We start from the raw sequence: 57,671 nt of genomic DNA on the forward strand, positions 1-57,671 counted from the left end.
GCTCCTTACTTTCCTCGCATCGCTGACAAGGTGCGGCAAAGAAACATATATTTGCGCATAGCTCGGGGTTTTGCGTTTTTACACAGCCTCGACCCAGGCTGTGTGAAAACTATTTGCGTTGCTCGCGAGAGTCGCATTCTGAGCAATGAGCAGATGTCCAGACACTCAGATTTCGCCACAGACGGCAAAAAACAGTCGAGATTTGCGTTCGTCAGAGCCGACCTTGAGTTTTCACACAGCCTGGACCCGAAGCTGCCGGTCACGAAGACACGATGAGGCTTGTTGTGGGACGATCTCAATCGGAGTTTGCGTTGGATGTATAACCCGACTTAGGGTGAGCATCGTCAAGCGAATCAACTGGGTAGGATCTTCAGGGCCTGCGTGATGCGAGATGCATAACCCGACGCAGGTCGGTCTATTAGGTAGTTATGCGGGAAGAGATGTTCGTAATCAAATCATCCTCATCAGATCGAGAGCTCAGGTTTCTTGCCCGTCATGGCGATGAGTTTCAGGTCGAGTTGTCGGGATACGGCCTGACATTAGCTCTCAAGGTATCTGCTTACACAGATAGCACTGGCTTACTTCGGCTGTTTGAAAAAATCGCTAGCCATGCGACTCCTTGGCGAGGCAAGGAGTCGTGGCGCTCGCTCGAAGGAGAGTTCATTCTTTCAGCTAGCTGCTCTACTAGCGGGCAAGTATATTTTTTTATTGAGGCGTGGGGCTCGCCAGGAGCAGCCGAGGAATGGCGTGCATCAGCGGGAATCACATCGGAGCTAGGTCAGCTACCCTCCATTGCATCCGCCGCCCATAGATTCTTCTGTGGTTCGGATGCATAACAAATCGTTCAAGGCGGACGGCTTTGCCGCCGCTTAACTCCAGCGTTAGGTACCAAAAAAAGGGGAAGTCACATGTTGGCAGAGTACAAACGCACCACAAACATCGGAGTGGGCTTGGGCATCATTGGGGAAATCGTTGGCCGCGCGCTAGCTCAGTCAGGTAGCGTAGTTATTGGTGGAATCATCCTTTTGGCCGGCTTCGCGGTTTTTATTTGGGGCTGCTCCCAATATGCAAAAGCAAAAGGACACTCACCGTGGTTTGGGGCTTTCGGAATCTTGAGCCTGATCGGACTTCTGGTGCTTTTTTTCCTCACGGATCGATACAAAGAGGCGCGTGCCTAACCACTCGTTCAAGGCGAACGGCTTCGCCGCCGCTCAATTCCAGCGTTGAACGTCTGCTTCTGGCCGATAGTGTTGAAAAACTCGCTTCGAAAACTCGAGATCGTTTAAAGCGAGAAAATTCGGCCGCGACAATCGCTTTCTGTCGGCCTGATGTGTAAATTTGTACAGAATCGAATTGTCGTTGCCGTCGCGATTCAAAATTTGGACGTCTATTTTTTAAGTTGGAGTTTTTCAACAGAATCGGCCGATTCCGGCCGGTGGCCTTGCGTTGGACAGGACGCCAGCGTGCTGATCATGATCGATGGGTTCTACTGATCGAATACATCGGTGTGCGCCATGTGATTGTTGGCGTGCGTCTATGGCATCTACCGCCGTTAGCTGTTCGCATGGTGGGCCGGATTCGCGGTGCTGCTGTTGGGACAAGCCTACTCCGTGGTCGACCTCTTCACTCGCGAGGATCTGGGCAATGCACGCATGCCCGGTATCCTTCTCGGCATGGGATCGCTCTTCGTCGCCACTCTCTTCGGTCGCTGGTGGTACGCGCAGTGCGTTCACTCCCGGAGGTGGAAAAGCTGAGCTGAGTGAATCGGGTCGAAGCCCCTTGCTGACCAAGAGGCCAGCTTGGATGCACTTCTTCGACGACTAGAAAGTGAACCTGGACTACCCCCGTTTTTGGAAGGAAACTGCAAACATCGGTGCCGAGCACTGGGTAGATAGCGATGGCCCGAAACGCTTTCGGGACATGAATAGGCATGTCAAATACATTCTTATCATCGGTATCTTGCTGATTCGGGCCGCCGCGATTGCTGCGTGGCTCAACAGGGACGGTTAAAGGGTTGCCTCTTTGCGAATCCCTGTCTGCTTTCGAAGCAGACACCGCAGAGACGCGTCCTGCGCGATGACATGTGGCGAGGTGGCCAAATCTGACAGGCGGGTGATCCGTCTTGAGCGGCTAGAAAGCGAAGATGGCAAAAAGCACCCCGTTTCTGGATTCTGTTCGTGGGGTAAGGGGGCCAAGGACACGTTCCGCTCCGGGGGAACCGTCCCCGGCCTTTATTTTTCAACTTGCGGTACAAGGATTGAGGATGAAAAACCCAGCGTCGGTTCCAACCTTGCTAAGTGTGGTTGCCATGGCGTTGGTGGCCAGCTTTCCGGCAGTTGCAGGTTCGCAACTTGGCGATACGGCACAGCCGATCGATCGATCCTTCACTGCGTTCTGGCAGGCAGCCAAAGACAAGCCATTTACCGAGCAGGAAGCACTCTGGGACAAGTTCATTGAAGAACCTCGTGAGGCGCTTTACCAATCGGTGGTCTGGGAGGTTCGCAATAATCCGAACTGGAAGAAGCTGAAAGATGGCGCATTAAAGGTCCGATTTGACCAGTACCGGAACATGGGCGGAGACATACCGAAAGGGGTCCGTGCAATCAACACGGCGCTGAATGTGCAGGCGAAACGATTTGCTCAGTATTTCGGCGCATCCGGGCAGCCACGGGCCGTTGTGGTGCTCGCTCCCCAGTTCGATGCCAAGAGCGGCGTTCTGCCAAACGGCACCCCGGTGCTTGCGCTGGCGGTCGACTCCCTGATCCTCGAAAAAGCCCAGTTGGATGTGATACTGCCGCACGAACTCTTCCATCTGTGGGATGCCGAGCATTCCGGCATCACCAACGATGGTGTGATGCCAGACACGCATCTGCTGCTGCCGCTGTATGAAGAGGGACTGGCGACTTACGTCAGCACCATCGTGTCGCCAGGTCATACCGATGGCGAGTACCTCCTGCAGAACGACCTTGGCGCCCTACCGGATGCGAGGTTGCCTGAAGTGGCCAAGCGCTTTCTGCAGAACGCCGACGTTCTGACCATTGATCCGGTGAGGCACGAGGCATCGAAAGCTTTCGCGCGCTGGTTTGAGTCGGGGCAAACCGCGTTTCAAGCCGACCTACCCAATCGTTCGGGTTACTGGTTGGGACTTCACGTCGTGCGCGTCCTGGCCCGCAATCACACATTGAATGAAATCGCCTCATGGTCGCCGCGGAAGGCAGAGACGGAGACCCGCGCCGCACTAACTGTGCTGGCAGACAGTCAGCAGGTCTCGAGCCGTTGACTGGCCCCTTTCGCCGGCTCACGCCCTGCTGGTCACGAGCCGCGACTCATTCTGGACAATTGCGACCGTCAGCGGTGGAGCTGCCTGTTCACGATGCGACACCGCTACGGATGCGCCCCTACGCTCCGCATGATGTCTTCCACAGGCGTCGCGTCATCTTGAACTCGATCTCTGACAGCTGCTCCGGCCCGATGGCGCGCTATTAATGGCCAACCTCTCGAAAAGTACAAGTTAGCTTGCACTTATGGGCGATGTCGGTTCTTTGCCACTGTGAAATCGCCGGGTTTCTTGTCCGGTACGATCGACCATTCCGGTGCGAGTTCGAGCGTCCAGCCGCTGCCGGAAAGTGTGGTCGCGTTCGCGGGGGCGGCCACGGTCACGCTCATCCAATTGTCATCGATCAAAGCGGCGCCATCCACTTTAAGCTTTCCCCAATCGGTGACGACCTGCAGCCTCGGATAGACGGTGCCATAAGGCGGTAGCGGGAAAAGAATGCTCGGATTGAACTCCGCTTTCATATGATGGGAGGGCAGGTGCAACACTGCACCGCTGACAAGTTGTGCGATCCAGATCGTGGCCTGTTTGTCGTGCGCCAGCGCTATGGTCTTTTCTTCCGCTTCCACGCCCACGAGATTGTAGCGACGCCCCGCCTTGCGCGCCGCCGCCGCAATGTTGGTGGGAAGCGAAATATCAGCCAAGTGCGCGAGCATGTCGCCAAGGTCGGACTGCGCCGAAAGATGTTTGCGCCAATCCTTGCTGTAGTCGTCCAGCAGGAAGCCATAGGCCGGGCCGGACGCGAAAGCGAAGAGTCGCGCGTAGGCGTTGCCTTTCTCCGCGTCGCCGAGCGCGGCGGCGACCGTCGCGTCGTTCTGCCCGCTTAGCCGACGGCCGGTATATTCCGCGAGGCCTTCGTTCAACAGGAGCTGGTTTTCCTGATCGGCCGCGTCTTTGGCCCGCGCGCGGCGCCAGGCGCGGAAGATCAGCGCATCGCGGATGGCGGTCTTGCGGCCCGCCGTATCGGTCGCGGTCAGCGCGGCGGCCAATGCACGCCATTCCAGTCGCATAGTCGTGCGTCCGAACGCAGACCCGAGTTGCGCCTCCACGGGAGAGTTTGTGGGAAAGCCGAGGCTTTCCTGAATGACATGCCACGCTTCATGCGCCAGTTCGGTATTGCGCGTAGCGGCGTCGGCCGGCAGCGGCCACAGGATCATCGACCAGCGCAGGCCTTTCCATTCCACCGTCGTGCTGGAAATCAGAACTTCGCTGCCAAGCTTGCCCGTGAACACATCACCGGTTTTCGTGAGCGCGTCATCGGGTGTGTTTTCGTTGGCAACGATTTCACGCGTATCGGGATCGATGAACATGAGTGGTCCGCAGACACTCTTGCCCCACAAAGCGCCGCCGTCGCGGTCGCACATCGCCTGCCGTTCGGCAAAGGCCGCGTGCGCGGCTTTGGGATCGATCGCTGTGGCGTGCGCTGACGCGAGCGTCAAGAACGCGGTCCCCGCCAGCGCGAGACCAGCAATGGTCTTCAACATCGGAATTCTCCTCGATCGCGCATGTGGGATACAGGACGGCATCCATTGCTCTACACGAGTACATCCGAACGAGCCCGTGACGACGACGACGACGACGTCGTCGTCGTTGCCCGACTTCACATCACATCGGAGTGCGCGTGAAGGCTGGCACTGTATTCGTCGTGAGTCCGGACCAACGGCAGGGCGAACATCAGAACCAGATAGATCAGCACCGGTATGCCGCCGGAAAATACGGACGTAATGACGAAAATCGACCGTACCCACTCGACTCGAATGCTGGAGTAGGCCGCCAGTCCCTGACAAACACCGAAGAACCACTTGCCCTCCTCGATTCGGCACAGCCGACGAGGGCGGCCGGGTTGCGCTACAGCTGCATCGCTGTTGCCAGCGTCGACGACACCCACCTGCTCAAAGACCAATTCGACTTCTTTGCGGCTGAGAACGCGATTCTCTGGCGAGAGTTTCTCACCAATGGATTGTTCAAGATCGCGAAGAATCTCCTCGCAATCTGGATCGCGTTTGAGCCGCGTCCGAGCGTGCTCGAAATATGTCTGCAAGGCCTGATAAGCGTCTTCGTCCAACAGGAATGTTGTCGAGTGCCCGCTAAGTCTGATTTGAATGACTATTTGCATGATGGCTTACCCAACTCGTCGATGAGGCTTGTCAAAGACTTCCAGTACTCTCGAAACTCCGCCAGCTGTTTGCGGCCTGCTGCCGCAAGCTTGTAGTACTTGCGAGGAGGGCCCGTCTCGGATTCCTGCCACTCATAGTCCAACAGCTGCTCCCGTCGCATCTTGCTCAAGAGCGGATACAGGGTGCCTTCCTGGGTGGCGAAATCGGTCTTGCTGAGGCGTTGCATCATTTCCGCAACGTACACCCTGCCAGAAGACACGATCCCCAGGATCAGGAATTCCAGCAGACCCTTGCGCAACGTGTTGTACTTGTCCGGGTCCATATCTCACCAGCTACCTTTATACAAAAAGGTAGCTGGAGTCAGTCTTCTTGTCAAACCCGATTCTTTTCCGCTGACCGGCAGCTTCTGGCCGATTCTGTTGAAAAACTCCGACTTAACAAATAGACGTCCAAATTTTGAATCGCGACGGCAACGACAATTCGATTCTGTACAAATTTACACATTCAGGCCGACAGAAAGCGATTGTCGCGGCCGAATTTTCTCGCTTTAAACGATCTCGAGTTTTCGAAGCGAGTTTTTCAACACTATCGACCGATTCCGGCCAGTGGCCTCGTGTAGATTAGGATGCCGGTGCGCTGACCAACGATCGATGGTTCTACTGATCAACTTCATCGGTGCGCGCGAGGCCTAGCAGGCCTGAGCAAGATATGCCCTGGGCGCCTTCATCCCACACTCACGAGCCTGGAATGGGCTCCCCTACATACGTCGCGGTGGCTGCCACATCCAGCCAGGCAAGCCTCAACAGAACGCCTACGTCTAGCGCTACAACCGAACCGTGCGCTACGCCTGGCTTGCACGAACCTTGTTCGACTCGATCGAGCAGATGCAGGACATGGCCACTCGCTGGCTACGGACTTACAACCACGAGCGCCCGAACATGGGACTCGGCGGCATCACCCCGATACAGAAACTGGCCCTTGCTGCTTAACTCCACTTTTGGTGTCTGTTAAAAATCGGGGATTGCCGTCGACGCTTTCACCGATGCATGGCTGCATGTCGGTGAGTGTCGTCTCAAAAGGCCGTGTCGTAGATTAAGGGAGCAGTACCGTTGGGCTGCCGAGACCGCGCCAAAAATCGCATCGATGGCGGCCGCTGAAATTCGAGGAAATATCAATCGGGCTTCTTAGCTCGATCACCGCGGCGCTTCCCGCGGTATTACCTGGACCTGGGAAAACCCCCGGCGCCTGACCGTACCGGGCATACATGCCAAGCCCATCCATCATGCTTTCCGAGAGCCATCGATTCGTGCCGCTCAGCGCATTGCCCGCGCCATCGTGACCAAAGAAATACGCTAGCTCGGTCGTATGTGCATCACCGTCAACAATGCTCGATACCTGTGGTACGGGGTAATCGTAGACGGGATCGGGTTGGCTGAACTCGTATTCGATGACGGGCACCTGATACTGCAGCGTCTCGCGCAGGTTATAAGCGGGGCAGCTGAAGAATTCGTCCGTTAAGATGGAAGACAAGGTCTGACCGGGCGTGGCGTTTTGGCCTAACGCGTACTCGGTGGCGATCGCATTGGCATTCGTTTTGCCAAAAGCGTTAACGAGTATGGCGTTCGCGTTGTTTAAAGTGACGTCATGACCAATCGTGCTGGTGAACTGCGCGATGAAGTAAGTGCCCTCGTCGAGATTGCTGCCCTCAATCACGGGCACGTGGCTGAAGGCGCCACTCGCCAAAGCATCTTGGGGTTCAGTCGGCAGGACAAACCCATCGACGTTCGGACCGATGGCGCCGCCGGCGGCGGTCAGAAAAGTGCTGACGGGGACTTGACGTAGGCACGCAGCGACGTCGTCGGCGTTGGCGCATCCGACCTCATCGACAATACTTTCATCCTGTTTCTCGGCGCTTGCCAACTTGGCGGTTGCAAGGCTTCCGACGCTTTGCAATTGGACTCTTTCAAACAAGCCAGCGGCACCCGGCGAGACCATTTGATCAACGATAGAGAGCGCGCCTGCCGACTGGCCGAAGACGGTGACGTTCTTCGGATCGCCACCGAAGGCCCTGGCGTTCGAAGCAACCCAGCGCAACGCGGCCTGTTGGTCGAGAAGACCGTAATTGCCCGAGACGTGATGCGCGTTTTCGTTGTCCAATGCCGGCGCCGCAAGAAATCCCAGGGCACCCAATCGATAGTTTACCGTCACGACAATCGCACCGATGCGACGCGCGATATCGTTACCGGTGTAGTCGGGGCCGTTGCCTCCGGGTGCGACGCCCGCATCGCCATAGCGAAAGCTGCCGCCATAAAAAAATACCAGCACGGGTCGACCTTGCGTCGAAACACTGGGTCGGTAGACATTCAGCGTCAGACAGTCTTCGTTCGTGCTGGGTGTCCCCAGGGTCGATGTCTGGGGGCAGGCTGCGCCAAAATGGTCGGCTGGTCGCGGTTGCTGCCAACGGGTTGCTGGAGTCGGTGGTTGGAAGCGCAATGCCCCCACGGGCGGCGCAGCATACGGGATGCCAAGAAATGTATCGACGCCCCTTTGGCTCTGCCCGATCACCGCACCACTGCCCGTCGTAACCATCACGGATTGCGCGCGAGCCTCTACAGAGAGAACGCATGTTCCGAGGGCAAGAAAAGTCGTGCAGGCGAATACGGAAAGACGTTGCATAAAATGTCTCAGGAAGAACCAAGGATGGTGATGCGAAGATGGCTGAATGCGCCAAGGCGGACCGGCATCGAAGTAAGGCGCCTCACGTCGGTCAAGACGGAGCGCCGCGCCTAGAACACGATCTGCGTGCGAACGCCTACCGCGTTGCCCCAGTCTGGCCCGGTATAGCTGCCCACTTTATTGTCGGTGTACCAACGAATGTAGTTGAACATCAGGCGTGACCAATCGTTGAGATACCAGTTCAAACCGACCGTGTAGGCATCGCCATCACCGCCATGTGGCGCCCCGGTGAAGTCGTAGTGATCCACGCGTGCCGCCAGTTCCCAGCCCCCCAAGCCGCCGGACGTGACCGGATGAATAACGTTGGTGCCGTGCCAGCTGCCATCGCGACTGGAAAAGCCGGGCGTTTCGCCAGTCATGAGCCAGCCGGCCGAGAGCGCCGAGCCATGTCGCGAGACTGCGTCGCTCGTGCTGGAGTCGATCGTGCGTTTGGCGTATTCGCTCATCAGCCAGAAGCTTTTGTAGACGCCGCCCAACTCAAAGCCAGAACCATGATCCTGCGTGGGGTTGGCAATCGAACTGGCCGACACATCCAGGTTTTGGTTGAAGGAAAATGCAATCGATGGCGTGTTGTTGATGCTGGCGACACCGCGACTGATGTTCTCGTAGTAATACCAGGCGCCGACGTGGATAAATCCGTCGTCGCCCTTGAGCGGATTCCAGTGCGCACGGGTGAGATAGGTAATGGAGTCGTCGGTAGTGCCGGTTGTGGAGGATGAGGGTGCGTCCCCGCTGACCGACACGCTGTAGTGCCAATTGGTGCCATACACAAACAGCTGCGTGCCCAAACCGAAGGAATCGTTCAGTGGCTCACCGACTTCGCTGGCCGCGCTGCGCTGCATGAACGGCACGCGCGCCAACTCGGACGAACCCTCCGTGCCTAGATCCTTGAGGAAATTACCGACATAGAGCTTGCTTTGTTCACCGAATATCTTCATTTGATACGTCAGATACGTCTGCCGTAGGGAGACCTTGTCACCGGCGAGTTCGGCTTCTACGTGGTAACCCAGAGGACCGATCGTGCCTTCCCCGCCGAGGCGGGCGCTTTCCAGATCCGCGCCGCTGATATTGCGCCCCGCGTATTTCGAGTCGTTCGTTCCGGTGAAATCGAGCAGGAGACGTCCATCCGGCTTAAAGGTAAAAAAGCCATCATCGCTGCTGAAGCGCGGACCGGCCTCGTTATGCTGGCCCCACGTGATGTTGTCATTGCCACCTTGGGGGCCATTGGCGGCGGTTTGTGCTTGCGCCACCGCTATGTCGTTATCGCGCACGTCACTGATCGCCGCCTGCACCTGTGCTGGCGTCTGCACGGCCGGTGTGGAGGCGATGGCGGTTGGAGGCGTTACGGGGCTTGCCGGGCGAGCGAGCACTTGGGCCACTTGGCCATCCGTTTGACGTTCGTGTTTTTCAACAACAGTGAGGCGTTGTTTAAGCGCTTTGATCTCCGCCGCCTGTTGCTTGACCAAGCGCACCAGATCGGCGTTTGAGATTTGGTCCTGCGCATGCAACGGAAGGGAGACTCCTACGATGGCGCCCATCACCATCGTGGGAAGGACGCGTGCTAATAAAGGCATAGTGCGATTCCGGCAGTGTGTCGAAGGGGACATCGCTGTGATTAGCGATTGTCGTCGGTCGTAGAGGGATTAGGCGTTGTCCCGGCACGTGGGAACAGCGGGTAAGGCGTAACACCGCTACCGCCAGGAAAGAAACCGTGCACGCGCGCCCAGGTTGCGAATAAACCAGGCCATGCGGACACCAGGGTGCCCGGTTGGCCGAGTCCCCAGCCGTGACCGCCTTTTTCAAAGACATGCAATTCGGCCGGCACCTGCGCCTGTCGCAACAGATCGAACAGCGCCAGGCTCGCGCCGACATTGGCGATCGGATCGTCCACGGCATGCGCAATAAAGGTCGGCGGCATAGTGTGCGATACATGTAGTTGCACCGTGTACGCCGTGGCGGCATCTGCTTGCGTAGACAACTCGCGGACGGAGCGCGTGGTGGCATAGGGCGGTTGCAGCGAGGTCACCGGATAAATCAGTCCAGCAAAATCGGGGCGAGACGACTGCTGGTCGACCGCATCGGTAGGCGTGTAGAAATTCGTCTCCGAACGCGTTGCCAGAATGCCGGCCAGATTGCCGCCGGCCGAGAAGCCAATCACACCAATGCGATGTGGATCGATGCCCAGCTGGCTGGCCTGCGCGCGCAGGACGCGGATCGCACGCTGTCCGTCTTGAAAGGGTGCGACGGCCTTCCAGTGATCGGCTGGCAAACGGTAATAAAGCACCACGGGCGTCACACCAATGGCCGCCAACCATTGCGCGGTCGGATTGGCCTCATTGCCTACTTCAATACGAAAATAGCCGCCACCACCCATCAGCAGCACCGCTGCGCCGTTTGGATGTAGCGGGCGATAGATGACGATGCGGGGCTGGCTGATGTGGGAAACCGCGCCGACGCCGCTACCCGTCTGCCCGATGCGCTCGGCACCACGCGGGCCATCGCCACTGTCCGCAGGTACGCCGGCAGGCCATAGGTCGATGGATTGAGGTGATAGCACCGCTGACGCCGGTGGCGAGTTCTGGCCGTAGGCGTCGGTCACAGTGGCGCAGACAAGCTGCAGTGCAAGCACAGCGAGTAGACGATTCATGGCACATCTCCATGCGTAATAGGAATGTGGGGGATCGGGCGGCGCAGCCGCGACGCATCGCCACGCCGCGCGGTGCCTAGCTGGTCCTGATCGAGCGCGTTTTCCCAACGCGCCACGACCATGGACAGTACGAATAATGTGGATGCCGCATAGAAGGTCAGCACGAGCCCCGCTAGATTCAGCAATACACCGAGCCCGAATCGTCCAATGGTGAACGTAATTGCACCAAACGCACCTAAAGGCGCCAGTTTCATCAAGATGTGTGCCCGCTTGATAAACCCGTCCCTTAAAGGTTTGAAGCGTTGGGCCAGCTCCGGCGCAAGATGACCGAGCAAGGCGCCCAGGGCGATTGCGACCAGCACCTGCACATAGGGCTGACGATGAAGTGGAGGGCTCGCCGACTTCACCGCCAATCCGGCATCGATATACATCATGTTCCCTTGTATTAGCTGGCTCGCCAAAACCGCAAACCTATCGGCACTTTTGTACTCCTGCGACGACGCCAGCCGAAATAGCCTATTCCGGCTAACCGCTTCCGGCTAACCGCTCCGATCGTGTGCGACCATCGACCCGAACCCTACCCCGTGGCGCCGGGTTGACAAGACCTACGAACTCGCAGGCGATACGGCGTTTACGATGGAGGACTTGGCGGTCGCTGCTTCCACGCAGCTCAATCGAAAGATCGCCTATCGCAATCTTTCGCCTTCTGAGTACGAATCTGCCCTGCTCGGGATGGGTCTACCCAAGATGATCGTCGACGTAGTCGTCGACGCTGACGCGGTGGCTTTGAAAGGCGGTCTGGACAGTTCTTCACGTGAGCTTTCAACACTGATCGGAAGGCCGACCACAGCGCTTGCCGAGGCCGTTCAGTCAGCCCTCGCTGCGTAGTGACTGAAACGAAACGACAGATGCAGACGCTGTGAATGCGTGACTTCTTCTGCCGTTGTTCGCTGAACTCGTCGCTGTTGGAAACCGTCCCACCCCCATTCTTTTGCCCTATGATTCTGGAGCGTGTCGCTTCGCTTATCGAAGTTGCAACTCCTCAAGGAGATCTGCATGAAGACAATGCTTACAATCGTTGCGGGCTTATTGATATCCGCCTCCGCAGCCGCTCAGAGGCCAGCGGACAAGCCGCAGGCCTGTTGGGTCGAAACCTCAGCGGCCACGATGGATGGCGCCATGGGTGGCGCAGGACTTCGCGATACAAAAATCTGGCACAGCACCATTTCCGGCGTACTTGTTCGGGACGCCAAGGGCGATGTTTTAATCGACACCGGCTTTGGCCCGAACGCCGAGGCACAAATGAACGAATTGCCCGCGCCCGCCCGAGCTTTTGGATCGCAGGTCGTTTCGGGAGCAAAGGACCGCAAATCAATCGTCGATGCACTCGCGAGCGTAGATGAGCAGCCTTCTCAGGTTACCCGCATCCTCATCACGCACGCCCACTATGATCACCTTGGCGGCGCAACACAATTAGCAGCCCCCATCTACGTCTCGCCCGCCGAGGTGACATGGATGGCCGTTCAAACGACGCATCCGACCATTACGCCGCCGTCGCTCATCGCGGCAGTGAAGCCTCGGCTGAAGGTGGTGAGCTACGACTCGGGCCCATATCTGGGCTTCAAGAAGAGCAAGGACATCTATGGCGATGGGACGATCGTCGTCGTGCCCCTACCCGGCCACACCCCAGGCTCGCAGGGATTGTTCGTAAAGCTCGGCCGACGTAGCGTGTTTCTCATAGGCGACGCCGCCGACACCCTGGAAGCGGCAGAACGCGGCTTACCCAAGAGCCCGGCCATTCGCAGCAACACTGACTCCGAGCCTGAGCTAGCCGATACGACGACGAAACAAATAGCAGACTTCCATCGCGCGCATCCTGACATTGCAATAGTCCCTGCGCACGACCGCGTTGCGTACACCAACGTCTTCGGTAACCCATCCACCTGTGTAGCCGATTTCCATTAGCGACAACGATTCCATGGGATAGAAGCAGACCGTCATGCCAAGTAAGGTACTCGACGAACTGTTCCCATCCAGAATGCCGCACCACATCGGTGAGATGAGAGGGTGTTATACGCCTCCGACTCCATGCGGACATTTGCTCACGCGCTTGCCAACATCAAGGTGATGCTTAGATGCGAATTTTTGCACTCGTTTTATTGATTGCCGGCATGGTCGGCCTGTGTGGCGCGATAGGTATCCGACCCGCCGTTACGCCCAATCTCGCGACTGATGGTTGAAGGTGCACGCTGCAAGGACGCGGCGATAGAACGAATGGATTGGCCTGCCACCAATCCCCGCGAAATGACCTCGCGCTCGTGTAGTGTCAATGCCCGCGGCGAGCGTTTGCGCAACGCTGGACGGATGCCACCGGACGCCGCAAGAATGCTGCGAACCGAGGAATGGTGCCGATCGAAGAGTTGGGCGATCTGATGCAGCGATCCACCCCACCGCCAACGATCCCACATCTGGGACTTCTGATTTTCCGTGTACTGGATTCGGGTTCGATGCTGCATATGCAACACTCCCGCAACCTGAGCAGTCGTCAGTGTGTTGCATCGACCGGTTGAGACCGCCACCCATTGCTGACATTACTTCATCTCGTGACATTCAAATCTAGAGGCTTTTTCAATATAGGTGGCTGACAGATGAATCACGATTCGCACGTTTTGGCTCTGGTAGCCTTAGGTGCCCCGCACTGGACATGGGTCGACTATGGCATCGGTGCAGTTGCCAGTGCCGTAGGCGCTGTGGAGCTTTTAAGACGCACACTGCGTGATAAGCAGAACGCGAAAAGGAAGGCCACGTTCCACGCATCGACTGAAGATCATCGGCCGCGCCGTCGACACTTTAGAAAACGAAATCGCTAGAAATGCCCAAATTTCAAGATCAATGACCTTGAGCGCCAACTTGATTCATAGGCAGATCCGCTGACGACCCGTTTCCGTCAGTCGCGAGCGTCCGCTTTGAGGAAGGCTGATAACCCGTGAGTGTTGGCTTCGTTACGAGATTCTGCGAAGTCAGCTCGCGAAGCGGGTGTGGGCATGAATGACTTGTCACATCTCAGCGAGCGCGCTGATCCTGACGTAATGCCCGTCAGGATCACGAAGCGCCAACTCTCTGATACCCGTGTTGGGATTCACATTGGGCTCCTCTTCGAGTCTGGTGATGAGCGCGTGGGCCCTGCCTGCCCTTGCGGGCAAACTATGCCCGTGCAAGCCAGAGACAGGTAGAGACCGCCAACGTCACCATCTTCGCAACGATAGTCTGGCGGAAAGCCTCGGCACCGTATTCGGTCAACGTCGGCGCGCAGCGGCAATCAATCAGCGGCGGTTGTGTGGTGGCCGGCGCGCGGCTTGTATCAGCAACGCCAGCAGGGCCGCCAGATCCATCCAGGCGAACCAGTTGCCCCAGCGTCCGTACAGCGTATGCGTCACGCGTAGCGGCAGGTCGCCCACCAGTTCGGCATCGTGTTTTTCGCTGGACGCCTCGACCAGCACGCGGCCACGGTCGTCGCTCAGCGTGAGGCGGCCGGAACGTGCCGCACGCGCCACGGCGAAGCCGCTTTCCACACCGCGCATGATCGCCATGCGGCTGTGCAGCCAGCCATCCACGCTGAAGTCCCATGCGGGCACCAGCAACAGCTGTGCGTCCCGTGCGGCATACGCCTGGCCAATGTCGTGGAAGTCCATGTCCTTGCATATAGCCAGGCCTACGCGGGATGCGCCCTCGAGCATCCGGTAGCTGTCGCCCGGCGTGTATTGGCTCTCGAATCCGGGAATAAGGTGGTGCTTGCTGTAAGTGCTCGGTACGGCCGCGCCCGGCTGAAACAGCATCACCATGTTGCGCTCCGCCCGCGGGTCACCCTTGAAGTCGATGCCAGCGTCCAGAGTCAGGTCGTGCTGCTGCGCTAGGGCAGCGAACGTGGGGACGGTGGCGTCGGCGGTGGCAAACGAAGTCTCCGGGATTACCACGGTGCGGGCGCCCTGGCCGGCGAGGCGATCGATCGCCGCCACATAGCGCGCTTGCAGCGCCTGGCCGTCCGGGGTGTGCAGTGCCGGCCGGATCGGCTTTTCCAGCGACACCAGACCGATCCGCATCGTGGCGGTCGCCGGTGCCTGCAAGCGCCAGCCGCCATAGGCGGCAGAGCCACCGAGCAGTAGCACGGTGATCGCGGCGACGGCCGCGCGGGCGCGCCTCGAAACCGCCGGTGACATCTGCATCGCGAGCGCAGCCGGCACCAGCAACAGCAGAAAGCCGATGCCCCAGAGACCAGTGACAGCGGCGATCTGAATCACCGGCAGCGCATCCATCTGGGTATAGGCGATACAGCCGAATGTGCCGTGCGGCGAAAACTGCGTGTTGAGGTATTCGATCGCGACCCATAGAGTCGGCACCGCCAGCGCCGCCGCGATCGCGCGGCCACGCCGCAGCAGCCGCCGGAACAGCAGCGTGCACAGGGTCAGCATCAGGGCGGGTTCGCCGATCACGAGAAGGATCGTCGCCAGCGGCAGGCCGATGTAACCGTGCAGGTAATCCCACTGGTTCAGCCCGCCGATGGCATACGCCGCGAACGCCGCCAGTGCGGCCCAGCGGGCGCGAATACGCGCTGCCAGCAGCAGCACCGGCAGCGGTGCCAGCCAGCTCAGCCACCACAGCGGATGCAGGCCGCTGCCATACCACCAAAGCAGCGCCGACAACGCCGTGGCGCTCAGCCCGAGCGCCAGCCACTTGCGATCAACATTTGATGCCATCGATCAGTCTCCCCAGCGATTGCAGATAAAAGTGGCGGAACTGCGCTTCGTCGTAGCTGAAGCGACCCGCGCGATACAACGCGATCAGCCCATGCGAGTGCGCCCACAGGGTCATCGCCACATCCCACGGATCGTCCTTGCGCAGTACACCGCGACGCATGCCTTCGACGATGGCGTCAGCGATGACGGTGAGCGTCGGCGACTGGCGCTCGCGGAAGTCCTCGGGAAAGCGTCGCGCATCGTCACGACGCAGCGAGAACGCGTGATCGAACAGGTGCGGATGGGTCAATGCGTAGTCCAGGTACGGTTCCAGCAGGGCGACCAGGCGCTTGAGCACGTTCGGGTGTTGCGCGCGCGCCTGCCATTCCTGCGCCACTGCGTTGAAGCTGTCGTCGGACAGTCGCTTGAGCAAGGCTTCGCGATTCGGGAAATGTCGATAGATGGCCATCGGCGTGATGCCGACCGCCTCAGCTACGCGGCGCATGCTGACGGCATCGGCGCCGCCGTTGTCAAACAGCCGGTGCGCGGCGCGTAGGATTTTTTCGGCGGTGCTTAGGCGAGGCATGTATACAGTGTATACATTCAATTACCGGTGCATCAAGTGACGCGCGGCGGGGACTTCCCGAAACGCGCACATGACTGCTTTGCGGCATGCATTTTCGGCAGCCGACTGGCCGGTGTTGGCCGATTCCACCCCCGGCCAACGCCAATCAGGATGCCGACGCGCCGATCACCACCGGCGCATTCACGTGTTCGCCTTTATCGGCGTGCGCCCGCGCTTTCATCTGCCGCCAACGGGCGTATGGCGCGGCCTTGGCCGGGTCGGGATCTTCGTAGCCCTGCAGCCAGAAGCGGAACCAGTCCAGATTTCTTTCGTACACGGCCAGCTTGTGCTTGGGTTCGAATTTCTGATGCGGCTCGTTCGGAAACACGTAGAGGTCGGCGCGGTGCGCGCGGATCAGCGGAATCTCGTAGTCCAGCGCATACAGGTACTCCTGTTCGGAGTGCTGAAAGAGAATCGGCGCGTCGATCCGATCCAGCTGGAACACCGGTGACAGCGCTTTCCAGCGCGCCGGTGTGTCGCTCGGCGAGCCCAGCCCCCACAGGCTGCGCAAGCCCTTGGCGAAGGCGTCGCCTTTCATGCTGCCCATCAGGTCGTACAGCGGCGACAGTACCGGATTGGCGACCGACGCGGCGGCGAGCAGGTGCGAGTGGGCGAGCGTCCACATCGTCACCTCGCCGCCGAAACTCAATCCGCCCATGCCCACGCGCGCACGGTCGATCTCGCCCTGGCGGGACAGCAGATCGATCGCGCTCTCCACCGCGGCCAGCCCTTCGCTATAGCGCGCCACCGCGTCCATCGTGAAGCCGGGGCGTCGGTCGATGCACAGCGCAGCGATGCCGGCCTGCGCCAGCGAAACCAACGGCCACTCGTCGCCTACGCCACCGCGCAGAAAGCCGGCGCAGCTGTAGTAGGTGATGAATAACGGCGTCGGGGCATCACCGCCACGTCGCGCTGAAAAGAACCAGCCCGCGAACCGTTGCCCGCTTTTGTCCTGCCATCGCAGCAGGCGCGCGGGTGGCGCCTTGAGCATGTCCATGGCGAGCGCCGCATTGGGGTCGAACAGCACGCGACGCTGTCCGCTGTCCACGTCGATGCGCTCCAGCCGCGGCGGACGATCGGCCTGCGCCGTCACGCACACCAGCGTCGCCGCCGACACGCCGCAGTTCGATGCGGTATCGCGCCCGCCGTTGGCCAGCCCATCGGTTGCTGCCACCACATGCACATCGCCGCTCGAAACATCCCATCGAAAAATCGACTGCGCCATGCCCATGTACGGGTCGGTGACGGTGAACAGCACCTCGTCATGCGCCGGCCGCCACTGCATCGCGCTGATGGCCTTGCCCGTGCACAGCGCCGACGCGCAGCGCACGGCGCGGCTCGCCTGCGCGTGCGGCAGCGCGGACAGCAAAACATCCGGTCGCACCTGCTGCCCCGTACCGTCGCCGATACGTGTGAGCCACGCCACCCGTTCGCCCTGCGCATCGGCCACGGACTTCCACGCATCGCCATCGACGCCGGCCGTCTTCTTCGGCGGTGATGGCGCGGCCAGCACCTCCGCATCGGCAAGCGCCCTGCGCGCGCCAGTCGCCAGGTCGATCTGCGCCCAGCGATCCGGCCGGTCGGCCAGCAACGGCAGGTGGTCGAACCACACCGTGCTGAAGCGCTGCGTCGCCATGCGTCCGCCGACGAAGCCGGAGCGGAACAGGCCCTGGCCGATCGGTACGCTCGCATCGATGAGGATGCCGTCGTCGTACTCGCCCTGCTCCGCCGCGCGCACTTCGTCTCGCGTCGCACCGACGCTGTAGCGCAGCACCCGTCCGCCCTCGCCCAGGTTGAAATCGCGTACGTCCGCCGCGTCGTGCGTCAGCGCTTGCGCGCTCGAACCGTTGGCCGCCGCGCGCCACACGTCGATCGCTCCGTCGATCAGGGCGAGGTAATAAATCCAGCGACCGTCGGGGGACCACACCAGCTTCGGCGACAGCGAGCCGCCCGCCGAATCGCGCAGCGGCACGCCGCCATCGCCGACGCGTCGCGGCCACAGCTCGTCCAGGCCCTGCACATACCACTCGGCGTCGTAGGTGTTGCGCGCCACCGACGCGCGCTCGACCCGAAACGCCACCCGCCTGCCGTCCGGCGACACTGTTGGGCTGGCGATATCCGCCACCTCCAGCAGCCGACGCGGCGACACCTCATCCGCATGGCACACGCACATGCCGGCAACGAACAACGCGCCGGCCACCCACAGCCGCCGCACAAGGCACTTCAACAAAGACATCGTCGTTCTCTCCCGCCAATGCGGGGTGCCGGCCGCGCCGGCACCCCGCCGGCATCACCAGTGCTTGGATACGGAAACGCTCACAAAGCGGCCGATCGGCGAATAGTTGGTCGAGTCGTACGCCGCCACATACAGCGGCGACGTCACCCGGTATAACGGCGGATCGCGATCGAGCAGGTTCTCCAGCGTCAAGGCGAATTCCAGCCCCGACAGCGCATCGTCGCGGGGGCCGATGGCATAGCGCAGCGCGGCATCGAACGTGGTGAACGAGGCGGATTTGATCCCGTCGATCCGGTTGGTCACGCCGCTGCGATAGTTCGCGAACAACGAGGCGGTAAACCCCTCCCGCTTCCAGTCCGCACCGACGCGGCTGCTGATCTTCGGCGGATTGAACAGCGTGCCCGACAGCGCGTACGCCGGCCCGCCGGCCACGGTCTGCTGCGAGCTGTCCAGCCAGCTGGTCGCGCCGCGCAGCGTCAACGCGCCCTGCCCCAGCTGGAATCGGTACGACCCCGACAGGTCGACCCCTTGAATGCGCTGCTGCGCGGTGTTGGCGTACTGCGTGTAGATAATCGCCGCCACCTTGCTCGGGTCGTACGGCGCGCCGACATAGTTGTAGAGCGTTTCCGCATTCGCCAGCACGTCTGCCTGTACCTGCGCGGTCGGCGCCGTGTCGACAAACGGCGCGTAGATCGGGTTGTTCAACGCCTGGCTTGAATTGGCGATCGGCTGAATCACCCGATCGCGATAGTCGATGCGAAACCAGCTCAGCTCCGCCTCCAGCTCGCGCAGCGCCTCGGGATGAAACGCCAGCGACACCGAGCGGGTGTCGGCGCGCTCCGGCGTCAGCTGCTTGTTGCCGCCGTCGAGCACCAGCACGGTGGCACCGGCCGGGTAGCCCACGCCGCCGAAACTGCTCGGCGAAAACAGATACGCGTTCTGCGCATAGTTCTGCTCGAACAGCGTGGGCGCCTTGAACGACTTGCCCCACGAGGCCTTCAACGTAAAGTCCATGTTCGGGTCGTACAGCAGGCCCAGCTTCGGCGTCGTTACGCCGCCGAAGGTGCTGTAGTCCTCGCCGCGCACCGCGGCGGTCACGTCCAGACGCTGCACCCCGCGCACCGGCTGGTCCGCGCCGATCAGCGGCAGATTGAATTCCGCATACGCAAACCGCGTGCCCTCGCTGCCGCGGAACGTATCGGCCGCGGTCACGTGGTCGACATCGCGAAACCCGTTGTCCCGATAACCGATGCCGGCCGCCAGCCGCGCATCGCCGCCGGGCAACGCAAACAGCGGGCCTTCGGCGCCCAGCTCGTAACTGTGGCTGGTATTGCAGTAGCAGGCATCCGTCAGAGCCGCCGCGCCGCTGGCCGTTATCGTCTGCACCAGATACTCGTGGTGCTCGCTTTGGCCGGAAGTCGCACTGAGGGTCAGCGACCAGTCGCCCGGCAGCCAGAATTCGAGACTCGGCGAGATCAGCGTCGTCGTGGTGTGCGGCGTCGCACGGCTGACGACGCCTTTGTAGTTGTACGAAAACAGCTGGTCGCGCGTGGTGCTCAGCGCATCCAGACGCAGTTCGGCAAAGTCACCCAGCGATTGGTGCACGCTGAGCAGGCCGCTGCGCAAATCGCTGCCGGGATACAGCGTGGCGGGGTCGACCAGCTGCGAGGTGTAACTGCGCTGGCTGCTGTAGATCGGGTCGACCGACGCGTCCTTGTACGTGGCGATCAGCCCGCCCGTGCTCCACGTGGTGCCGGCCGTGGCGTTGTACTCGCGCGTAGTCATGCCGCCCTGCGTCGCCGTGCCGAAGCGCGAGCCCACGGTCACGCCGTCGTAGTCGCGCTTCAAGATCACATTGCCGACACCGCCCACCGCATCGGAGCCGTAGATCGCCGACGCGCCGTCGGCGACGATCTCGATGCGATCCACCGCCTCCACCGGTATCGCGCTGATATCCACCGCCTGGGTAAAGCCGCCGTACGTCATGCGGCGCCCGTTGAGCAGGGTCAACGTGGCATCGGCACCCAGGCCACGCAGGTTCAGGCTCGATCCGCCGGTGAGGTTCTGGTTCGCGTTGCCTGCGCCGGCTAGGTTGCCGCTGAGCACACCGGGATTCTGTCCGCCGGAAAAATTCTGCGGCACGCTGCGTATCACCTCGCCGAGGTCGGAGAAACCCTCCTGCTGTATCTGCTCGCTGCCGATCGACACCACCGGCGACGGCGTGCTGCCGCCGCGGATGCGCGTGCCGGTCACGGTGACCGTGGCTAGTTGCGCAGCCGCCGGTGTCGCAGTCGATGCGGTCGTTGCCGCGTCATTGGCCGCCGAACGCGGGGCGGAGGCGGCGCTATCCGGCACGCGCACGATCACGATGCGGGTGTCGCCGGCCTGCCGATAAACGAGCCCACTGCCCTGCAGCAAACGGCCGAGCGCGTCGCGCCAGCTCATGCGGCCATGCACCGCCCTCGATTGCTTGCCCTCCACCAGCGCGGGCGGATAGTCCATTCGCAGCTCGCTCTGTTTGCCGAGCGCATCGAGCGCCGCGGCTAGCGTGCCTGCAGGTAGATCGATATCGGTGTCGATCGGCGAACCGGTCACCGCGGCCCGTGGCGCCGGGCTCGTATCCGCTGCGGCTTTCTGCGCCCGCGTCGGCTCGGCCGTACCGGTGGCAGCGACCAGCATGGCGATGGAAACGGCGTGTCGTAACGTATTTGTTTTCATAGTTGCGTCCTTTGCTTTCCCCTGGGGTTGGCCCTGTTGGCCTGCCGATCCGGTCGTGTCCCGGCCTTGGCAAGGTCGTCGGGCAAGAGCTGTTTTGTGTGTGGCTTGCGGAGGCGGCAGGTCTGGCATCGCCTGTCAAAAAACTCTCAATCGACTAATCCGATTGCCGCAGCATCGCCACAATGTTACTTATACGGTAACAGACAAGACAAAGGCAAGACTGCATGCTGGCTTCACGATTCACATCTTTATGGCAGTGCTTTGGACGACGCCCGCCTCATCTTTGCCAACCGCTTGCGCGCGGCCCGACTAGCATCAGGCCTAACCCAGGAAGCGCTTGGCGTCGCCACAGGGATCGCGGCTGAAGTGGCTCGCACGCGAATTAACCGTTACGAACACGGCGTCAACGAGTGCGACCTTCGCACCGCGAAGAGACTTGCCGACGCACTCGGAATGCCGCTCGCGGCGCTGTACGCGGATACAGACGAGATCGCGGAGGTGATCGTCGCGTTTGCGACGCTATCTCGCACTGAGCAACGGGCGGTGGTAAACGAGCTAAAAGCACGAGCTAAAAAACGTTAGACCTCATGCAACCAACGCACAAACAACACAATGCCTTTCTTGCTCACGAACCATTGCCAGGCGTCGCCTTTGAGCACAACGCATATGTCACGGTAGTTGGTGGCGAACACGTTGGCGACTCGGGATCTTTAGTAAGTGTTGAGGAGCTAGGAGATGACCCCGCCTATCTGATCGAACTGGAGTCCAACAAGGATGCTTACATTCCTCAATCGTGTTTGCGCATGGTTGATATCAAACTAGCCGTTCAAAGCGCAGAGCTTTGATAACCGCGTGCTATCCACCCAGTATTTGTTTAATCACGACTCCAGTGAGCGCCTTAATTGTGTCAAACGTCAGCTCAATGCCCTTTTTGCTCGCCGTCGATTTGATCTTTTCCCAGACCGTCGCAGATCGCATCGTGTCCAGCAAATCGTGCCCCGCCATCGTCAGGCGTGGCGCATGAATTCCAAACGAAATGTAATTATCCGCACCACGTGAAACCGTCAATCCATCTACGTAGCCGCTGTCAATGAGCAATTCCAAGTGGCCTGCAATGCGCTCTTCGAGCACCTTGTATTCCTTCACAACGCGTTCGTAACCCTGCTGGGTCAAGTCATCCGTCCACTTCGGCTCGTCGGGTATTTCCGCGAGAACGTCGTTACCCTCTTCTATATTAGTAAGCTGCTTGCGCAGAAGGTCCCAATCTCTTTTCATTACTTTCCCTGTCAATCTAGCTGTTTAGATGGTTCGACTGTACCGGCCCAGCGGCGCGACATGCTACGCATATTCCATTTACTCCAAGCGTCGCGTGATGCCGTGCAGTTCGTTAACCAGGTGCTTATTCCGATCAAACCCGCCGCCGATTCCACACTTAGGTCGGCAACCGGAAATGCTGTCAACCTACCAGCCAAAATGCCACTAAACCGGCCACCTGGAATGCTCCAAACCCGCCACCCCGCAGGCGATTGAACGGCATGCTCCAGTGATTCCTTCCGGTCGGCGAAGATCTGGCAAGGGACCACCGCGAAGATCTACGCGACCGTCCCAGATCGGCCAAAAATTGACGTTCGTAGCCGCTTCAGGAGAAAGCCCTGGACGGACGGCTTCGCACCTGAAAGCAGCCGTCCGCAGATCCGCATCTCTTACGGTCACCAATAAGAACGGTTCGGCGATGAAGCCACGGACGAATCGAGCAGTAATGGCTTTTGCTGGCGCAAAGTTGGTCGCGAGTGACTGACCATTTGAAGCTCAGTCGACTTCCCGATATGTAATCGCATGCATTTAAGCCGCTTTGGGCGGCTGCCAGCCCAAGACAGGTCCGACGTGGACCGAAATTCCATGGGCAAATGAATCCTGCTGATAAGGAGCACCGCAATAGAGGATAGCCGCGCATGTGTTAGCGAGAATTTTGTAAATACCATTTTCAGTTCCGCAGCTGTACAACAATGCGAAACTGAAACTTCTTTCACCGTGGAAAGCATCGACGGTCATATAGAGCGCCTCATCGTCGGGCTCATTGACCTTCACACTCCAGCCAGCATCGCGTAAAGGTCGAACCAAATCCGTCATACATTGCTGGGAAAGGAGCGCCTTGCGGAGGAGTACGCCATTGTCTGCTGGCAATGGCGGAACCAAGCGCCCATATTTTCGGAAATGATCCTGTTCGGCGAGCTTCAGCTTCATCTGAACATCGCCCCGAAGCAGCGCCTGTTGCCATAGCAAGGTGCTGTCGTCATTCATGGCAGGGAGAAAAAACGAGACGCTATGAGAGGCGTCGTACCAGGATTCGATGGCTGCGAGTGTCGCAAGCGCGACCACCATTCGAGCGAAATTCGCCGGTTGCTGCCATGACGCCGCGGTGCCGTGCGCGAACATGTGTCGATTCAGCCAGGTCACCCCCTGATATTCGTGGGTATTGCAGAAAAAATGATTCTTGAGCCACCTTCGAAATGTTTCAAAGGCGAAAACACGCTCGTCTTGCCCGAATAGATAGTCACAAGTCTTATACTCTGGCGGCACCCACATACGGTCAAAATGTAGTTGTGCAGCAGTCTCTATTGCGCGGTTCACAGCATGATCAATCTTGTCCGGTGCGGTAGCCTTTGTACTGAGATCAGAAACAATTCTTGTGAGACTGCCTTCGATCGCCGGTATCAATGCTCCGACACTGGTAGCCCAATAGCCGCTATATGCGCCTAGATAAGCTTCCCGCGCTAATGGCACGATTTCTTTAAGGCTGCGAGCGAGGGGCAAGATCTGTTCGATGCAAACCGCCTGGAAGGCCAATGTATAAAGGGTTGACGTGTGATATTTGAAAAGATCGAGCGCCCGCTCTCTCGTCACATGCCTGACGGAAGCAAGTAGCTTAGAAATTTCACCCATCGGTAGCCATAGCGGCATAAACCACTCGACTTTGTCCCAAAGATCGGCTTGGTCGTCGTGTTGTTTTCGCCTTATTTGCCAGTTCTCATCGCCGGAAACCGGAATGGTCGGGAAGCATGCTTTGCCACCTTCGACGATCAGAACAATGCACGGCGTCGGATGGAAAACCCCGACATCTGCAAGCTTCGCGACCGGATTGATAAGCCGCTTTTCGCTAGCCCATTTTTCAATGAGTTCTGGCGTCAAAGCGTTCAGTGACGTCTGATTAAGCGACCGACACCAAATTCCACTGAATTCGTCCTCCAGATTGGAGAAAGACATTGAACCCATCCAAAGTGCAATCGTCGTTAATTTTGCTCAGCAATTTACCACTGTTCTCCGGACACTGGTGCCGCCGAGCATAGGAGTAAATGAACGTCTGTTCCAACTTGAAAGCGGTCGGATATGTCGCGCCGAGTCGACTGCCCGCAATTGGTGGATAGTGTTGAAAAACTCCGACTTAACAAATAGACGTCCAAATTCTTAATCGCGATGGCAACGACAATTCAATTCTGTACAAATTTGCACATTCAGGCCGACAGAAAGCGATTGTCACGGCCAGATTTTTCCGCTTTAAACGATCTCGAGTTTTCGAAGCGAGTTTTTCAACACTATCGGTGGAAAGCAGACATTCGCCTAGCTAGCTCATCCAGCCGGAGAGGCAACGACACCGCTTGTGACCGCGGCCTTGCCGGCGCGACACTCAAAGCGAAACGCATAGTTGCGACTGAAAGACTTAACTTCGCCGATATCCTGAAGACCCTTGCCGTCTGGAGCAGCACTCCAACGATCGATTTTGAGTGGAGAGAAATTCCACTGCAGAGCGGCCGTGCGCACTGCATGTATGAACTCGTGTCTGCTCGGAACAGCCTTCGCCTCGTCTGCGACGCGCACTTCATTTACTTTGCCCGTCTTGTCCACTATGAGCAGCGCTTCAACTTCCTGTGCTGGCGGGCACGTCGGCAGCTGGTCCGCTGGGTAGACAGGTGTTGCCTGTTTGACAAGCGCCCCACCACTCAAGGTATCGCCCGGTTCCATTGTGTAGTGGGAGCCATCCGACGGAGTGTCTTCTCGCCATGACGCATTACCGGCTGCCGTGGGCGACGGAGGTTTCGTCTGGGGCGTGGTGCAGCCGGCAACCAGTAGACATGCAGAAATCACCACCCATATCGAACTTTCGCGTCTCATCTATTTTCCACTATCGGGTTCAGCACCAGCACTGCCGCCATTATCGTTTCCATCATTTCTGTCCTGAGTCATGTCCGCTTTGGGTGGCGGACCTTAGCTCCGGCCATCTTGCGAGATACATTTGCCGCGAACTAGTAAAAACGTAAGCGCCGCAACCATACCCGTGGCGAACCCTTCGGGATGCTCCCACAAGCGTCCTTCGTCAGAAAAACTGATCAATAGCCAGCCAATGAGCGTTCCGGCGAAGAGGATTGGCAAGCGTTCCAAGAAGCTCCAACGCCTAAGAAGAAGGTAGGCCGGTAACGCAAGCAGTACGGTGCCAACAAAGGTGAAAACCAAGATGAGTCCAAGGAAACCTAAGCTCTGGCTAGGCATAACTCCAGTACGGCGCAAGTGTTCAACAGTTACGAACCACCAATAGAGCAAGCTTGCCGTCATCAGTATTGAAGGTACGAGAGATTTCACGGTGTGAAGCCTAACGCTGGAGTTAAACGGCGCCGAAGGCGTCCGCCTTGAACGAGTTGTTAGGCCAACCGATCACTTGGCAGAAAGAAAATACGAGCCGATGAGAACAACTAAGCAGGCCAGCGACAACAGAGCAAAACCCACGACCCAGCGCCAGTAGCTTTCAGGATCTTCAGAGCGAAGCACGCGGCCTTGATTGGTTGGGAATACACCCGTAACAAGCACGATTGGAACAAGCAACAGTAGCCCAAGCGCAATAGCAGCCAGCGGCCAATTGTGCTGCAAATGAAGAAGGAAGTTAGCCTGCACAAATTTTCCGATTGAGGCCTAACGCCTGAATTAAGCCGAGCCGCAAAGCGGCTTCGGCTTGAACGAACTGTTAAACGGCATCATAGCGCCGCAGTCTCCGATCTACGATGTAACCAATTGCCCCGCCTACCGCAATTGGTACAAGCGCGTAGATTGGAATAAAAATTAGCGCGATAGCAGCTTGCGCGTCTGCTCTTAGGTCTAGAGCAGTATGCGCCCAAGTAAGGAAGCCGAAGCCAAGTAGGCATGGTGCAACTAGTGAAGTTGGCCGCCGGTACATGAAGCTAATTGCAAGGATTGCACCCCATGCGATGGCATTGAAAGCCGCGAAAAATAGCCAACCACCAAGACTCTCGTCGGTGTACTGCTGAAGCCATTCGATACCATGTGGCAAGCGTGCTGCATAAGGCAGCAAGACTCCAACCAGCACCAGTATGAAACGAGCATTGCGCATAGTCATATATGCCGCCTAACGCTTGAATTGAGCGGAGGCGTAGCCGTCCGCTTGGATGAAATGTTAGGCAATGCGCCTGAAATCTGTTTTTGACTGAACCAAGCTTGTTGCAAGTTCTGGCGACGAATCAAGAAGTGCGGAATCGGGGAGCCAACGAATTGCTCTTGCCCGAAGTAGCAATATCCCGTCTGGATAACGTACGGAACGAGGATAAGCGCTCCATTCGATTTTACTCTGCACGCGAGAATTAAATGTGGTTAGGCCTTCAACGGAGATAGTAATGGTTGTATCCAGGCCAAAATCTTTAGACTTTAGAAGCCGTTTTAGAATAAGCGCCTTGGTTAGATACACAGAACCAGCACAGACAGCCACAAGCAAGACGGCGCTAACTAGCGCGCCGGATGTCCAGGGGGCGCGAGTTATAAACGCGTAGGCTAAGACAAGCAGGGGCAACGCAGCTAGAAGCCCGAATTGAACATGAAGATGCAGCAGAAACGGCTTTTGCTGATAGTAGCGGTCAACCACCTTGCGGAAGTAGTTCGAGTCGGGCTTCAGCTTGTAAGTAATATCCATAAGGCCTAACGCTGAAGTTAAGCGGCGCCGAAGCCGTCCGCCTTGAAAGAGATGTTAGGCACCTTTGCGGCGACGTTGTAAAAATGCTCCTGCAAACGCGCTAACCCAGCCGAACAAGAATACATATGATGCAGCAGAAAGGACGGTGGAGCGCATCGTGGGGTCAATGGCGACGAAGTTTGCGTAGCGCAGGCCTCTAACCACTTTTGTATTGGCTGCGATCCATGCCGCCTGCTGCGCTAACGGCACACCGCTTAGATTGGCCGACGCAGCGGTAGGGATGTAGGTGTAACTGCCGAGGAAAAAGATAAGCAAAACCAGCACGACCAAGGTCGCGACGAGAGATACCGCAGCACTCGTAAAGAAAATTCGCATCGTGCTAAGAGTCCTTTCTGATGCCTAATGCCGAACGATTGCGACGCAGAGCAAGTCCGACACGTGCGAGCAACATTACAGCAAATGCAACCGCAGCCACTTGGACAAGCACGGGATGACTGGTTGGCAAGTTAGGTTGAAATGCGAGCCAAAGCATACCGAGCGCAAGAGCAAGCAGGGCAACAGCAAGCAACAACTCCGCGATTCGGTTGGAAAGGGGAAATGTCAGAAGTGGTGCTGCAACAAGCAGGAATCCCACACCGGCAACATAGCCAGCGATAGGGCCGGTTTTGACCGCGCCCGATGCCGCCACGAAGAGCCAAGTCACTCCGAGCAAGGCGGCTAACGCGCCCCAAAGGAAGCTGAAAATCTTTATCAAATTGCGGAGCTTCAACTTGGTCACCTAACGCTGGAGTTAAGCGGCGGCGTAGCCACCCGCCTTGAACGAATTGTTAGCGCAGCCTTGGAGCTACGACAGCGCCAGCGTAGCCATGAAAGCCAAGGCCAGAACTGCTGTGATTGCCAAGGAGTGCTTGATGAAGATGTTGTACCACCGTGAGCTCTCCTGTGGCGTCAGAAGCCGTAGATATTTTGGCACGTAGTTCAGTGGCCCAAAGTTGAAAAACGCGTCGCTCCTAACTTTGCCACCAGCATCATTTACCCGCAAAAGGACGACGCAGAAGTACAGGACGTTGAACAGTACGATGTCAGCGGCCAGAGCGATCCAACTGCATGTAAGTAGTGTCGACATGAGCGCTAACGCTGGAGTTAAGCGGCGGCGAAGCCGTCCGCCTTGAACGAGTAGTTAGCCCGCATGGTGCGATACACGTCGGGCTCGGCGCAACAACAAAAGAGACGCGAGTGCCAACAAAAGAGCAGCTGGAATTAAGCAGACTGGCCAAGGAGCACCAAGACCTAGCTGCATTAAGAATGCAACACAGACCGCGGCGCCACCACTAGATAACTTGCCCCAGTACTCAGCTGTTTCCCAATCCGGCTTCGCCATTCCGTCCGGATTGCTAAAGCCACCAACAAAGTCATCGTCACTCGTGATGGCTGTACCAATGAGGGGCCAGCCGATGAAAGCGATGAGTGCTGATAAGCCCAGAGGTACACCGACGAACAAGTGCAGCAATGCTGTTATTGCTGTGGCTGCCAAGGGATAGAGAAACCATTGTTTCATGCTCGCTAACGCAAGAGTTAAGCGGCGTCCGCCTTGAATGAGTTGTTAGGCAAGCTTGGCTTAGCTACGAGCGACAACAACCAAGTAGCAACAGGTAGAGCAAATAGCGCAGGCAGCCAGCCAAGAGCGAACTGGCCAAAAAAGTGACCCAAATACATATTGCCGATCAACATACGATTGAGCCAGACAAACGGTGGAAGCACCGCCCATAGCAAATACAAGGAGATTCTTGCTGGACGCAGCTTCACGAGTACGAATGCTGCAGGAAGGGAAAGAACCACGTTGATGAAAAGATCAATTGGCAACAAGGTGGCGTGCAATGCAGTGCTACGCAGTCCCAGGTCGATAAGCCAACCGAGCAAAGGGCTGTGTACGTTTAGATAAGCCCAACACATAGGCAGAAAGTACGTCTGCACAAGCCCCAGTAGAAACGCCATTGCTGCTGATACCGAAATTGTTTGCAGCTTCATGCCTGAGTCTCCTTGTGTGCCTAACGCTTAAGCTGAGAGGCCGCTGCCGCGAAGAATTGGATTTACTGCAGCCTATCTGCAGCGGCTTGAATGAATTGTTAGGCCTGCATGGTGCGTCCAGGTAGCCCGACCCACAAGCCAAGTGCATCTATCGCAAAGCAGCCCGGAGAGTGGCTGCCAATTCAATGCGCTCCTCGGGGGTGTAGAGCACTTTCTGCCCCGCATACAGTCCGTCATCTGAATAGCGAGGAAATACATGAAGATGGTAGTGCCACACATCTTGATTGCCGACTGGCCCGTTGTGTTGGCGAGTGGAGATTCCTTCACAACCGAAGGCATTTTGCATAGCGTGCGCTAGGCGACGCGTGGCACGAAAGAAGTCGTTGCCAAGGTGGTCCGGGATATCCAACACGTTCTCATAGTGGCCCCGAGGTGCCACCAAGCAGTTGCCTTTTATTCCGGCGTAGTGGTGAGTCGGAACCAAAGCGAACACATTGGCATCCACCAAGATAACGGCTGATTCTGGAGCAGGCGATGGAAGCGTCTCAGCAATACCGCAGAACGGACACTTGTATCCGGGTGGAGCATTCTTCATAAGGGCTAACGCTGGAATTAAGCGGCGCCGGAAGCATCCGCCTTGAATGAATTGTACAGGCGGAGCGGCACGAGTCGGTCAGCAACCTAGACATCTTCATGCCACTCCAGTTTTGGCTCGGCGTACACATTTACTTGGTATTTGAGTAGAAGAGTATTGATGACTTTCTGGACGTTCTGTCCAGCCCTGTCTGATTTAACTTGGTGCTTCATTAATGAGAACGTGTCGATTGCTACTTTCTGTTCGCCATCAAAAATCCAAAACCAAGAGTCGCCCTGGACGCCCGATTCGAGACGCGAAAATGACCGTGCAGAAACTCCTTCAATTCTTCATGGAAGCCCCAGTGATCCTCCAAATATTCCATTTCGGCAAAGATCATTGAAACCTCGACATGCGCAGGAATTGAACAGCCTAACGCTTGAGCTAAGCGGCCGCTGCCGCGATGTATGGCATGTTACCGCAGCCACTCCGTAGCAACCTCTGAGTTTTCAACGCTTACGTTCCGTGGGATTCTCTCGTGAAGTCTGCTGCCCGAGCTGTTGGGCGAGCCCGATGAGAATTCCTTCGGGACCCCGGATGTAGCAGAGCCGGTAGATATCTTCGTAATTGACGACTTCATCGACCACCGTCGCACCGAGCTTGCTAAGCCTGGCGAGGGTGTCGTCGATGTTCTCGACAGCGAACATGACGCGCAGGTATCCCAACGAGTTCACGGGGGCTGTGCGGTGATCAGATGCGATGGCGGGAGCGTCGAAGCGCGAGAGCTCGATGCGGCTGTGGCCGTCGGGGGTGCGCATCATGGCGATCTCAACGCGCTGGCCGCGCACTCCGGTGACACGGCCTGCCCATTCGCTTTCGATGGGCATGCGGCCTTCGAGGGTAAGGCCGAGTTCGGTGAAGAACTCAACGGCAACATCGATGTCTTCCACCACGATGCCGACGTTGTCCATACGCTTCACTGTCATGATGTCTCCTCGGCGTCTAACGCTGGAGTTAAGCGCCGGCGTAGCCGTTCGCCTTGAACGAAATGTTAGGTTACTTAGTGTTGATGGCAGCAACTACTGCTCGACCTTTAACAGATGCGCGATACTGGACGACTGAAACACCCAGCATCTTTGCATCGCCGTCTGGCAGCGTATGCGACTCGTGGATTTCCACGAATCCTTTGACCTCAAGATCTTTGAGCAAAGACCAAGAACCGTCCTGCTCTAAAGTCTCCTTTCGAGCAAATACATGCGGGTCGGCTTGTAGTAATAGGGATATTTCACGAAGGGTTATGCCAAGAGTCGCCTGTGATTGCGATTCCTGCGCTTGCGCATGTGCAGCAAGTTGCAGGTTTGCATCGCGCTCGGCGCTCCATACATCTTGGGAGAGCGAAAGCGCTGCGAGAATGACTAAGAAAGCACGCATATGGAAGACCTAACGCTAATTAGCCGAGCCGCGAATCGGCTTCGGTTCGAATGAATTCTTAGCGCTCAATCGGACAACGGCCGCGGAGCGCTCTTGAATGGAGCGGAAGTAGCCAAAGTAGCGCATGGCGTATTTGCTGCCATGTGGAGGGTTGGCTTGGATACGTGGCCAGAACTCGTCGAACCCCACTTTTCGCAGGAGCTTCGCATACTCCCTGAACTCGCGAGGTGTGTCACCAGCTAGGAGCATGTCGGTAATTCGGCGCTGAATACGCACAATAAGCGCACGGGATAACTGAGTTTGTCGCAATGCTCGCGCAGTGGTGCTCTTAAGCCTCCGGCCAAAAGGAAACCTGCAGTCCTCCTCGATGAATTCGACGCCAATGGCTGAGCAAGCGGGGTCGCCTGCCTTAATACCATCGATCACAGCATCCATGATCGGATACGTCCACTGGACTTCGCCCTGTATATGAACCTTTGGAGAGAGTGTCTGCGGATCAGTTACTCCGAAACGAGCAGCATATTCGGCATGCCGCGCCTTGACAGCGGCGACAGTCCATTTTCCCGTTCCGTTGTAGTCCCGATGGATCATGATGTGAACGCTAACGTAGAGTTAAACGGCGGCGTCGCCGTCCGCCTGGGACGAATAGTGGGGCAGCAACTGCGAATGCCTGAATCAGGGTAACTGAGGATAGTGTGGAATGGCCTGACTAAGGCAAACCTACGGTTGCGCACTGGCCGTCCAAATGTCCAGCGTCGGCTGAAACGCCGAAGCGTCATCTAGCGTTGGAAAGCGAACGGACATGAATCCTGGGTTGGCATCGCCGCGCGTAAACAATGGCGAGCCACATTGCGGGCAGAAGCCGCGAGTCGCGAGAGCGCCACTGCCCGAGCGTACCGAATACGCTTCAGACGTGCCCGTGATCTCCATGTCCGCGTTATTCCCATTTCGCCAGCAAGTGGCTCTGGCCGCAGGCAGTACTCGTGGTCGTCAATCCAAGCTCTTTCTGTCGTGATCGATTGCGTCTCTGCGCCCTGTTCCCTTCCTTACGGTGGTCTCGGCATCTTCTCGTAGTCATTTTCATTGCATAAAAAAGGCGGCTCGCACGTAGCGAGCCGCCCGTTCCCCCCCCCCAAGATCATCGGGGTAGTCGTGTTGCTATCGCAGCAGCCACCACGGCTAAGCCCGATCGATCCCGCGGAGTGGCGATCTTACGCGGCGCGGTTTTCCACCAGCTTCGGCTGGCTCGCTTCGCGCGTTGCGCCGATGGCGATCTTGCGGGGCTTCATCGCCTCGGGCACTTCTCGCTTTAGCTCGATCGTAAGCAGGCCGTTGATCAGCTGAGCCTGGGTCACGTGCACGTGATCGGCAAGCTCAAAGCGACGAGTGAACGCCCGATTGGCAATGCCACGATGCAGATACTCGACGTTCTCGTCGTTTGACTTGCGTTCGCCGCTGACGATCAGCAGGTTCGGCTGCATCGAGATGTCCAGCTCGCCTTCGGCGAAGCCGGCCACGGCCATGGTGATCTGATAGGCGTCGTCGTTGAGCTTGACCGTGTCGAACGGCGGCCAGTTGTCGGCAGCCTGCGCGCGTGAGGCGTTTTCAAGCAGGGCAAACACGCGGTCGAAACCCACGCTGGAACGGTACAGGGGAGCAAAATCGAGATTGGTACGCATGACATATCCTCCTAGGAGCAATATGGAATCTGCCACCTCACGATGAAGTTGCAGTGCCGTCTGGATAGCCGGCGCGCAAAAATATATTTTTCCTTCGGCGTGTTTTCAAGACCCGGGTTTCAGCTTTTATTTAATTTTCTATGCACACGGGTGCGCCGGTCGTAAGCGTGTGGGACTAAAAAATTTCACAGACATTATCGGACGCAACGGCGAGGTTTTTGCTGGTGCTCTTCCGCCTTAGAAGCAGCGAAAATGGCCCTAGCTATCGGCGTATAACGGATCGCATCGGGTCTGCTCGCACGGCCACTATTTTGCCGCTACTCCCGGAAAATTAGACGCCCCAAAGCGGACGCTCGCGACCGGCAGCAACGGGTCGACTTCTTCCCTTCGCAGCTTGTCGGCCCTTCAGCGAAACTGCAAGTACATCTATCCGCCGTCCGTGCTCCGTCACTTGCGCGTCCCGTTCGCCCTGGTAACGCGATAGTCGGCGAACCAGCCTCATCTTGGTAGCGCTTTCAGGCCATTTCGGGTGGCGGGTTTGAGAGCATTCCAGATGGCGGGCTTGCATCGTTAGGGGTGGCCGGTTTCGAATGGAATATGCATGCACGAACAGGATATGGGCTGTCTGGCAGCGTTGTCGGTCGAACTGGGGCACCCGAAATCTGAGCACTCGTCTTGATATCAGTAACGGCCTGGATTTGCCGGTGCGCGAATTTTTAGGCGATAGCTTTGCGCTGATTGAGGCGTGACGTCGCCTTCGTTTTCTTGATTTTGCTTGATTCGCACGAGGCACTGACCGCATCGTAGTTGGCGCCAGATTGGCTGCAAAAATGATCGGTTAGGTGGCCGATGAGATCATTCATTGCTTCGATCGCAGGAGAGTAGTACACGAACCGGTCACTCTGCCGACTCACGACCAAGCCAGCGTGAGACAGCTCTTTGAGGTGAAATGACAGAGTGGCATTGGGCACACCAAGCTTCTCCGCGATAGCGCTCGCCGCTACTAGCAACTTAAGGGATCAGTGCTAGCGCCTTTTAGGTGTCCCCACACGAACTGTTTACACGGGGATCTTCAACCCCCTGCCTCACCCGCACTTCGAATACCCACAATTCAAACACGTCTGACACCCGTCCATCAGCACCAGCGCCTGCGTGTTGCACTTGGCGCAGAGCGTGGCACCTGGCGGGAAGCCGGCGGCGTTGAGCTTGGGTTTGTTGTCGCTGGTGCTGGCTGACGTTGCGGCAGTTGCTACTGGCGCTGCGTTTACATCAGAGTTTTTTTTTGCACTGGCGGCCTCGTAGGCGGCGCGCTTGTCGGCAATGAGCTGGCGGGTGGACTCGTCCATCTCGGGGTCGTGGATCATGCCGATGTTTTTCATGTGCTGCTCCACCACCGAGCCGATCTCGGCAACGATGCTGGGCATGTAGACGCCGCCGGATTTGAAGTAGCCGCCGCGCGGGTCGAACACGGCTTTCAGCTCTTCGACGATAAAGGTGACGTCGCCGCCCTTGCGGAACACGGCGGACATGATGCGGGTGAGCGCCACGATCCACTGGAAGTGGTCCATGTTTTTCGAGTTGATGAAGATCTCGAATGGACGGCGCTGCTCGTGCGCAGTGCCCGCATTGAGCACGATATCGTTGATGGTGACGTACAGCGCATGCTCGAACAGCGGCGACTTGACCTTGAAGGTGGAGCCGACCAGCGTCTCGGGACGCTCCACGCTTTCGTGCATCTGGATCACTTCGGCCATCGGCGGCTCTTTGGCCGTGGCGGGCACAGCGACCGCAGCGACCTTGTCTTCGGGTTTGACCACGTTGTAGCCGGTGATCTTTTTGTCGATTTTGGTCGCCATGATGTTCTTCTGTGTTGGGGCGTTATAGAGATAGATATGGTGCTTGCGGGCAGCGAATGAAAGGTGCCTGGCGGTGCGACTGGCTCACGCGGCGCAGTTGGCGCGGAGGGTAACGCGGTGAAAAACACCCGGCCCGGCGCGTGGCCGGACCGGATGCGGTACGGCTTACTTCTTTTTTGCAGTAGCTTTCTTGGCGGCAGATTTCTTTGCCGTCTTTACGGCCACTTTCTTGTTTACACCTTTTACGGTGCTGGCAGTGGACCTTTTCACCGTCTTGGCGACGGCTTTCTTGCTTGCACCTTTCTTGCTTGCACCTTTCTTGCTTGCACCTTTGGTGCTTGCACCTTTCTTGGTGCTGGCGGATTTCTTGACGACCGCCTTCTTGGGCGCGGCTTTCTTTGTAGCCGACTTTTTGCTGCTGACCTTCTTTACGACCTTAGCGACAACTTTCTTGACGGCCTTTTTGGCGGAGGCGGCTTTCTTGGCCACCTTGCCGGCCACTTTCTTGACGGCCTTGGTCACGGTCTTTTTGGTGCTGGATTTTTTCACGGCGACTTTCTTGTTTACACCTTTTACGGTGCTTGCACCTTTTTTGGTGGCAGCGGCTTTTTGGGCGGGCTTGGCTTTCTTGGCCGGCGCCTTTTTAACGGCCACTTTCTTGGCGACTTTCTTCACTGCTTTCTTTACGGCTTTTTTGGCAGCGACTTTCTTGGCAGCCGCTTTCTTCGGTGCAGCCTTTTTAGCGGCGGCCTTCTTGGGCGCTGCTTTCTTGGCAGCGGCCTTTTCCGGCGCAGCCTTTTTCACGGCGGCCGGCTTGGCGACGGCTTTCTTGGCCGGGGCTTTTTTGGCAGCCGGCTTCTCGGCAACAACAACGGCTGGTGCGGCGACCGGTGCTGGAGCCGGTGATGGTGGCGTCTCGACGACAACCGGTGCTTCCGTGACGGGTGGTACGACTGTGGTGTTTTCTACTTCGGTGTCGATGGACATGGTGGGTTCCCCTCCGATGAGCGATTTTGATTTCGCCGCACGCAGAACGCGTGCGACGTGTCAGAACTTGCCGTAATAACCTTCCTTCAAGGCATCGAAGAGGTTGGCGGCGGAATGCATCTCTCCGTCGTACTCCACTTGCTCGTTGCCTTTCAGTTCGACAACGCTACCGTCTTCCAGTTCGAAGCGGTAGAGGGTGTTTTCAAGATCGGCTTCTTTCACCAGCACGCCCTGGAAAGCGGCGGGGTTGAAGCGGAAGGTAGTGCATCCTTTCAGGCCTTGTTTGTAGGCGTAGAAATAGATGTCCTTGAAATCTTCGTACGGATAATCGGTGGGCACGTTGGCGGTTTTGGAGATCGACGAGTCGATCCACTTTTGCGACGCGGCCTGGATGTCGACGTGCTCTTTCGGGCTGATGTCGTCGGCGGAGACGAAGTACTCTGGCAGCTTGTTGGCCACCACGTCGGTGAACGGCAGCGCCTCGGCGTTGATCAGCGCGCGATAGGCGAGCAGCTCGTAGCTGTAGACCTCGACCTTCTCTTTCGACTTTTTGCCTTCGCGGATTACGTTGCGCGAGTAGTGGTGCGCAAAGCTCGGCTCGATGCCGTTGCTGGCGTTGTTGGCCAGCGACAGCGAGATGGTGCCGGTGGGCGCGATGGAGCTGTGATGGGTGAAGCGCGCGCCGGTCTCGGCCAGCTCGGCAACCAGGTTGGGCGCCACCTCGGCGATGCGCTGCATGTAGCGGCTGTACTTGGCGTGCAGCACGCGGCCGGGGATGCTGTCGCCGACCTTGTAACCGTCGGCAATCATTTCGGGGCGCTTGCGCAGCATGTCGCCGGTGACGGTGAAGTCCTTGGCGAGAATCGGTGCAGGGCCTTTTTCCTTGGCCAGCTCGAGCGCGACTTCCCAACCGGCGACGGCCATCTCACGCGAGACGTCTTCGGTGAAGGCGACCGCTTCGGCGGTGCCGTAGCGATGCTTGAGCATGGTGATGGTGGAACCCAGGCCGAGGAAACCCATGCCGTGACGGCGCTTGGATTCGATCTCGTTGCGCTGCTGCGGCAGCGGCAGGCCGTTGATCTCGACCACGTTGTCGAGCATGCGGGTGAACACCTTCACCACCTCGCGATACTCGTCCCAATCGAAGCGCGCCTTGGGGCCGAACGGGTCACGCACGAAGGTGGTGAGATTGATCGAGCCGAGCAGGCAGGAGCCGTAGGGAGGAAGTGGCTGTTCTCCGCAAGGATTGGTCGCGCGGATATGCTCGCACCACCAGTTGTTGTTCATCTCGTTGACCTTGTCGATCAGGATGAAGCCCGGCTCGGCGAAGTCATAGGTGGACACCATGATCATGTCCCACAGGTGCCGCGCGCGCATGGTGCTGTAGATCTTGCAGGCGACCAGGCCGTCTTCGCGATCGATGTAGTTTTCGTGCGTGGGCCACTCACGCCAGACGACCTTGCTGGCATCGGCGAGATCGATCTCGTGCTTTTCCTTCACGTGCACGGGATAGACCAGCGGCCAGTCCTGATCGTTTTCCACCGCGTCCATGAAACCGTCGGTGATCAGCAGCGACAGGTTGAACTGACGCAGGCGACCGTCCTCGCGCTTGGCGCGGATAAACTCTTTCGCGTCGGGATGGCTGATGTCGAACGTGCCCATCTGCGCGCCGCGGCGACCACCGGCGGACGACACGGTAAAGCACATCTTGTCGTAGATATCCATGAACGACAGCGGGCCGCTGGTGTAGGCACCAGCGCCCGAGACGTACGCGCCGCGCGGACGCAACGTGGAAAATTCATAGCCAATGCCGCAGCCGGCTTTCAGCGTGAGGCCGGCTTCGTGGACTTTCTCCAGGATGTCGTCCATCGAATCGCGGATGGTGCCGGAGACCGTGCAGTTGATCGTGCTGGTCGCGGGCTTGTGCGCCAGCGCGCCAGCGTTCGAGGTGATGCGGCCAGCGGGGATCGCACCGCGGCGCAGCGCCCACAGAAATCTTTCGTACCAATGGCCACGCAGCTCGTCGCTGGCTTCGACATCGGACAGTGCGCGCGCGACGCGCTGATAGGTTTCGTCGATGCTGCCATCGACTGGTTCGCCCGACTTGGCCTTGAGACGATACTTTTTGTCCCAGATGTCGTATGAGGCAGGTTGCAGCGGAATTTCCACGGCGGCATCGCGACTCATGGGGTTGGTGGTTGGCGCACGCAATGTGCTCATCGGCTTCCTTACTCCCGTTACGGCCTTGCGGCCCGGTTACTTATTATTCGAATTGTTTTTGGTTGGTGCGACTGCGTTAGTGCCGTGCTTCTGCGTGACCGAATCTGCGGCGATATCTTGCTGTTTTGTGACGATAGTCAGGCCATGAGGATTGCCCTCCAACCCATGTGTCGCCTACTTATCAACGACAACGGCTCCCCTGAGATCGTTAGACGTTCGACACCAGAGCTAGTTTGAATTTCAGCAACCAGACACAAGATGTTGTGGTCGCCATCGATTAGTGACGTTACCCCTGACGTCCGCCGATGTAAAGTAGTTATGCATGCAATTTCACAAATCCGCCGTCGCAAGGAACCGCCGCAGGCAGCGCAGGTCGAAACTGCGCTACCTGGTCATGTCGTGTACTGAATTCATTATCGTTAAGGAGGAACCATGCCGTTACGCCCTTTCCGCTTTCTGCCCTGGCTGACCGCCGTGTTGGCGGCGCTTGCCATAGGCGGCGTACCGACGATCAGCCGTGCCGCCATGCCCCCGGCGATCGACGGCCAGCCGATGCCGTCGCTGGCGCCGATGCTGCAACGAGTGACGCCGGCGGTGGTGAATATCTCGTCCAAGAAGCACGTGCAGGTGCAGAACCCTTACTTCAACGATCCCGTGGTGCGCCAGCTTTTTGGTCTGCCGGGCGGTTCGCGCGAACGCGTGGAACAAAGCCTGGGCTCAGGCGTGATCGTGGATGCGGCCAAGGGTTACGTGCTGACGAATAATCATGTGGTTGGCGGTGCCGACGACATCAGTGTGACCTTGCAGGATGGGCGCACGTTCAAAGGCAAGCGCATCGGCACCGATCCGGATACCGACGTGGCGGTGGTACAGATTCCCGCCGATCACCTGCAGGCGCTGCCGCTGGCCGATTCGAACCAGCTGCGCGTGGGCGATTACGTGGTGGCCGTGGGCAACCCGTTCGGACTGGGGCAGACGGTGACCTCAGGCATCGTTTCGGCACTCGGGCGTTCAGGCCTGGGCAGCGCGAGTTCGGGCAGCACAGGATTCCAGAATTTCATCCAGACCGATGCATCGATCAACCCGGGCAACTCCGGCGGCGCACTGGTGAACCTGCGCGGTGAACTGGTCGGCATCAACACGATGATTTTTTCGCCCTCGGGCGGCAATGTCGGTATCGGCTTCGCGGTACCCACCGCAATTACCAGCGAGGTGATGGAACAGCTGCTGGCGCATGGCAAAGTCGAGCGCGGCAACCTGGGGCTGCAGACGCAGGCCATCACGCCGCGCATTGCCAAGCTGCTGGCACTCAATGACACCAACGGCGTGGTGGTCACTGGCGTCAGCGCGGGTTCAGCTGCTGAACAGGCCGGCCTGCAGCCGGGCGATGTGCTAACCACGCTGAACGGCAAGCCGCTGCACAGCGTGGAAGAACTGCGCAACACCGAAGGTCTGCTGCCGCTGGGCAGCAATGTGCAACTCGGCGTGGTGCGCGATGGCAAGAGCAGCATCGTCAACGTCACGCTGAGCGCGGAAAAACTCAGCAGCGTCGACGGCGGCAAGCTGGATGCGCGACTGGCCGGCGTCATCTTTAGCGACCTGAGCGACGACCAGCGCGGCCAGGGCATGTTCGGTGCCGTCGTGAGCTCGGTGAAACCGAACAGTCGCGCCGCGCTGGCCGGCCTGACGACCGACGACATCGTGGTCGGCATCGGCAACCAGCGCATCCCGAGCGTCAGCGTATTGCGTGGGCTGGCCAACGTGCACCTGCGCCAGCTGGTGCTGATCGTGGCGCATGCCGACGGCAACAACCGCTATGTAGTCATCAATTAAGAGGTCTCACAAGGTCAGCGAAGCCTGTGCGGTCGCACCAAAGAAAGCAGCCATGGATGGCCACTCCATCGACATCGGCGGCCATGTCTTCACACACATGGACCCGTGCACGGTCGCGTTGTCTGAACATAAATACATGAAAGCGCTTGATGTTTTACGTTCAGGCCGATGAAATACCCTGTCAGCCTTCATATATGCGCATCGGCAACGCGCCATACTTACGCCACTCACTTTCTATCGGGGTTCTCCATCACATGTCTCTTCGTCTTGCCCGCTTGCTGTCGGTCACCCTGATTGGGGCCTGCCTCGCCACCTCCGCATTTGCCGCCAAGACCACGCATACGAAGTCGCATGCGAAAACCACCGTCGCGAAAGGTCCGAGCCTGATCTGGCGTGGTGACGTGGCCACGGCGCAGGGCGTTGTCGACGAAGTGGCGCTGGCCTGGGAGAAAGCCGGCCACGGTTCGATCGAACTGCAGCCATTCAACACCGCATCCGGCATTGATGCCGTGGCGACTGGCACAGCGGATCTCGCCGGCAGTGCACGTCCGAGCGACGGTAGCTCGCAGAACACCGATCTGACCTTTACCCCGGTCGCATGGGACGCGCTGGTGATGGTGACCAATCCGGCCAACCCGGTCAGCAACCTCACGCTGAAGCAGCTGCACGACATCTACTTCGGCAAGATCACCAACTGGAGTGAAGTGGGCGGCGGCAGCGCACCGATCGACCTGTACGCGGTGGCGAGCCCGGGTGACGGCGTGGAATACAGCCTGCGCACGCTGCTTTTCGGTCACGGCAACCAGCCGGTGGCCGCGCCGCGCCTGTACGTCAACACACACAAGCTTGAGGAGGGCGTGAGCCTCAACCCCAACGGTCTCGGCGTTGCCACCATGGCGGACGCGGCATCGAACCCCAAGCTCAAGATGATTCCGATCAACGGCATCACGCCGACGGTGTCCACGGTCGGCAACGGCAGCTATGTGCTGTTCACCCCGCTGTACCTGGTGACGAACCCGCGTAACCCGAAGGCCGCCGACGTCAGCGCGTTCATCGACTTCCTGCAGACCGATGCCGCCAAGGCTGCGATGCGCCGGCATGGCGTGGTGCCCTTCAGTGACGGTGCCGCGCTGGCGTCGATCGACGTCAGCCGTCGCAACAGTATCCTGGCAGAGACCGGTGGCCACGCCAGCCACATCGCACCGGTGACCGTGCCGAGCTCGGCGCCTGTCGCCAGCGAAGCGTCGCGCGTCGCTGTGGCTTCTGCCGTCTCCGGCACACTTGCAGCAGGCGCTCACGGTGCCAACACTGCAGCGGTCAGCGACAAGACCCAGATCACCGGCGTCAAGGGCAGCGTCGCCGCGGTGGCTGTCACCAGCTTTGCGCACGTGAAGGGTTCGGTGCTGGCATCGAAAAAATCCAAGGCCGACAAGCATGCCGCCAAAACCGCCGACGAAGACGCACCGGCCAAAGCGACCAAGAAAGTCAGCGCTGCCGAAACCAAGAGCACGGCCAGCGCAAGCGGCAAGAGCTACACCGTAACCAAGGGCGACACGCTGTTCTCGATCGCCAGGAAGCACTCGGTCGACGTGGCCCAACTGCGCGACTGGAATCACCTGAAGGACAACAACGTCAAACTGGGTCAGTCGCTGCGCGTCAGCAATCGCTGATCGCTTCAATTCAGCGACGTGCGAATACTTGCCCTAACGCTGGATCTCGACGACACGCTGTGGCCGGTACTGCCGGCTTTGGAACGCGCCGATCACGCCGTTGACGCGTGGCTGCAGCTGCACCATCCCGATGTTGCTCGCGCATGGCCGGTCACGGCGATGCGCGAGCTGCGCATGAAGGTCGCCATCGAGCGGCCCGACCTGGCCCACGATTTCAGCACGCAGCGGCAGCTCACCCTGCAACACGCCTTTGCCAGCTGCGGTATCGCCACCGCACCGGTGGATGCACTGTGGGAAATCTACTTCGCTGCACGCAACAGCGTGGAGCTATACCCGGACAGCCTGCCGGCACTCATGCGCCTCACCGCGCGCTGGCCGCTGGCGAGCCTGACCAACGGCAATGCCGACCTCGAACGCGTTGGTATCCACAGGCACTTCCAACATCACATCAGCGCTCGTAACACCGGTACCGCCAAGCCCGACCCGCGCATTTTTCTGGCTGCTGCGGAATGCCTCGGTGTCGCGCCGGAAAACATTCTGCATATCGGCGACGATACGGAACTGGACGTCGTCGGTGCACGTGATGCCGGCATGCGCACCGCGTGGATCAATCGACACGGCGCAACCTGGCCAGCCGATCTGGGCAATGCACCCGATCTGGATGTGCCGGACATGACTGCCCTGGTCGAATGGCTTGAACGGCAACCACCGACAACATAGTCAGCCGTTGGCAAAGCGGGCATCATGCGCGGTGGAATATTTTGGAATCGGCACCGCCCGTTCCAACAAGAGCTAAAAGGAAAGCCGCATGTCTGCCCTGATCGAACGCACCGCTGGTGCACGCCAAAGCATTGCCATTGAAGCCGTCGACACGGCGCATCTTGCCGCTGCACGCAAGCGCCTGACTGCCCCACAGCGCCGCGCGCTGGACGAAGGCGGATTCGTTGCCAATCCCGGCACCTTCGCCCTGATCAACGACACCACCGGCAAACTGGTGCGCGTGCTGGCTGGCGTGCATGCGGGCGATTCGCTGGGCGCCCTCAGCGGGCTTCCGGCAACGCTGCCCGAGGCAACCTATCACCTGGCCGACGAAAGCACGATCACCGATCCGATGCAGGTCGCCCTGGGCTGGGCTTTAGGCGCCTATCAGTTCAACCGCTACCGCAAAGCCAAACGCGCACCGGCCACGCTCGCCGTTGCAGCGAATGATTTGAAAAAACTGCAGCCGCTGATCGATGCCACCGCGCAGGTGCGCGATCTGGTCAATACGCCGACTGAGGACATGGGTCCACAGCATCTCGCCGCAGCGATCAAACAACTCGGCAAAACCTACAAGGCAAAGGTGCGCGAGTGGGTCGGTGACGAACTGCTCAAGGCCAACTTTCCCACCCTGCATGCTGCCGGCCGAGCGAGCCATCGCGAGCCGCGGTTGATCGAATTGTCCTGGGGCAAGGCCTCACACCCCAAGCTGGTGGTCATCGGCAAGGGCGTGTGCTTCGACACCGGCGGCCTCAACATCAAGACCGGCGACGGCATGCGCTGGATGAAAAAGGATATGGGCGGCGCGGCCCATGCGATCGCCCTGGCCGGGCTGATCATGCAGGCAAAGTTGCCGGTGCGTTTGACCTTGCTGGTATCGGCGATAGAGAACGCGGTGTCTGGCAACTCCATCCGCCCGGGCGACATCATCACGACCCGCTCCGGCATCACGGTGGAGATCGACAACACCGATGCGGAAGGCCGGCTGGTGCTGTGTGATGCGCTGACCTACGGCGGCGAACAGAAGCCGGACCTGATGCTGAATTTCGCCACGCTGACCGGCGCGGCGCGCGTCGCGCTGGGTCCGGATCTGCCGGCACTGTTTGCCAACAACCACGCACTGGCCAGCGCGATGCTGGCAGCCAGTCGTGCCGTGAACGATCCGGTCTGGCCGATGCCGCTGTGGCAACCGTATCGGAAGATGCTCGATTCGCACGTGGCCGATCTGGTCAACTCCGCACCTTCGCGGCACGCCGGCGCGATCACCGCGGCGCTGTATCTGGAACGCTTCGTGCCTAGCGAGATTCCCTGGATGCATCTGGATACCTACGCCTGGAACGACGCCGACCGTCCCGGTCGACCGCGCGGTGGCGAGGCGATGGGCCTGCGCGCCACATTCGAGCTTTTGCAACAGCGTTACGGCCACTGAAGCGTTTCCACTGCGATGAAGAACGGCGCCTTGGCGCCGTTTTTTTTGGCCCTATGATCCTGCGATATCGCGGACCTTCGCTGAAGGCGAGAAGCCCGCGTAATCACTAATCCAAAAATTGACGCGCCGCCCCAAGCCAGAAATCCCGAGTGCGGTGATCGGATCGCGAGTCATCCCCCAGATACAACTGATCTTGCCTTGTTGGCAAGCCAGCGTGATGGCCGCAGGACAGCGTTTTGGCCGGCAGCGGAGCAGCCACGCGTAATGCTTTTCTGTCCCGCGGCAAGGCCACTTGTCCAAGTTGGTTTTCGGGGTTGCATGTTGCGTTGCAAAATTAAATTCATTTGAAGTCTTTTCTTACGATCATGTTTCTGTAACAGTCGGTAAGGGGACAGGGTTTTGCGACGCGACGATTTTCGGTTCTTGCAACGTCGTGTTCGCTGCGGATATTGGGAAGTGGTCCCCGGTGACAGAGTAAATAACGACGGCAGCCAGATGAGCACGGGGGGTGCTCTATTTGGCGTAACCGGGTGTGGTTCTGCACTCAACGCTGCGCATCGATCACGTACCGCGCATCGCTCTACTTCAACGGGGAAAGCACATGAAATACGACTTGAATCACCTATCCATGGCGGTACGTCTGGCTTTGACCATAGGTGTTTTCTCGGTGGCTGGCGCGGTCCAGGCACAAGACTCGACCACCACCACCACCGATGCCGCCGCGAGCAGCCAGGCCAAGCCGGACCAGCCATCGAAAGACAAGGCAAAAACCCTGCAGGCAGTATCCGTCACCGGCTCGCTGATCCGCCGCGTGGATAGCGAAACGGCCAGCCCGGTGGTAACCCTGGATCGCGCCAATATCGAGGCCTCGGGCAAATTGACTCTGGGCGATACGCTCCAGCAACTTCCCAGCGTCCAAGGTAACGCCACCAACACCCAGAACAACACCAACGGCGGTGGTGTCGCAAGCCCCAATCTGGAAGGCGGCGATGGCGCAGCGCGCATTTCACTGCGCGGACTGGGCGAAGACCGCACCTTGATGCTGGTTGATGGCCAGCGCCTGGCCAATCAAGACCTCAACATGATTCCACAAAGCATGATCGAGCGGGTCGACGTCCTGGCCGAAGGTGCCTCCACGGTGTACGGCTCAGACGCCATCGGCGGCGTGGTCAACTTCATCCTGCGCAAGGATTTCAAGGGTGCCGAGCTCAGCATCAACGATGGCATTTCCAGTCACGGCGATGGCCAGCGGCACGGATTCGACCTTACGCTCGGCGAAAGCGGCGAACGCGGCAGTATCGTCGTGGGCTTGGACTACAACAAATACGACCCCGTGCTCGCCACCCGACGCGACTTCTCCGCGCATCAGCTCTACCTGTCGAGCGGCGTCATCACGCCATCCGGCTCCAGCAACATCCCGACCGGCAAGATTCAGGTACCTGCCCTCGTTAGCCAGCTCGGCTGCAGCTCAGGCTACGTCACGCGGGCACAGGGCAGCGGATCGAGCCAGGGCGATTATCGCTGCTACCGCGGAGCCTCCGACACCTTCAACTACAACGCATACAACTATATCGAGACCGAGCAGGAGCGTACCAACGCCTTCGCGCTCGGCACCTACAAATTCACGGACGATATCACCGGCTATGCGAACGTGTTCTACGACCACACCCATTCCAGCGGCCAGGACGCCCCCGAGGGGACTTCGGCGAACAGCGACGGTTGGTACGTGCTCGCCAGCAACCCAAACAATCCGTTCGGCATCACCTTCGGCACGCCTCCGGGCGGCGGCACGAACAGCGGTTATGGATTCAACACCCGACTTACCGGACTTGGCACCCGCCTGCATACCTTCACCACCGACAACCTGCAGCTGAATACTGGCCTGCGCGGCAATTTCGGCCAGAGCAGCTGGACCTGGGATGCCTCGCTCAATTACGGCTATTCGAAGCGCCAGCAGAACGACTTCAACGAGCTCAACATTGACGATCTGCAGACCGCCATCAACAACGGGGCGAATATCTTCGATCAGTCCAGCCCGGCGGTCACTTCAGCATTGCGCTCTGCCGTGGATACGCCAGTCTATGTCAAGACCGATAGCCAGAAGCAGGTTCAATTCCAAGCCAGTGGCGAGCTGTGGGATCTGCCGGCAGGCCCGATCATGCTGTCCGTGGGCGCCCTGTATCGCCACGAGTCGATGAACTACACCGTAAGCGACGACGCCATCCTCGATGTCGACTCGCTCAGCTGCCAGCTGGTGCAGGAAGCCTGCGGCGGCCCAGGCCGGGGAGCAGACAGTGTCAAGGAGTTGTATGCCGAATCATTGATTCCGCTGCTCTCCCAACAGCCATGGGCCGAGTCGTTGAACCTCGACCTGGGCATCCGCACTTCGGACTACAGCACTACCGCCGTCGACACCAACAAAAAGATCGCGCTCGAATGGAAGCCGATCGCCGATCTGCTGGTGCGGGGCACCATTTCCCAGGTATTCCGCGCCCCAAATCTTGACGAACTCTACGATGGCTACAACATCACCAACCCGAATCTGAACGATCCGTGCACCAATCTCAGTTCCGCGCAGCTCGCGCAACACGCCAACGCGTGCCAATACGTGTCGGTCGGTTACACACCCCAGGGCCAGCAGATAGACGGCTTGACCTCCGGTAGCAAGGTCCTCGGCGGATCGTTGAAGCCCGAACAAGGCAAGTCCGTCGATATTGGCCTGGTCTACGACCCCAGCTGGTTGCCCGGCGTGTCTACCACGCTCGACTTCTGGCACGTCTATCTGACGGACACGCTGACCACGCTGACCGCGCAAACTGCGGTGAGCTCCTGCTTCAACAATGAAAACAGCCCATATTGTTCCTACATTCACCGCTACGATGACAGCACGCAAGAAGCCGGCCAGATAGATTACGTCAGCACGCCTGCGGTCAATCTGGGCAACCTGAGCACGACTGGCATCGACTTCACATTGAACTACCAGATCCCGCATTTCGATCTGGGCAATTTTGACCCGGGGCGGTTCAAGGTCGGCCTCAATACCACCTACACCTCCACCTACAAGAACGATGCAACTCCCGGCCAAGCTAGCGCATCGACGATCGACTACGCCGGCACCTATAGCGCGCAGTTTGGCAACATCGCTCGCTGGCGTGGCACCTTGTCGCTCAACTGGACGAAGGGCAACTGGAGCGCCCAGTGGCAGACCCGATACGTCAACAAGGTGACCAACCTCAATGCCGATGCCGACATCCCCAATGTAAATATACCGATGGCTTCGGTGCTTTATCACTCGATCCAGGTCGGCTATGAGGTGCCGGCGATCCACACTCGGTTCGACATCGGCGTGGATAACCTCAGCAACAAGATTCCGCCGCTGTCCTACCAGAACGCTACGAACTACAACGTGGATACCTCCACCTATGACACCCTTGGACGCTATTTCTGGGCCCGCGCCACGATCAAATTCTGATTTGCAAGCGCAAAGGAAGTCCTCGTGAGACAACCGCTGGCCGTGGCGCCGCCAGCGGATACCGAATCGACCCCGCATGACCCTCTCAAGCACCCATCTCGCCGATGCCATGGCGTCCGCCTATCGTGCCGGCGAGATGGAACGGGTCATCGCTCTGGCCGAGCCCATCGCGCAGTCCGGTAAAGCCGACGAAGCGGTCACGCTGCTGCTCGGCCTGGCGCAGCAGGCGACACATCGCTATGCCGAGGCCACCGCGTCTTTCCGCCAGCTCACGCAGATGCGACCCGACGTTTCCGCCTACTGGAACAATCTGGCGCTCGCCTGCCGGCAAACGGGCGATACGCCCGAATCGGAGCGGGCTCTCCTGATAGCCCGATCACTGGCCCCAGGCGACGCGGAGGTGCACTACAACCTGGGTCTGCTTTACGTGCAAGAGCGGCGCTGGCTGCTGGCCCGCCAGGCACTGATGGATGCGGTGCATCTGGCCCCCCACTTCATCGAAGCTCGGTTGCAGGCCGCGCATACCTGCTATGTCTGCGGCGACAACACGGGGCAGGAAGCCATGCTGGCCGGCGCGGCCGACTGGCCACCGCAACCCGCCGAACAAGCGTTGACCTTGGCCGCCATGCTGGCCGTGCAGGGGGATCTGCACGCCGCCTTTGATACGCTGGCGCGAGCCGAACTGCCAGGGGAACCCGACGCGGGCAGCATGCGATTGCGCATCACCGCACGGCGGATCGCACTTCACGAGCGAAGCAATCAGATCGAGCGCGCGAAAACCGAGTTGATCCAGCTGCCACTGAGTGCACTGGATCAACTACCTACGAAAGCACAACACGCCCGCGCGGAAGGCTGGGCGGCACACGCCGCCATGGCCATGCGTGAAACCGCCTATGCCAATGCCGCCGAACTCTATCAACGGATGCTTGCACTCGCGGTCGACAACGAAAGCCAGGCTGCTGCGAACTTTGGCCTGGCATCTGCTTGCGACAAGCAGGGTAAGTATCGTGAGGCATGGCAGGCTGCTTCCGCTGCGCATGCAGCACAGCTGCATATGGCGCACGACGTGCTGCCGGAACTGCTGGCAGCCGATAGCCAACCCTTGCAGATGACGAGCCGCGTTGTCAGCCGCATCGGGCACAACGCCTGGACGACGCTGAGCTCGCCATCGCGCGAGCAGAGTCCGGTCTTCGTTGTCGGTTTTCCGCGCTCGGGCACGACCCTGCTGGAACAGATGCTCGATGCCCACCCGGATTTCCGGTCAATGGACGAACGTGCCTTTATCCATGAACTGACCGAGCGCATGGAGCAGGTCGGACAGCATTATCCCAACGATCTGGCAAATCTAACCCAGACTGAAGCCGACCATTTGCGCGCCGTCTACTTCAAGATGGTTGGCAATGTACTGCCCGACCTTGGCGGACACCGCTTGGTCGACAAGAATCCGCTCAACATGCTGTGCCTGCCGATGATCATGCGCTTGTTTCCAAACGCATGCATCATTCTGTGCGTGCGCCATCCATGCGATGTTTTATTGAGCTGTTACATGCAGCCGTTCCGCTCGCCAGCGTTCATGGTGCTTTGCTCATCGCTGCAGCGTCTGGCGCGCAGTTACGTACAGGCGTTCGAACACTGGCACAAGCAAGTCGACGTCTTTGCGCCGCGCGTGCTGGAGTGGCGCTATGAATCCGTGGTCAGTCATTTTGACGATCATGTCGCGCAGCTGGGGCAGTTTCTCGACGTCGCCGATGCTGCGCCGATGGCACGCTTCGCCGAACATGCGCAGGACAAGCATTACATCAGCACACCGAGTTATGCCCAGGTCACCCAGGGTATCCATCGCAAGGCGGTGAACCGCTGGCATGCTTATCGGGAACCATTCCAAGCCGTGCTGCCGATATTGCGGCCGTTGATGGACCGTTTCGGCTACGGCGAATAGACGCCGCTTTGGACGTCCAAAAAACAGCGCCGAAGCGCTGTTTTTTTATCTCATATTGCAGGCATGAATGACGCCGCCTTACTGACCTGCGGGAGGTGAGGCCGAGGTGGGCGCTGCCGGCGCGGCAACAGTCGCTGCACCGGACACCAGCACGGAATCCGTACCCTTGCCAGCGTACGGCAGTACCTGGGCAGCCAGTTTGGAATCGCCTTTGATCAGACCGACCGCGTCGGAAATGATGTGCGCGGTCTCGTTGAGCTGCACGTCCTTGGCCTTCTTGGCGTCTTTCTCTTCTTTCAGTTCGCTGCTGAGGCTGCGCTCGTTGGCATCGAGGCCGTCATCCAGCGCACTGTCGTCGTCACTCAGCAATGCATCGGAACCGTCGATCGCCTTGTGCCGCGTGCGGAAGCCGGCCTGAATCGCATCCTGCTGCTTGCGTTCGGCTTCACGCGTGGCAAGGTTCATCGACACCGAAGTCTTTGCGCGCATCATCTTGTACTGCGCCAGTTCGTCCAGCATCAGCTGCCATGCCGGCGACTTTGCCGTGCGTGCGTCGTGCATCTGCTGCAGCTGTGGCAGATAGGCGTGCAGGTCAGCCACCGGCTGGTAACCGGCCGGCGAGATCTGCGTCCACTTCAGCGCGTTGTCGTAGGTCGACTCGCCGTAATCCTTGTCATCCCCGTTGTTCGGGAACGCGAGGTCCGGCGTTACGCCCTTGAGCTGGGTGGAGCCGCCGTTGATCCGGAAGAACTCGGCGATGGTCATCTTCAGCTCGCCGTACTGCGGCTTGCCGTCAGGGTTCTGGCTGAAATGGTCAAGGTCGACCAAGTTCTGCACGGTACCCTTGCCGAAGGTCGGATTGCCGATGATCAGACCACGGTGATAATCCTGGATTGCCGCCGCAAAGATTTCCGAGGCCGATGCCGAACCACGGTTGACCAGCACGGCCAGCGGGCCCTTCCAGACCATGCCGGGGTCCTCATCGCCCTGTACCTCGACCTGACCCTTGGCATCGCGCACCTGCACGACCGGGCCCTTGTCGATAAACAGGCCAGTGAGCGAATCGGCTTCGGCCAGCGAGCCGCCACCATCGTTGCGCAAATCGACGACCACGCCTTCCACACCCTCGGCCTTCAGCTCGTTGAGCAACTTGGTCACGTCGCGGGTGGCGCTCTTGAAATCCTTGTCACCCTCGCTGCGAGCACCGAAATCGGAGTAGAAGCTCGGCAGATCGATCACGCCGATCTTGCGCGTCACGCCAGCATCGGTAATCTCGATGACCTTTTTCTTGGCCGCCGACTCCTCGATGCTGACCTTTTTACGCACCAGCGTGACGGTTTCAGGCTTGCCATCAAGGCCGGCATCCGCCGGCAGAATCTCGATCCGCACGGTGGTGTCTTTCTTGCCGCGGATGCGGTTGACCACGTCGTCCAGACGCCAGCCGATCACATCGGTGACCGGGCCAGTCGCGCCTTCGCCGATGCCGACGATGCGATCGCCCACATGGATCTTCTCGGACTTGGCCGCCGGACCGGCAGGCACCAGTTCGTGGATTTCGGTGTAGTCATCACGCGCCTGCAGCACCGCGCCGATGCCTTCCAGCGACAGTCGCATCGCAATATCGAAATTCTCGGCGTCGCGCGGGCTGAGGTAATCGGTATGTGGATCGGTCGAGTGGGCGTACGCCGTCATGAAAGTCTGGAATGCATCCTCACCATCGAGCTGCTTGACGCGATCGATGTAGCCGGCGTAACGCTTGTCCAGCGTCTTGCGGATATCGTCATCGTTCTTGCCGGCCAGCTTCAGGCGCAGCCAGTCGTTCATTGTGCGCATGCGCCAGATGCTGTCCAGCTCGGTCTGGTCCTTCGGCCAGGCCGCATCCTTGCGATCGAAGGTGTAGTTGTCGTTGGTCGTGAAATCGAAGCCCTGCTTGAGCAAGCCGCGCGCGTAGGTCATCTGCTTGACGGCGCTTTGCAGGTAGTCGTTGAACACTTCGAACGGCGCCGACAGATCCTGGTTCCAGATCGCATCGTCGAATTTGGTTTTCATCGGCGCAAACTTGTCCATGTCCGCCTGCGTGAAGAAGACCTTTTCGCTATCGAGCAACTTGAAGTACGCGTCGTAGATGCGCGCCGACATGGCGTCATCGAGTGGCTTGGCGTCGTAGTGGAAACGCGTCAGGAAGCGCGCGGAGAGCTGCGCGGCCTGGGTTTCATTGGTGGTGGCCTTGAGCGGCCATACAGACGCTTTGCGGTTCTGCGTGCCGGCACCGAGGTCGGCCGCGGATTGGGCCGCGACGCAGGTGACGGTGAGTGCAAGCAGCAGGACCAGCAGGGGACGAAATTTCATGAATTCTCTCAGGCTGACTCGGTAACACCGGCTGCATGGGCCTGCAGGTCGGCGTGATAGGACGAACGTACCAACGGACCGGACGCGACATGATGGAAGCCCATCGCCTCGCCGGCTTCACGCAAAGCCTCGAATTCTTCGGGAGTCCAGTAGCGCACCACCGGATGATGGTGCGGCGTCGGCTGCAGATACTGCCCGATGGTGATCATCTCGACGTCATGGGCGCGTAAATCTCCCATGGTCTCGATCACCTGGTCCCAGGTTTCACCCAGGCCAAGCATGATGCCGGACTTGGTCGGCACGTCCGGATGCTGCGCCTTGAAGCGCTTGAGCAGGTCCAGCGACCACTGGTAGTCGGCGCCAGGGCGCACTTCGCGATACAGGTGCGGCACGGTTTCCAGGTTGTGGTTGAACACGTCCGGCGGAAAATCCTTGAGTACTTCCAGCGCACGCTCCATACGACCCTTGCCGCGGAAGTCGGGCGTGAGGATTTCGATTCTGATGTTCGGACTGGCGTGACGAACCGCGCGGATGCAGCTGGCGAAGTGCTCGGCGCCGCCATCGCGCAGATCGTCGCGATCGACCGAGGTAATCACCACATAGCGCAGGCGCATGTCGGCAATGGTCTCGGCCAGTCGCGCCGGTTCCAGCGGATCGGGTGCCACCGGGCGGCCATGCGCCACGTCGCAGAACGAGCAACGCCGTGTGCAGACTTCGCCAAGAATCATGAAAGTGGCCGTGCCCTTGCTGAAGCACTCGTGGATGTTCGGACACGAGGCTTCTTCACACACGGTGACCAGCGAGTTTTCGCGCAGACGCGCCTTCAGCTGCTGCACCGCATTGCCTTGCGGCAATCGGACGCGAATCCAGCTGGGCTTGCGCAGCATCGGCACCGCGGTATCGAAGCCCGCACGGTTCAGCGCGATCTTGTCGTTGCCCAGCTTTTTTTCAGGCACGCGCATATCCGCAGTGCCGGTAACGACGCTGATCGGAATGCTGCGGATTGGTGTGGCGGAAGTGTCGCTCATCGGCAGTACCTAGACCGCCACACGGGCGGGGAGTTCAGGCAGGACAGGAGCGGCCGGCTCGGCATCGAAACCGAACTGGCGGCAAAATTCACCGATCAGCACTTCTTCGACGTCCGCCAGACGCGATGGACCGCCGCAGTCTACCATCTGCGTCACTTCCAGGCCCTTGTAACCGCAGGGGTTGATGCGCTGGAACGGCTCCAGATCCATGTTCACGTCCAGGGCCAGACCGTGGAAGCTGCAGCCGCGACGCACGCGCAATCCCAGCGCAGCGATCTTGGCGGCACCCACATAGACACCGGGCGCGCCATCGAGCCGGGCGGCTTCAATCTGCCAGTGCGCCAGGCTGTCGATGATCGACTGTTCGATCTTGTTGACCAGTTCGCGCACGCTGACGCCGACGCGGCGCAGGTCGATCAGCGGATAGGCCACGATCTGGCCAGGCCCGTGATAGGTCACCTGGCCACCGCGGTCGACCGGCACCACCGGAATATCGCCCGGGATCAGCACGTGCTCCATCTTGCCGGCCTGGCCAAGGGTGAACACCGGGTCATGCTCCAGCACCCAGAGCTCGTCGACGGTATCGGCCACGCGGTTGTCGGTGAACGCACTCATCGCTCGCCACACCGGCTCATACGGCTGGCGGCCAAGGCGACGAACTTTCAGCGGCAACGACATGGATGGCCTGGGGCAAGGGGGCGCAGAACGAGCAACATCAGGGGCAAAAGCCACGAATCAAGGCGCCGCGCCCAAAAAAGACGATCGCATTTCGGCGGGAAAAGCGAGAAATCGGCAATAGCGCAGGGCAAACGATCCCTGTTCCATATTGCCCGCCCCGCTTTTCACAGCGTGTACCGAATATCCGCATTCTCGCGCAGCGCCGCGTGTGCCGCTTCGTACTGCTCGCGGCTTTCACAGCGAACGGTGACGGTGACCGAGACGAAGTTGCCTTCGCCCGATTGCCGGTGTCGCACGGTTTCGTGGAAAACGTGCAGGCCGGCGCGATCAAGGATCTGCGGCACGTGGGTGGGCAGGTTGGCACTGGCCTTGCCGACCGCGGTGATCTCGAACTCACCGGGAAACTGGAAGCCCTTGCCGTCCTGCTTGGCCTTGCTGAAGTCGATCGGTTCCATCACTTGCTACCTGGGGCGGGTTCGCTGGTGGTCTTGCTGCTGTGGAACCAGAGCAGGATGCTGTCCCACAGACGGCCGAAGAAGCCGCACTGCGGCGCATCGTTCAAGGCAATCAGCGGAATCGTCTGCACCGGCTGGTCGGCCAGCGTGATGCGCAGCGTACCGACCTGCTGGCCTTTCTTGAACGGCGCGATCAGTGTGGACGGAATATCCATCGTCGCCTTGAGCTGGTCGTACTGGCCGCGCTTGACGGTGACCTGGACGTCGTCGGCAACGCCGATCGGCAGCTGGTTTTGCTCACCCTTCCACAACTTCGGCGTAACCAATGGCTTGCTGGCGTCGTAGAGCTTGTGTGTTTCGTAGAAACGGAAGCCGTAGCTGAGCAGGGCCATCGCCGAATCGGCGCGCGCCTTCTCGCTGCTGGCACCCATCACGATGGCGATCATGCGCGACTCGCCCTGCTTGGCCGACGCCGCAAGGCAGAATCCAGCCGCCGCGGTGTGGCCGGTCTTGATGCCGTCCACGCTCGGATCGCGCCACAGCAACGTGTTGCGGTTGCCCTGCTTGATGCCGTTCCACTCGAACTGCTTGATCGCGGAGATCGCGTAGTCGTCGGGGAAATCATGGATCAGCGCGCGCGACAGGATCGCGATGTCGTGCGCGGTGGTGTAGTGGTTGGCGATCGGGTAGCCGGACGCGTTCTCGAAGTTCGAGTTGACCATGCCCAGCTGCTTGCCGTACGCGTTCATCAGGCCGGCGAACGCATCTTCGGAGCCGGCAGTGTGCTCGGCCAGCGCGATCGCCGCATCGTTGCCGGACTGGATGATCAGGCCGTACAGCAGATCCTTCAGCGGCACCTGGCTATTGAGCTTGAGGAAGCTCGTGGAACCGTCGGTACCCGCACCGCCGCCACGCCAGGCACGCTCGCTGATGGTGACCGGATCGGTCATGTGGATCTTGCCGTTGGCCACTTCGGCCGATACCACGTAGTCGGTCATGATCTTGGTGATTGAGGCCGGCTCCACGCGCAGGTCGGGATCCTTCGAGGCGAGAATCTGGCCCGTGGCGTAATCCATCAGCACCCAGCTTTTGCCATCCACGTCCGGCGGCGGCGGCACCGGTGCATCGGGCACCACGGGTCGCGGTACCGGCGAGGGACGCGGTGGTGGCGTTTGCGCGACGGCAACGCCGAGCAGCAAGGTCAGGGCAGCAAACGGAACCAGGGTGCGGCGCAAAAAATTCATCGTTGTGTGTCGTCCAGTCTTTGAAATGGCGTCACCGCATGGGCGTCGGCATCGAGTAACAAGAGGTTGAAAAGTTCCGCTCAGTCTACCGCGACGCGCGGCCTGGGCAGACCCATGTCGGTGATCTGGTCACTGACTTTGTCAGCGCTATCAGCATCTGCCAGCGGTCCGAGGCGCACACGATGCACGGTGTGACCGTTGATTTCAGCATCCATTACCTGCACCGGAGCAAAATTGGCCGCACGCAATCGCTGTGCCACCTGCTCCGCATTGGCCGAATCGGAAAACGCGCCGACCTGCAAATAGATGCCCGGTAGCTTTCCAGGCGGCGCGGCCGGGGGCGGTGGTGGCAGATCGCGTATCGGTTCGCCTGGATCGATGCCGCGCACTTCCACCAGGCCGGTGCCCTTGGGCCAGACGCCAATCTTCACCGCGGCCACGTAGGACAGATCGATTACCCGATCCTCGTGAAACGGGCCGCGGTCGTTGATCCGCACGATCACGCTTTTGCCGTTGGCCAGATTGGTGACGCGCGCATAGCTGGGCAGCGGCAACGTCTTGCTGGCAGCGGTGAAGCTGTACATATCGTAATTTTCGAGGCTGGACGTCTTGTAGCCGTGGAACTTGTTCCCGTAGAACGACGCGATGCCACGCTCCACATAGCCGCTTGCCGAAGGCAGCACGTTGTAGGTGCGACCGAGCACGGAATACGGCGATTTGTTGCCATAGAGCGCGCGCGGCTCGACCTTCGGCACGGGTTCGACCAGGTTGCTGATATCCGGCGGAGGCCCGTCCGGCACGCTGTCGTCACTGTCGCGATAGCGGCTACTCTGGGATTTGCTGGTGTCATCGGTAAAGCCGCCGCTGCTGCCGGCGTAGCCCGCGGAAGGTGCCGACGACGATGGCGATGCCCGACCATAAGCACGCGGCGTGCTTTGGGTCGGCTTGGCTTTGGAGCCACTGCAACCGGTCAACAGCAGCAGGATCAGAAGCAGCATGGCGGCCATCAGCACCGCCGCTGCCGACCTCGCCGGGCCGCCGCCGATTTTTCTCATTGCGCGGAGTCCGCCTGCACGCCGGCCGCAATCGCCTTGGCCAGTTGATCGACCGCCATCGCGTAGAGTGGGCTGCGGTTGTAACGCGTGATCACGTAGAAATTCGGGAAGGTGAACCAGTACTCCCGACCGTTTTCACCTTGCAGCGTCTGCAGGCTGCTGAGCTGTCCCGGATTCACCGACTGCAGCGGCGCATAGCCCCACGCTTCCAGCTGTTCCAGCGGCCACTGTGGCTGGGCATCCTTCACCGTGATCGGCTTTGACGCAGCGTCCGGCTGCGCGCGCATGGCCACCTCGCCACCACTGACCCAACCGTGCTTGGCGAAATAATTGGCCACACTGGCAAGGATATCGGGCAGCGAGTTTTTCAGATCGATATGGCCATCGCCATCTTCGTCCACCGCAAAATCGCGGATGCTTGACGGCATGAACTGACCCCAGCCCTCGGCACCGGCGTAAGAGCCGGTCAGCGTATCGATGGGCCCGCCAAGATGGCTGTCGGGCAGCTCCAGCAAGGTTTTCAGCTCGCTGCGGAAAAACGCGGCGCGCGGTGGGTAGTACAGCCCTAGCGTAACCAGCGCATCGAGCACCTTGTATTTGCCGGTGACGCGTCCGTAGAACGTTTCCACGCCCACGATCGCCACGATGTACTGCGGCGCCACGCCGTACTGCTGACCGATCTGTTCCAGCAAGGCGCGGTGTTCGCGATAGAACGCGATGCCGTCATCGATGCGCTTGTCGGTCAGGAAGATGGGGCGGTACTCGCTCCACGGCTTCGCCTCGGCCGGACGACCCATCGCATCGAGAATGCTCTGCTTGCGCTGCGCGCCATCGAGCAGCGCATTCAGAGCCGCGGGATCTTTGCCAGTATCCCGCGTAACTTCTCGCACTAGCGCGTCCTGACCGGGATGCGTTTCGGCCAGCGCGGGTGAAAGCGCTGCCATCGACAAAAGCATCGAGGCGACGACCACTCGGATCGGGGCGACGTTGAAGCGCGATACGGAAGTAGCAGTCATGCGGGATTTTCGTTGGCGTTGAAACAGCATCGTCGAGAGCCTAACACGTGGTTCGCAGCACACCCGATGCGTTGAATGCGGCGATCAAAACACATTCACTCATGCATCTTGCGATTGGCATGGATCGACATAAGCACACCAAACCCGACCAGCAGCGACACCGCCGAGGTGCCGCCATAACTCACCATCGGCATCGGCACACCGACGACGGGCAGCATGCCGGCAACCATACCGCCGTTGACGAATACGTAGACGAAAAAGCTCATACCCAGCGCGCCAGCCAGCAGACGCGAATAGGTATCGCGCGCTTCCATCGCGATCCACAGGCAGCGGCCGATGATGAAGGCATAAAGCACAATCAGCCCGATCACGCCGACCAGGCCAAACTCTTCGGAAAACACCGCAAAAATAAAGTCGGTCGTGTGCTCGGGCAGAAAATCCAGTCGCGACTGCGTGCTCTGCTGGAAACCCTTGCCATACATGCCACCCGAACCCACGGCGATCTGTGACTGGATGATGTGCCAGCCGTTGCCCAGCGGATCGGATTCGGGATTGAGCAGGGTCAGGACGCGATCGCGCTGGTATTGATGCAGGAAATGCCAGGCCACCGGAATCATGCCGCCCACCGCCGCCACGATCAGGCCCATGCGCCACCACGCCATGCCCGAAAGAAACAGCGCGAACGCACCGGCCGCGGCCACCAGCAGGGCCGTACCGAGGTCTGGCTGCTTGACGATCAGGGCCACGGGAACAGCGATCAGCAAGCCGACCACCGCGATGTCTTTCCAGCGCGGCGGCAGTTGGCGCGGATGCAGATACCAGGCGACCATCATCGGCATGGTCAGCTTGAGC

51 protein-coding genes and 3 pseudogenes (1 of these 54 running past the window's edge) are annotated in these 57,671 nt (G+C 59.3%); 14 read left to right on the top strand and 40 right to left on the bottom strand.

Annotation, left to right across the window (positions count from 1 at the left end):
• The 3 genes from HDE80_RS22065 to HDE80_RS20755 form a co-directional block, all read left to right on the top strand.
• Nucleotides 1-276, top strand: a 276-nt coding sequence (locus HDE80_RS22065; RefSeq protein ID WP_221437754.1) for a hypothetical protein, incomplete at its 5' end; no start/stop codon positions are given.
• A 632-nt stretch (nt 277-908) separates the two neighbouring features.
• Entirely contained in the window at nt 909-1,178 is a 270-nt protein-coding gene (locus HDE80_RS20750; RefSeq protein ID WP_184674086.1) for a hypothetical protein, read from the top strand.
• A gap of 1,130 nt (nt 1,179-2,308) precedes the next feature.
• Complete coding sequence (locus HDE80_RS20755) at nt 2,309-3,280, top strand: hypothetical protein (protein ID WP_184674088.1); 972 nt, start codon at nt 2,309-2,311, stop codon at nt 3,278-3,280.
• Between the two features lie 242 nt (nt 3,281-3,522).
• On the opposite strand, the gene HDE80_RS20760 is transcribed toward HDE80_RS20755, so the two are convergent.
• The 3 genes from HDE80_RS20760 to HDE80_RS20770 form a co-directional block, all read right to left on the bottom strand.
• Nucleotides 3,523-4,818: a hypothetical protein gene (locus HDE80_RS20760; protein WP_184674090.1), complete on the bottom strand. Its 1,296-nt coding sequence runs from the start codon at nt 4,816-4,818 to the stop codon at nt 3,523-3,525.
• 116 nt (nt 4,819-4,934) lie between these two features.
• Entirely contained in the window at nt 4,935-5,450 is a 516-nt protein-coding gene (locus HDE80_RS20765) for a PspC domain-containing protein (RefSeq protein ID WP_184601688.1), read from the bottom strand.
• Nucleotides 5,441-5,773 (bottom strand): PadR family transcriptional regulator, encoded by a 333-nt coding sequence (locus HDE80_RS20770; protein ID WP_184601687.1) that lies wholly within the window; start codon nt 5,771-5,773, stop codon nt 5,441-5,443. The genes HDE80_RS20765 and HDE80_RS20770 overlap by 10 nt, the downstream gene beginning before the upstream one ends.
• 457 nt (nt 5,774-6,230) lie before the next feature.
• Here HDE80_RS20770 and HDE80_RS20775 point away from each other — a divergent pair.
• Nucleotides 6,231-6,440, top strand: a pseudogene (locus HDE80_RS20775) (transposase); the annotation flags it as partial.
• A gap of 103 nt (nt 6,441-6,543) precedes the next feature.
• On the opposite strand, the gene HDE80_RS20780 reads toward HDE80_RS20775, so the two are convergent.
• From HDE80_RS20780 to HDE80_RS20795, 4 genes are all read right to left on the bottom strand, one after another.
• A complete protein-coding gene (locus HDE80_RS20780) occupies nt 6,544-8,127 on the bottom strand; it encodes a carboxylesterase family protein (RefSeq protein WP_184674091.1) in 1,584 nt (527 codons plus the stop codon).
• A gap of 110 nt (nt 8,128-8,237) precedes the next feature.
• Entirely contained in the window at nt 8,238-9,761 is a 1,524-nt protein-coding gene (locus tag HDE80_RS20785) for a porin (protein WP_184674093.1), read from the bottom strand.
• 41 nt (nt 9,762-9,802) lie between these two features.
• A complete protein-coding gene (locus HDE80_RS20790) occupies nt 9,803-10,834 on the bottom strand; it encodes an alpha/beta hydrolase (RefSeq protein ID WP_184674095.1) in 1,032 nt (343 codons plus the stop codon).
• Nucleotides 10,831-11,265 carry a hypothetical protein gene (locus HDE80_RS20795; RefSeq protein WP_184674097.1) on the bottom strand — a complete coding sequence of 145 codons (435 nt, stop codon included), beginning with the start codon at nt 11,263-11,265 and terminating at the stop codon, nt 10,831-10,833. The genes HDE80_RS20790 and HDE80_RS20795 overlap by 4 nt, the downstream gene beginning before the upstream one ends.
• 205 nt (nt 11,266-11,470) lie before the next feature.
• Between HDE80_RS20795 and HDE80_RS20800 the strand changes: the two genes are divergently transcribed.
• Both HDE80_RS20800 and HDE80_RS20805 read left to right on the top strand, forming a co-directional pair.
• Nucleotides 11,471-11,722, top strand: coding sequence for a hypothetical protein (locus HDE80_RS20800; RefSeq protein ID WP_184601682.1), 252 nt, complete (start codon nt 11,471-11,473; stop codon nt 11,720-11,722).
• A 168-nt stretch (nt 11,723-11,890) separates the two neighbouring features.
• Entirely contained in the window at nt 11,891-12,799 is a 909-nt protein-coding gene (locus HDE80_RS20805; RefSeq protein WP_184674099.1) for an MBL fold metallo-hydrolase, read from the top strand.
• A 245-nt stretch (nt 12,800-13,044) separates the two neighbouring features.
• Here HDE80_RS20805 and HDE80_RS20810 read toward each other — a convergent pair.
• The 5 genes and pseudogenes from HDE80_RS20810 to HDE80_RS20830 all read right to left on the bottom strand — a co-directional run.
• Nucleotides 13,045-13,350: pseudogene (locus HDE80_RS20810) on the bottom strand (helix-turn-helix domain-containing protein); the annotation flags it as partial.
• Nucleotides 13,351-14,157: 807 nt separating this feature from the next.
• Nucleotides 14,158-15,588, bottom strand: a complete 1,431-nt coding sequence (locus tag HDE80_RS20815; protein ID WP_184674101.1) for a nitrilase-related carbon-nitrogen hydrolase — start codon at nt 15,586-15,588, stop codon at nt 14,158-14,160.
• Entirely contained in the window at nt 15,572-16,153 is a 582-nt protein-coding gene (locus HDE80_RS20820) for a TetR/AcrR family transcriptional regulator (protein WP_184601678.1), read from the bottom strand. Before HDE80_RS20820 ends, HDE80_RS20815 begins: the two co-directional genes overlap by 17 nt.
• 145 nt (nt 16,154-16,298) lie before the next feature.
• On the bottom strand, nt 16,299-18,428 hold the full coding sequence (locus tag HDE80_RS20825; RefSeq protein WP_184674107.1) for an Atxe2 family lasso peptide isopeptidase: 2,130 nt from the start codon (nt 18,426-18,428) through the stop codon (nt 16,299-16,301).
• Between the two features lie 54 nt (nt 18,429-18,482).
• On the bottom strand, nt 18,483-21,146 hold the full coding sequence (locus HDE80_RS20830; RefSeq protein WP_184674109.1) for a TonB-dependent receptor: 2,664 nt from the start codon (nt 21,144-21,146) through the stop codon (nt 18,483-18,485).
• 261 nt (nt 21,147-21,407) lie between these two features.
• Between HDE80_RS20830 and HDE80_RS20835 the strand changes: the two genes are divergently transcribed.
• Nucleotides 21,408-21,728: a helix-turn-helix transcriptional regulator gene (locus tag HDE80_RS20835; protein ID WP_184674112.1), complete on the top strand. Its 321-nt coding sequence runs from the start codon at nt 21,408-21,410 to the stop codon at nt 21,726-21,728.
• 5 nt (nt 21,729-21,733) lie between these two features.
• Complete coding sequence (locus HDE80_RS20840) at nt 21,734-21,991, top strand: hypothetical protein (RefSeq protein WP_184674113.1); 258 nt, start codon at nt 21,734-21,736, stop codon at nt 21,989-21,991.
• 10 nt (nt 21,992-22,001) lie between these two features.
• Here HDE80_RS20840 and HDE80_RS20845 read toward each other — a convergent pair whose 3' ends face one another.
• The 20 genes and pseudogenes from HDE80_RS20845 to HDE80_RS20945 all read right to left on the bottom strand — a co-directional run bounded on the left by HDE80_RS20845 (nt 22,002) and on the right by HDE80_RS20945 (nt 37,892).
• Nucleotides 22,002-22,421: a DUF2513 domain-containing protein gene (locus HDE80_RS20845; protein WP_184674116.1), complete on the bottom strand. Its 420-nt coding sequence runs from the start codon at nt 22,419-22,421 to the stop codon at nt 22,002-22,004.
• Between the two features lie 567 nt (nt 22,422-22,988).
• The gene (locus tag HDE80_RS20850; RefSeq protein WP_184674118.1) at nt 22,989-24,410 is read right to left on the bottom strand and encodes a hypothetical protein; all 1,422 of its coding nucleotides are present in this window, start codon (nt 24,408-24,410) and stop codon (nt 22,989-22,991) included.
• 363 nt (nt 24,411-24,773) lie between these two features.
• A complete protein-coding gene (locus HDE80_RS20855) occupies nt 24,774-25,316 on the bottom strand; it encodes a hypothetical protein (protein ID WP_184674119.1) in 543 nt (180 codons plus the stop codon).
• 93 nt (nt 25,317-25,409) lie between these two features.
• A complete protein-coding gene (locus HDE80_RS20860) occupies nt 25,410-25,781 on the bottom strand; it encodes a hypothetical protein (RefSeq protein ID WP_184674121.1) in 372 nt (123 codons plus the stop codon).
• A 72-nt stretch (nt 25,782-25,853) separates the two neighbouring features.
• Nucleotides 25,854-26,090 carry a hypothetical protein gene (locus tag HDE80_RS20865; RefSeq protein WP_184674123.1) on the bottom strand — a complete coding sequence of 79 codons (237 nt, stop codon included), beginning with the start codon at nt 26,088-26,090 and terminating at the stop codon, nt 25,854-25,856.
• A gap of 70 nt (nt 26,091-26,160) precedes the next feature.
• On the bottom strand, nt 26,161-26,550 hold the full coding sequence (locus HDE80_RS20870) for a hypothetical protein (protein WP_184674125.1): 390 nt from the start codon (nt 26,548-26,550) through the stop codon (nt 26,161-26,163).
• Between the two features lie 57 nt (nt 26,551-26,607).
• Nucleotides 26,608-27,117 (bottom strand): hypothetical protein, encoded by a 510-nt coding sequence (locus tag HDE80_RS20875; RefSeq protein ID WP_184674127.1) that lies wholly within the window; start codon nt 27,115-27,117, stop codon nt 26,608-26,610.
• A gap of 54 nt (nt 27,118-27,171) precedes the next feature.
• Complete coding sequence (locus tag HDE80_RS20880; RefSeq protein WP_184674129.1) at nt 27,172-27,492, bottom strand: hypothetical protein; 321 nt, start codon at nt 27,490-27,492, stop codon at nt 27,172-27,174.
• A 4-nt stretch (nt 27,493-27,496) separates the two neighbouring features.
• Entirely contained in the window at nt 27,497-27,895 is a 399-nt protein-coding gene (locus HDE80_RS20885; RefSeq protein WP_221437757.1) for a hypothetical protein, read from the bottom strand.
• A gap of 402 nt (nt 27,896-28,297) precedes the next feature.
• On the bottom strand, nt 28,298-28,675 hold the full coding sequence (locus tag HDE80_RS20890; protein ID WP_184674133.1) for a hypothetical protein: 378 nt from the start codon (nt 28,673-28,675) through the stop codon (nt 28,298-28,300).
• Between the two features lie 17 nt (nt 28,676-28,692).
• Nucleotides 28,693-29,145: a hypothetical protein gene (locus tag HDE80_RS20895; RefSeq protein ID WP_184674135.1), complete on the bottom strand. Its 453-nt coding sequence runs from the start codon at nt 29,143-29,145 to the stop codon at nt 28,693-28,695.
• Nucleotides 29,146-29,293: 148 nt separating this feature from the next.
• Complete coding sequence (locus HDE80_RS20900) at nt 29,294-29,740, bottom strand: HIT family protein (RefSeq protein WP_221437758.1); 447 nt, start codon at nt 29,738-29,740, stop codon at nt 29,294-29,296.
• 488 nt (nt 29,741-30,228) lie between these two features.
• Complete coding sequence (locus HDE80_RS20905) at nt 30,229-30,705, bottom strand: VOC family protein (protein WP_184674137.1); 477 nt, start codon at nt 30,703-30,705, stop codon at nt 30,229-30,231.
• A 70-nt stretch (nt 30,706-30,775) separates the two neighbouring features.
• On the bottom strand, nt 30,776-31,150 hold the full coding sequence (locus HDE80_RS20910; RefSeq protein ID WP_184674139.1) for a hypothetical protein: 375 nt from the start codon (nt 31,148-31,150) through the stop codon (nt 30,776-30,778).
• 15 nt (nt 31,151-31,165) lie between these two features.
• Nucleotides 31,166-31,741 carry a hypothetical protein gene (locus HDE80_RS20915; protein WP_184674141.1) on the bottom strand — a complete coding sequence of 192 codons (576 nt, stop codon included), beginning with the start codon at nt 31,739-31,741 and terminating at the stop codon, nt 31,166-31,168.
• Between the two features lie 620 nt (nt 31,742-32,361).
• Nucleotides 32,362-32,829 (bottom strand): Hsp20 family protein, encoded by a 468-nt coding sequence (locus tag HDE80_RS20925; RefSeq protein ID WP_184674152.1) that lies wholly within the window; start codon nt 32,827-32,829, stop codon nt 32,362-32,364.
• Between the two features lie 716 nt (nt 32,830-33,545).
• Nucleotides 33,546-33,830, bottom strand: a pseudogene (locus tag HDE80_RS22405) (helix-turn-helix domain-containing protein); the annotation flags it as partial.
• Between the two features lie 84 nt (nt 33,831-33,914).
• A complete protein-coding gene (locus HDE80_RS20935) occupies nt 33,915-34,685 on the bottom strand; it encodes an NrdJb (protein ID WP_184674156.1) in 771 nt (256 codons plus the stop codon).
• Nucleotides 34,686-34,850: 165 nt separating this feature from the next.
• On the bottom strand, nt 34,851-35,672 hold the full coding sequence (locus tag HDE80_RS20940) for a hypothetical protein (protein ID WP_184674158.1): 822 nt from the start codon (nt 35,670-35,672) through the stop codon (nt 34,851-34,853).
• 60 nt (nt 35,673-35,732) lie between these two features.
• Nucleotides 35,733-37,892 carry an adenosylcobalamin-dependent ribonucleoside-diphosphate reductase gene (locus tag HDE80_RS20945; protein WP_221437759.1) on the bottom strand — a complete coding sequence of 720 codons (2,160 nt, stop codon included), beginning with the start codon at nt 37,890-37,892 and terminating at the stop codon, nt 35,733-35,735.
• Nucleotides 37,893-38,324: 432 nt separating this feature from the next.
• On the opposite strand from HDE80_RS20945, the gene HDE80_RS20950 reads away from it, so the two are divergent.
• From HDE80_RS20950 to HDE80_RS20975, 6 genes are all read left to right on the top strand, one after another.
• Nucleotides 38,325-39,725, top strand: coding sequence for a Do family serine endopeptidase (locus HDE80_RS20950; RefSeq protein ID WP_184674160.1), 1,401 nt, complete (start codon nt 38,325-38,327; stop codon nt 39,723-39,725).
• A 254-nt stretch (nt 39,726-39,979) separates the two neighbouring features.
• Nucleotides 39,980-41,395: a substrate-binding domain-containing protein gene (locus HDE80_RS20955; RefSeq protein WP_184674162.1), complete on the top strand. Its 1,416-nt coding sequence runs from the start codon at nt 39,980-39,982 to the stop codon at nt 41,393-41,395.
• An 18-nt stretch (nt 41,396-41,413) separates the two neighbouring features.
• Entirely contained in the window at nt 41,414-42,115 is a 702-nt protein-coding gene (locus HDE80_RS20960; RefSeq protein WP_184674164.1) for an HAD family hydrolase, read from the top strand.
• A gap of 88 nt (nt 42,116-42,203) precedes the next feature.
• Complete coding sequence (locus tag HDE80_RS20965) at nt 42,204-43,583, top strand: leucyl aminopeptidase family protein (protein ID WP_184674165.1); 1,380 nt, start codon at nt 42,204-42,206, stop codon at nt 43,581-43,583.
• A gap of 601 nt (nt 43,584-44,184) precedes the next feature.
• The gene (locus HDE80_RS20970) at nt 44,185-47,055 is read left to right on the top strand and encodes a TonB-dependent receptor (RefSeq protein WP_184674167.1); all 2,871 of its coding nucleotides are present in this window, start codon (nt 44,185-44,187) and stop codon (nt 47,053-47,055) included.
• Nucleotides 47,056-47,131: 76 nt separating this feature from the next.
• The gene (locus HDE80_RS20975) at nt 47,132-48,994 is read left to right on the top strand and encodes a sulfotransferase family protein (protein ID WP_184674169.1); all 1,863 of its coding nucleotides are present in this window, start codon (nt 47,132-47,134) and stop codon (nt 48,992-48,994) included.
• 78 nt (nt 48,995-49,072) lie between these two features.
• Here HDE80_RS20975 and HDE80_RS20980 read toward each other — a convergent pair whose 3' ends face one another.
• The 8 genes from HDE80_RS20980 to rodA all read right to left on the bottom strand — a co-directional run.
• Complete coding sequence (locus HDE80_RS20980; RefSeq protein ID WP_184674171.1) at nt 49,073-51,343, bottom strand: carboxy terminal-processing peptidase; 2,271 nt, start codon at nt 51,341-51,343, stop codon at nt 49,073-49,075.
• An 8-nt stretch (nt 51,344-51,351) separates the two neighbouring features.
• Nucleotides 51,352-52,371, bottom strand: a complete 1,020-nt coding sequence (lipA, locus tag HDE80_RS20985) for a lipoyl synthase (RefSeq protein ID WP_184674172.1) — start codon at nt 52,369-52,371, stop codon at nt 51,352-51,354.
• 9 nt (nt 52,372-52,380) lie between these two features.
• Nucleotides 52,381-53,049 (bottom strand): lipoyl(octanoyl) transferase LipB, encoded by a 669-nt coding sequence (gene lipB / locus HDE80_RS20990; protein WP_184674174.1) that lies wholly within the window; start codon nt 53,047-53,049, stop codon nt 52,381-52,383.
• 164 nt (nt 53,050-53,213) lie between these two features.
• Nucleotides 53,214-53,504, bottom strand: coding sequence for a DUF493 family protein (locus HDE80_RS20995; RefSeq protein ID WP_184674175.1), 291 nt, complete (start codon nt 53,502-53,504; stop codon nt 53,214-53,216).
• Nucleotides 53,504-54,748 carry a D-alanyl-D-alanine carboxypeptidase family protein gene (locus HDE80_RS21000; RefSeq protein ID WP_184674177.1) on the bottom strand — a complete coding sequence of 415 codons (1,245 nt, stop codon included), beginning with the start codon at nt 54,746-54,748 and terminating at the stop codon, nt 53,504-53,506. The genes HDE80_RS20995 and HDE80_RS21000 overlap by 1 nt, the downstream gene beginning before the upstream one ends.
• An 80-nt stretch (nt 54,749-54,828) precedes the next feature.
• Nucleotides 54,829-55,803, bottom strand: a complete 975-nt coding sequence (locus tag HDE80_RS21005; RefSeq protein ID WP_255484052.1) for a septal ring lytic transglycosylase RlpA family protein — start codon at nt 55,801-55,803, stop codon at nt 54,829-54,831.
• Nucleotides 55,800-56,819 (bottom strand): lytic murein transglycosylase B, encoded by a 1,020-nt coding sequence (gene mltB / locus HDE80_RS21010; RefSeq protein ID WP_184674179.1) that lies wholly within the window; start codon nt 56,817-56,819, stop codon nt 55,800-55,802. The genes HDE80_RS21005 and mltB overlap by 4 nt, the downstream gene beginning before the upstream one ends.
• 95 nt (nt 56,820-56,914) lie before the next feature.
• Nucleotides 56,915-57,671: the 3' portion of a rod shape-determining protein RodA gene (gene rodA, locus HDE80_RS21015; RefSeq protein WP_184605100.1), read on the bottom strand. Its footprint extends 359 nt past the window's final position; the window shows 757 of its 1,116 coding nt (coding positions 360-1,116); the start codon falls outside the window, past its right edge; the stop codon is at nt 56,915-56,917.

It is taken from the genome of Rhodanobacter sp. A1T4, from assembly GCF_014207185.1.
Classification (GTDB): Bacteria; Pseudomonadota; Gammaproteobacteria; order Xanthomonadales; family Rhodanobacteraceae; genus Rhodanobacter.

Bases quoted from the DNA above. Each gene is read 5' to 3' on its own strand.
- HDE80_RS20790 (WP_184674095.1), bottom strand. From the start codon at position 10,834: ATGAATCGTCTACTCGCTGTGCTTGCACTGCAGCTTGTCTGCGCCACT.
- HDE80_RS20840 (WP_184674113.1), top strand. From the start codon at position 21,734: ATGCAACCAACGCACAAACAACACAATGCCTTTCTTGCTCACGAACCA.
- HDE80_RS20905 (WP_184674137.1), bottom strand. From the start codon at position 30,705: ATGACAGTGAAGCGTATGGACAACGTCGGCATCGTGGTGGAAGACATC.
- HDE80_RS20975 (WP_184674169.1), top strand. From the start codon at position 47,132: ATGACCCTCTCAAGCACCCATCTCGCCGATGCCATGGCGTCCGCCTAT.
- HDE80_RS20995 (WP_184674175.1), bottom strand. From the start codon at position 53,504: ATGGAACCGATCGACTTCAGCAAGGCCAAGCAGGACGGCAAGGGCTTC.
- HDE80_RS20830 (WP_184674109.1), bottom strand. From the start codon at position 21,146: ATGAAAACAAATACGTTACGACACGCCGTTTCCATCGCCATGCTGGTC.
- HDE80_RS20940 (WP_184674158.1), bottom strand. From the start codon at position 35,672: ATGTCCATCGACACCGAAGTAGAAAACACCACAGTCGTACCACCCGTC.
- HDE80_RS20945 (WP_221437759.1), bottom strand. From the start codon at position 37,892: ATGAGCACATTGCGTGCGCCAACCACCAACCCCATGAGTCGCGATGCC.
- HDE80_RS20765 (WP_184601688.1), bottom strand. From the start codon at position 5,450: ATGCAAATAGTCATTCAAATCAGACTTAGCGGGCACTCGACAACATTC.
- HDE80_RS20980 (WP_184674171.1), bottom strand. From the start codon at position 51,343: ATGAAATTTCGTCCCCTGCTGGTCCTGCTGCTTGCACTCACCGTCACC.
- HDE80_RS20955 (WP_184674162.1), top strand. From the start codon at position 39,980: ATGTCTCTTCGTCTTGCCCGCTTGCTGTCGGTCACCCTGATTGGGGCC.
- HDE80_RS20880 (WP_184674129.1), bottom strand. From the start codon at position 27,492: ATGCGAATTTTCTTTACGAGTGCTGCGGTATCTCTCGTCGCGACCTTG.
- HDE80_RS20925 (WP_184674152.1), bottom strand. From the start codon at position 32,829: ATGCGTACCAATCTCGATTTTGCTCCCCTGTACCGTTCCAGCGTGGGT.
- lipA (WP_184674172.1), bottom strand. From the start codon at position 52,371: ATGAGCGACACTTCCGCCACACCAATCCGCAGCATTCCGATCAGCGTC.
- mltB (WP_184674179.1), bottom strand. From the start codon at position 56,819: ATGACTGCTACTTCCGTATCGCGCTTCAACGTCGCCCCGATCCGAGTG.
- HDE80_RS20950 (WP_184674160.1), top strand. From the start codon at position 38,325: ATGCCGTTACGCCCTTTCCGCTTTCTGCCCTGGCTGACCGCCGTGTTG.
- HDE80_RS20870 (WP_184674125.1), bottom strand. From the start codon at position 26,550: ATGACTATGCGCAATGCTCGTTTCATACTGGTGCTGGTTGGAGTCTTG.
- HDE80_RS20890 (WP_184674133.1), bottom strand. From the start codon at position 28,675: ATGAAACAATGGTTTCTCTATCCCTTGGCAGCCACAGCAATAACAGCA.
- HDE80_RS20815 (WP_184674101.1), bottom strand. From the start codon at position 15,588: ATGGCATCAAATGTTGATCGCAAGTGGCTGGCGCTCGGGCTGAGCGCC.
- HDE80_RS20900 (WP_221437758.1), bottom strand. From the start codon at position 29,740: ATGAAGAATGCTCCACCCGGATACAAGTGTCCGTTCTGCGGTATTGCT.
- HDE80_RS20935 (WP_184674156.1), bottom strand. From the start codon at position 34,685: ATGGCGACCAAAATCGACAAAAAGATCACCGGCTACAACGTGGTCAAA.
- HDE80_RS20825 (WP_184674107.1), bottom strand. From the start codon at position 18,428: ATGTCTTTGTTGAAGTGCCTTGTGCGGCGGCTGTGGGTGGCCGGCGCG.
- HDE80_RS20965 (WP_184674165.1), top strand. From the start codon at position 42,204: ATGTCTGCCCTGATCGAACGCACCGCTGGTGCACGCCAAAGCATTGCC.
- HDE80_RS21005 (WP_255484052.1), bottom strand. From the start codon at position 55,803: ATGAGAAAAATCGGCGGCGGCCCGGCGAGGTCGGCAGCGGCGGTGCTG.
- HDE80_RS20800 (WP_184601682.1), top strand. From the start codon at position 11,471: ATGGAGGACTTGGCGGTCGCTGCTTCCACGCAGCTCAATCGAAAGATC.
- HDE80_RS20970 (WP_184674167.1), top strand. From the start codon at position 44,185: ATGAAATACGACTTGAATCACCTATCCATGGCGGTACGTCTGGCTTTG.
- lipB (WP_184674174.1), bottom strand. From the start codon at position 53,049: ATGTCGTTGCCGCTGAAAGTTCGTCGCCTTGGCCGCCAGCCGTATGAG.
- HDE80_RS20895 (WP_184674135.1), bottom strand. From the start codon at position 29,145: ATGAAGCTGCAAACAATTTCGGTATCAGCAGCAATGGCGTTTCTACTG.
- HDE80_RS20875 (WP_184674127.1), bottom strand. From the start codon at position 27,117: ATGGATATTACTTACAAGCTGAAGCCCGACTCGAACTACTTCCGCAAG.
- HDE80_RS20850 (WP_184674118.1), bottom strand. From the start codon at position 24,410: ATGTCTTTCTCCAATCTGGAGGACGAATTCAGTGGAATTTGGTGTCGG.
- HDE80_RS20915 (WP_184674141.1), bottom strand. From the start codon at position 31,741: ATGATCCATCGGGACTACAACGGAACGGGAAAATGGACTGTCGCCGCT.
- HDE80_RS20820 (WP_184601678.1), bottom strand. From the start codon at position 16,153: ATGCCTCGCCTAAGCACCGCCGAAAAAATCCTACGCGCCGCGCACCGG.
- HDE80_RS20750 (WP_184674086.1), top strand. From the start codon at position 909: ATGTTGGCAGAGTACAAACGCACCACAAACATCGGAGTGGGCTTGGGC.
- HDE80_RS20845 (WP_184674116.1), bottom strand. From the start codon at position 22,421: ATGAAAAGAGATTGGGACCTTCTGCGCAAGCAGCTTACTAATATAGAA.
- HDE80_RS20910 (WP_184674139.1), bottom strand. From the start codon at position 31,150: ATGCGTGCTTTCTTAGTCATTCTCGCAGCGCTTTCGCTCTCCCAAGAT.
- HDE80_RS20755 (WP_184674088.1), top strand. From the start codon at position 2,309: ATGGCGTTGGTGGCCAGCTTTCCGGCAGTTGCAGGTTCGCAACTTGGC.
- HDE80_RS20805 (WP_184674099.1), top strand. From the start codon at position 11,891: ATGAAGACAATGCTTACAATCGTTGCGGGCTTATTGATATCCGCCTCC.
- HDE80_RS21000 (WP_184674177.1), bottom strand. From the start codon at position 54,748: ATGAATTTTTTGCGCCGCACCCTGGTTCCGTTTGCTGCCCTGACCTTG.
- HDE80_RS20795 (WP_184674097.1), bottom strand. From the start codon at position 11,265: ATGTATATCGATGCCGGATTGGCGGTGAAGTCGGCGAGCCCTCCACTT.
- HDE80_RS20785 (WP_184674093.1), bottom strand. From the start codon at position 9,761: ATGCCTTTATTAGCACGCGTCCTTCCCACGATGGTGATGGGCGCCATC.
- HDE80_RS20855 (WP_184674119.1), bottom strand. From the start codon at position 25,316: ATGAGACGCGAAAGTTCGATATGGGTGGTGATTTCTGCATGTCTACTG.
- HDE80_RS20780 (WP_184674091.1), bottom strand. From the start codon at position 8,127: ATGCAACGTCTTTCCGTATTCGCCTGCACGACTTTTCTTGCCCTCGGA.
- HDE80_RS20760 (WP_184674090.1), bottom strand. From the start codon at position 4,818: ATGTTGAAGACCATTGCTGGTCTCGCGCTGGCGGGGACCGCGTTCTTG.
- HDE80_RS20770 (WP_184601687.1), bottom strand. From the start codon at position 5,773: ATGGACCCGGACAAGTACAACACGTTGCGCAAGGGTCTGCTGGAATTC.